Raw genomic sequence first — 55,607 nt, 5'->3', positions numbered from 1 at the left:
CCCGCCAACGTGCGGGCGGACCAGTTCCAGGAACCCGTCAGCGGTGCCGGAGTGCAGGACGGCCAACAGCTTGATGATCCCGCCGTCCGCCATGGCGGGGGCCAGGGCCGCGGGGACCAGGTCCTGCAGGCTGGGCGGGCGGTCCTTGGCGAAGAAGCCAGGTTCCACATGGATTCCAGCCAGGCTTTCGAGGGCGAAGTACGGTTCCGGGGCAAGCTCCATGATCAGTTTGCGTACCTCCGTCACCGTTTCCCACGCAAGCAGGTGGGACGCCGTGACGGCTTCGCGTTCCAGGCTGTAGGTGACGGCACCGTTGGAACAGATCACGGTGCCGGTGTGGCCGATCTGCTCCCGGATGGGGTCCAGCCAGCGCGGCGGGCGGCCGGTCACGAACACGATGTCGATCCCGGCGTCGGCGGCATCCCGGAAAGCGGCGACCGTGCGGGGGCTGATCCTTCCATCGTGGCCGAGGATGGTCCCGTCAATGTCACTGGCAATTAAACGCATACCCAAGGCTATCCAACTTCGGTGGACAAATCGCGTTGGCTGTCCAGCTCCACGGCCATGCCACGTGCGGGCCGTTCCGTGACGGCGGGGCCAACCCGCGGGAAAGGCGCGAAGATACGCCGCCCTCGAGGGTTGGCCGCGCCCTCGGTGTCCGGGGCGGAAATGAGTGCGGTTTGGCCCCGCCCTCACTCCACTTCAAAAATTCCGGTGATCCGGGCCCGGGCCAGGGTGTGAAAGGCCAGATTGAAGCCCAGCACCGCGGGGGTGGCGCCGGCGTCAACCTCCAATGCGGGGACGTCGACGGCGTGGACCACCACCATGTATCGGTGCGGGCCGTGCCCGGCGGGAGGTGCCGCGCCCATGTAGCCGGGGAACCCGCCGTCGTTCTTCAGGGTGAGGGCACCGGCGGGCAGGGCGGCGGACGCGCCCTCGTCAAGGGAGGTCGCGGTGGCGGGAATGTTGGCCACGGCCCAGTGCCAGAAGCCGCTGGCGGTGGGCGCGTCGGGGTCGTACATGGTGACCGCGAAGCTGCGCGTGTCCGCGGGGAAGCCGGACCAGGCCAGCTGCGGCGACACGTCCTTGCCGTCGGGATGGCCGCCGGGGTTGACCTGGGCGGCGGGCAGGCTGTCGCCGTCGGCAAAGGACGCGCTGGTCACCGTGAAGTCCGGGACGGGGGCGAGGAATGAGTAGGGGTCGTAGTCATACATGGGGCTGGCCTTCCTGCAGTTCTTTTCGGGTGGGCGGGTTGGCGCCCGCGCGGGACACCGTGATGGCGGCGGCGCGGGCGGCGTAGCGGAGGACTTCCCCGAGCTGTTCGCGGGTGATGGCGCGCAGGGCGTCGCGGCGCTGCGCGCCGTCCAGTTCGCGGTCCACGACGGCCGCCAGCAGCGCGGCCATGAAGGAGTCCCCGGCGCCCACCGTGTCCACCACGCTGGTGGGCGGGACGGGGCAGGAGGCCTCGCCCGCGGCGCAGACGGCCCACGGGCCCTCGCTTCCCTGCGTGACAACCACGACGGCGGGGCCTTCCGTGCCGCCCGTGGCCAGCCATTTGCGGGCCGTTTCCCGCGGGTCGGTGCCGGGGTAGAGCCACTGGAGGTCCTCGTCGGAGGCCTTGACGACGTCGGCAAGCGCCACAAACTTTTCCGCCTGGGCCCTCGCGTAGGCCGCGTCCTTGATGATGCTGGGCCGGGCGTTGGGATCGTAGGAGATGGTGGCCGAGGGGTGCGCGGCGACGACGGCCTTGAAGACCTGTTCGGCGCCAGGGGCCAGCATGGCCGCGATGGAACCGGTGTGGAGCAGCGTGGTGGCCGTGAGCATGAAGTTGGGGACGCCCTGGCCGTCGGCGGCGGGCAGTTCCCAGTCCAGCGCGAACTCGTATTCTGCGGCGCCGCCTGCGCCGAGGACCGCACGGGCAACGGAGGTGGGCAGCCCGTCCGGGACAACGGGGACCAGAACGTCGTTGTTCTTAAGGTGCCCGGCGATCATGCTGCCGTAGGCGTCCCTGCCGAAGCGGCCCAGAAACTGCACCGGGTGGCCCAGGCGGGCCAGTCCCACGGCCACGTTCAGGGGGCTGCCGCCCACGTGGGGCACCGGACTCTGACCGGGGCGCACCACCTCATCGATCAGGGCCTCACCAATTACCGTCAGCATGGCACCAGCCTACGGTCTGGCCGGAAAAGATGTGGGAGTGTGGCGCATTGTTGGGTGCCGCGCTCGACCTCCCCAGTCCGCGGCGCATAGGCTCAATGGCATGAGCAGCCATTGGGAACGCCTCGATCCGTCACTGCGCCCATCCGTCACCGCGTCCGTGGCCGCCTTTGAGCGTGCCCGCCCGCAGCTGGTGCTCGTGACGGCGGAAATGGAGGCCCTGGTGCGCGAGGTCATGGAAGACGCGGACGATGCCCCGCTGTTTGTCACGAGCCGGACCAAGACGGTGGAGTCGTTCCGTGAAAAGGCCTCCCGGATGGTGGCCGCCGAGCCGGGTGCCGCGCCCGCGCTCTCATTCCCGGAGCCGCTGCGCAACCTCACGGACATGGTGGGCGTGCGCGTCATCACCACGCTGCCGGGGGAAAACGCGAACGTGGCGAACCTGATCAAGCGGCGCCGCAACATCTTTGACTGCCGCGGCGACAGGGAGAAGGACATCGGTTCCATCGAGTCCGGAACCTACGGCTACTCCAGCCGGCACCTGATCCTGCGCAGCATCCAAAATGACGTGGTTCGGGCCTACCAGGACGTGCTGGACCCGGACACCAAGACCAACGGCAGCTACTTTTTTGAATGCCAGATCCGCACCATCTTCGCCCATGCCTGGAGCGAAATTGAGCACGACATCCGCTTCAAGGCCCAGGACCCGCGCGCCTGGAGCCCTTACTTTGACCGGCAGTTCACCGCCACGGCGGCCATGCTTGAAACCGTGGAATCCGCGTTCTCCGAGCTGCACGAACGCTACGAGACAGTCACCAGTTTCTGGGACGCCGACGGCGAGGGTGCGGAGTCCCTGACGCCGAACCGCATCAAGGCCGTCTGGCAGACCCTGCTCCCCCACGTTGACCGGAAGGCCGACGACGACTGGGGCTGGGCCGCCGAGCTGGTCGCCGCGCACGGGCTCACCAAGACCATCGACCTCGCCGCCCTCCTGCAGCCGGAAATTATCTCCAACGTCCGCAAGGCCCTGGACCACCGCTACTCCCCCGGACCGGACCGGCTGCTGGACGATCTCCTGTTGTGGCAGTTCGGGCAGCGGCACATCGACCTGACGGCCGAGGAAGCCTCCGCCGACCAGACTCCACGGCGTGACAGCCTGCAGCGCCGCCACCAGCAGATGCGGCGCTACCGCAAGGCGATGGGGTTCTAGGCGCGCCGATGGGGGTTGTCCGCTTTGGGAAGCGGCCGTGCGCAAAAATGGCCTGGTCCGATCTCCCCGCGCGGTGGCGTCCGTCAGCGTCAAGATTGTCTGGCCGGCGTCAGTCCGGCTCACTGACAGGGCACGGGCCATGGTGGACTTTGCGGCGGAGTCGGCGCGGACCTCGCGTCCAAATAATGAGATGATTTGTTCAAGGGGCGGACAGGGCGGAAAATAAACAGGTGCCCCAGACAACCAAAATCGTCCCCGAACCCACCACAGCCACGCCGGACCGGACCGCGCGCATTGCCGTCACGGTGTTCCCGCTGCTGGTCATCATTGCCGGCGTGCTCGGCTTCCTGCTTCCCAGCTCCTTCAAGCCGCTGGCCCCGTCCGTGCCCTATCTCCTAGGTATCATCATGTTCTGCATGGGCCTGACACTGACGCTGCCGGACTTCGCCGCCGTCGCCAAGCGCCCGTGGGCCGTGGCCCTGGGGCTGGCCGCCCACTACGTCATCATGCCCGGCGCCGGCTGGCTCATTGCGATGGGGCTGCACCTGAGCCCCGAACTGGCGGCCGGCGTCATCCTGGTGGGCTGCGCACCCAGCGGGACGTCGTCGAACGTCATGGCGTTCCTGGCCAAGGGCGATGTCGCCCTGTCCGTGGCGGTTGCCACCGTCTCCACGCTCGTGGCACCCATCGTGATGCCGGCCCTGACGCTGTTCCTGGCCGGCTCCTTCCTGAACGTCGACGCCGGCGCCATGATGCTTGACATCCTCAAAACGGTGCTGCTGCCGGTCATCGCGGGGCTGCTGGTCCGCCTGTTCCTCAACCGGGCGGTGAACTTTGTGCTGCCGGCCCTGCCGTGGATCTCCGCCGTCGTCATCGCCTTGATCGTGGCGATTGTGGTGGCCGGTTCCGCCTCCAAGATCGTGGCCGCCGGCGGCATCGTGTTCCTCGCGGTGGTCCTGCACAACGGCTTCGGGCTGGGGCTGGGCTACCTGGCCGGCAAGGCGGGCCGGCTGGACGCCCGGGCACGCCGCGCGTTGGCCTTTGAGGTCGGCATGCAGAACTCCGGGCTCGCCGCCACTCTGGCCACGGCCCACTTTTCCCCGCTGGCCGCGCTGCCGTCCGCGGTGTTTTCCGTCTGGCACAACATCTCCGGCGCCGTCGTGGCGGCCTGGCTGGCCCGGAAGCCGCTGGCCGACGCGTAGGCGGGTTGAATGCGACGCTGGTCTACGGAATCGGCGTCCCGGAAGGCGGGCAGCCCGGACCCGAGGAGCGCCATCGAGCAGCGGGGATGACGAAATGGATATTTGAGGTCGATATATCAACCTCAAATATCCGTTTCGTCATCCCCGGTGATTTGGTCGAAACGGGCAGCTATCGCAGGACGGACTACGGCGGCGGTGATCAAGACGCCGAGGTCCGAGGGGCCCCGCAGCCGCGTCCTGCGGCGGGCTGCGGACCGGACGGTTCCCCGTGGTGTTCGACGGACCCGGTCAGCGGCCGTCAAGCCTTCCGTTGACCCGCTGCGGGAAGCCCAGCGGATTGTCATCGCGCAGCGCCTCCGGCAGCAGGTGGGCCGGCAGGCCCTGGTACGCCACGGGTCGCAAGAAGCGGGTGATCCCGGCGGTGCCCACGGACGTCGACGTGGGAGAAGTCGTCGCGGGGTACGGCCCGCCATGCTGCTGCGCGTAGGTCACCGAAACGCCCATGGGCCACTGGTTCCACAGCACGCGCCGGCCTTTTCGCCAGCAGGCGCACCAGTTCCGGCGCCACGGCGTCGGAACCCTCGTCCTGGATCGTGGCGGTGAGCTGCCCGTCCAGGACCCTGGCCACGGCCAACAGTTCAGCCTCGCCACCGTATGTCGCCACCATGGCGGAGGGGCCGAAGCACTCGGTGATCAGCCCTTCCTGGATCGGCCAGCAGGGCGGACGCGGTGGTCACCGTCAGCGCGGGGGCCGGCGGGGAGTCGAAGGCGCCGTCCGCGGCACCCAGGGGGTCAACGGCGTCGTGCTCCAACAGCCCGGACAACGACGCCGCGTAGCCCGCCTGGATGCGGTCGTTGAGCAGCGGCGCGGCGTCGGGGCGGTCCGCGGCGGAGAGTGCGTCGAGCATCGCTGAGCCGGCCGCGATCGACGCCGTGGCATATCCGCACACGCGGCCCTGGCACCAGCCCATGCCCGGCCGGGCGAACGACTTCAGGCTGCGCGTCCTCCGCGCCGAGATCGTCATGGGCGCTGCACAGGGTCCCAAAGCTGACCTCCTCGCAGCGGCACACCAGCGTCTCCGGCGCCAGCCAGCCCTGCCAGCGTCCCGGGACCGGGGTGGCGCGGTGCATGGCCACGGCAAAGTTCCGCAGCCGGGCCCGCTCACGCTGGAGTCTGGCAATGCGTGCGCCAAGTCCCGCGGGGGGCGACCCGCCGGCTTCCGCCGCGATGCACAGCGCGGCCAGCTCGCCCTCGACGACGGCCATCGAAGCACCTCCGACGCCGGTCGCCTCACCGGCCACGCTGACGCCTTGAACGGTGGTCTTCAGGCGCGCGTCCACCACGGCCACGAGCGAGCCGTCCACGTCGACGGCGGTCCAGGTGCCCGCGGCGAGCACCAGTTCCAGCTGCGGCGTGAAGCCCCAGCCCAGCGCCACCACGTCGCACGGCACGCGCCGGCCGATTTCTGGCACGACCGTGCCATCAGCGTGCCGCCTGGAAATGGTCGCGGCCTCCACCCGGTCCGTGCCGTGGATTTCGGTGACGGCCGTGCGGACGCGGTAGGGGATGCGGTGCCGGGCCAGCGCGGCCGCGTATCCGGCGCCCTCAACGGCCTTTTCCGGCGCCTGCACGGCGCCGCGGAGGTTCCTCAGCCAGCCGGAGGGACTGTTGGCCTCACAAATTGCGGCCACCTTCACGCCCGCCGCCGCCAAGCCCGTGGCCACCGGGAGCAGGAACGGGCCCGTCCCGCCGACGACGGCGACCGTCCCCGCCGCCGTCCCGCTCCCCTTCAGGAGCGCCTGGACGCCGCCGGCCGCCATGACGCCGGGCAGGTCCCAGCCGGGGACCGGCAGCTGGCGGTCATAACCACCGGGGCACAGGATGAGCCGGCGGGCCTGGACGGTGGCTGGCAGGGATGCCGGGGCGGGGCCTTCGGGTACGGGGTCTGGGATATTCAGCGTGGTTGTCAGGTGTAATGCCGGAATCCGTGAGGGCGGCACCGAGCGTCTGGCCCGGTGCCCACCCCCAGTACCGGGGCCTGTCTACTTTTAGGGCCTAAAGTGGACGGCATGACCGGGGGAATGATGGATGCGGCGTACATAAATCACACCGGCGGCGCCGGCGACATCGAGTTTGGCGCACTGCCGCTGCCGAGGGCGGCCGGCGACACCGTGCTGGTGCGGGTGGGCGCCACTGCGGTCAACCACGTGGACACGTTTGTGCGCAGTGGCCGGTACGCCACCGAGCTGGCCTTTCCGCAGGCGTTGGGACGCGACCTCACCGGCACCGTCGTGCAGGTGGCACCCGGCGCCGCGGACCGTTTCCGGCCCGGGGACCTCGTGTGGTCCAACTCGATGGGCTTCGGCGGCAGGCCGGGAGCGGCCGCGGCCTTCGCCGCCGTGCCCGTCATCAGGCTTTATTCGCTCCCCAGCGGCGCGGATCCGGTGGAGGCGGCCGCCGTCCTGCATTCCGGCGCCACGGCCTGGCTGGCACTCCACCGGCATGCCGGCGTGCAGCCGGGCGAGACTGTCTTTGTGGGCGGCGCCGCCGGGCAGGTGGGATCGGCGCTGGTGGTCCAGGCCGTCCGTGCGGGCGCGGCGGTCATCACCTCCTCGAGCCGGGACGACGCCGGCTGGTGCCGCGGCCTCGGTGCCGCGGCCACGCTGGACTACCGCTCCCCGGCGCTGATGGCCGAACTGGCGGACGCGGTGCATGCCGTTTCCGGGGGCCGCGGCCTGGACATCCACATCGAGACATCCGGCCGGCACCGGCTGGAGGCCGCCGTCGAGCTGTTGGCCCTGCGCGGGCGGATCATCGCCCTGTCCGGCATGGCCGCCACCGACCCGCTGCCGCTGGGCCGGCTGTACACCCGCGATGGCAGCATCCGCGGATTCGCCATCAGCAACGCCACCGTGGAGGAACTCGCGGACGCGGCCCGCGCCGTCAACGAACTCCTGGCCGACGGCGCCCTGCGCGCCCGCCACATCACCCGGCTCCCCCTGCGTGAAGCCGCCGCCGCGCACGCAGCCCTGGAGGACGGGACGGCCCGCGGCAAACTGGTGCTGATTCCCTGACGTCCCGCCGGCCAGGTGCCCGCCCTGGGTGCCCCGTTCCGCCCAGGATGACGATATGGATATTTGAGCCCGATAAATCAGCCTCAAATATCCATATCGTCATCTTGGGCCGTCAGCGCTCAGTTAACGCCGGCCTCGCTTTTGCGCCCGGGCCTTGCCGCCCGGCCGGCCTCCGCCGCGAAGGTTGGAACCCCCGCCCTTGCCGGACCCACCCTTGTTGGAACCGCCACCCTTGCCGGCCGTCGCATTGCCCTTGCCGCGCGACGCCTTGGCGCCCTTCTTCGGCGCCTCCGCCTGCTTGGCCAGCACGGACGGCTGGCGCGAACTGTTGGCGCCGCGCCCGCGCACCACGCCGATGAATTCCTCGATGACGGCGTCGAAGCCGTCCGGCAGGGGCGTGTCGGAGTGCAGCCAGGCGAGGCCGATTCCCGATTCCGGGACACCTGTGACCACGCGCGCCCGCAGAGCCTTGCGGTTGAAGTGCCGGGCCACGGACATCGGCAGGATCAGGATTCCCAAGCCCGCCTCCACCAGGTCAAGGGCGTCCTCCACCGAAGCCACGGGCGGCAGCGGCTTGCGCGTCCCGGCCTGGATTTCCGTGGAGATGTCGCGCCAGGCGGGGAAGTCGTCGGGATCGGCCAGCAGGTATTCGTCGGCCAGTTCCGCCACGGCAATTTCGTCGAACGCGGCGATCGGGTGGTCCTTGGGGGCCACCACCACGGAGAGCTCCGTGTAAAGGGGGATGACGTTCAGCCCCGCCTTGTCCACCGGGAGCCGCACAAAGGCCATGTCCGCCTCGCCGGCACGGACGGCGTCGAGCTGCCGGGATTCGGGCACGGGACGGGACGCCAGTGCGACGTCCGGCATGCGCTCCTCCCAGCGGTGGATCCACTTTCCGGGAGTCACGCCCGGCACAAAGGTCACTGTAAGTTCGCGGGGTTCTGGCACCTGTTCACCCTAGCCCACTGCGTTGCCGGGCGGCAGTGGCCGGTACCCTTGGACAATGACCATTGAACCGTCCCCCCAAGCCATGAAGCCCGCCACCGCGGCCAGGAAGCTGGGCATCCACCTGCCCGCGGCCCCCGCGGAATTCCAAGAGAACGCGATCACCCGGGAGGAATTCAAGGTTTTGCAGGAGAACCCGCCGCAGTGGCTGGTGGAGTTGCGCCGCATCGGTCCGCACCCGCGCCAGGTGGTGGCCCAGAAATTGAACATCTCCATCGGCGGCCTCAACCGCTCCGACATCACCGAGCCGCTCACGACGGCGGACATCACCGCACTGCTCCAAGCTCCCCCTGCGTGGCTGGTGGAGGAGCGCGCCGTGTTCGCCAAGGCCCGGGCAGAGGCGCAGCTGGCCAAGGAGCGCGAGGCGGCCCGCCGCCCGAAGAGCTAGGGGCCGCCCCGGCGGTTACGGGTTGTAGACCTGGCTGGCGCGGCTGAGGACCTCGCCCCTGAAGAACTCCGGGTGCCGGCGGTACATGAAGAACATCAGCACGGCGCCCAGCAGGATCACGCCGCAGCCGAGGATGAACACCAGGCCCAGCCCGCCAATGTTGGAGCCGGAGCCGTAGGACGGGTCCATGGAGTCGTACGCGGTCTTGACGAACATGACCAGCAGGATCACCCCGCCCACCAGCGGTGCCAGGAACTTGCACAGAAAGTTCCGCGCCCCATGGAAGGCCTCGGCACGGAAGTACCAGACGCAGGCCAGCGCCGTGATGCCGTAGTAGAAGCAGATCATCATGCCCAGGGCGGTGATGGTGTCCCACAGGGCGTTCTCGGACAGCGACCGGGTAATGATGTAGAAGCCGGCGGCGGCGACGGCGGCCGCGACGGTGGCGTAGCCCGGGGACTTGTGGGCGGGGCTGATCCGCCCGAAGCTCCTGGGCAGGGCCCGGTAGTGGCCCATGGACAGCAGCGTCCTGGCCGGGGACACGAAGGTCGACTGCAGCGAGGCCGCGGACGAGCTGAGGATGGCCAGCGACATCAGGATGGCGAACGGTCCCATGACCGGGCCGGCCAGCACGGCGAAAATGCTGCCCTGGTTTGCCGGGTTGCCGGCGCCCAGACCGGTGGTGCCGATGCCGGCGAAGGACAGGGTGGCCAGGGAAACCACCATGTAAATCACCACGATGACCACCACCGTGACCGTGGCCGCGCGGCCCGGGGTCTTTTCCGGGTTCTTCGTTTCCTCGTTCATGGTCAAGGTGACGTCCCAGCCCCAGAAAATGAAGATGGACAGCGAGACGCCGGCCGCGAACGCGGAGAACGAGCCCACGGCAAAGGGGTTGAACCAGTCCGCCGAGATGGCCGTTGCGTCAAAGGCCGTGCCGTTGGCGACGTGGGCGAAGGCCGCGATGGCAAACCAGCCCAGCACCAGCAGTTGGAACGCCACCAGGATGTACTGGAACGCCTTGGTGGTCTCCATGCCGCGGTAGGAAATCCAGCAGGCCCCGGCAATGAACACCAGCGTGGTGGCAATGTTCAGCGGCAGCACGCGGGTCAGGTCCGCCAGCGACGGGTTCCGGAAAATTTGCGCGAGCATCAGGTAGAAGAAGTCCACCGCCACGGCCGCCAGGTTGGACAGGACAATGATGGTGGCCGCAATCAGGCCCCAGCCGCCCATCCAGCCCAGCCACGGCCCGAAGGCGCGCGTGGCCCACGTGAAGGAGGTGCCGGCGTCGGGCATGGCATTGTTCAGTTCGCGGTAGCCCAACGCCACGAGCAGCATGGGGATGAAGCCGACCAGGAAGATGGCCGGCAGGTGGACGCCGACCTCCGACACGGTGGGGCCCAGGGCGGCGGTGAGCGTGTAGGCCGGGGCGATGCAGGAAACGCCGATCACGACGGCGCCGATCAGGCCCACCGAGCCGGCCTTGAGGCCCTTCTCGCTCAGCCCGTGGTCACCGGCGGGTTTTGTGGCAGTTTTGGGGGTTGTCATCTCGTCACCTCTGTGGGTCCGCCGGCGTCAACGACGGGGACCTGGGTTGTGTGGAAAAGCTCTTGGGATGGGAACTCGTGGTTGCGCGGCACCAGGATCATGGGAACCGGCGGGCGCAGGGGATGCGGCTGGCGGCGGGGCCGGGGCTTTCGAAGGCTGCGTCAGGGAGGCCGAGGAAGTCCCGGAATGCCACCGGACTCAGCCGACGGGTCGCTGCGCCAGCTCGGCGATGATTTTCGCGGCCGTATACTGGCCCATGCGCACGGCACCGTCCACGTGCTGGTAGCCCTCGGCGGCCAGGTCGGAGCAGGACCAGTGGATGGGTCCCACCGGGGTGAGCTGGTCGGGTCCGTAGCGGTGCAGGCCGCCCAGGTCGTAGCTGGCGGCGTAGGCGCCGCGCGTCCATTCCTCGGCGCCCCAGTCGGATTCGTAGTAGACCACGGGTTCCGCGGCGGCGTCGCCGAGGAATTCGGCGAGCGCCGCCGTGACTTCCTTCCGGCGCTGTTCGGGCGAAAGCGTGAAGGCGTAGTCGGCCTTTTCGTCGGATATGAATCCCACCAGGGTGCCGCGGGGATCCTCGAAGTTCGTGTTGTCGTAGACTTCCTGGACCAGCGAAGACGCACTGAAGCCGGTGCCGGAGAGCCCGTCTTCGCGCCAGAACGGCGTCTCGTAGACGGCGTGGACCTTGATGACGAAGCCCAGGGACTGGTGCTGGTGCATCTGGTGCTGGCGGCGCGGCAGCGGCGGGTCGAAGGAGACGCGGCTGTACAGGTTTGGCGGCACGGCCATGACCACGCGCCTGGCGGTGACGGTGACGTCGTCGCTGGCCACGGTGGCGCGCCAGCCGCCGTCGGCCTCCTCCCAGTGGACGGAGCGCACCGGGGAGTTGAGGATGACGTCGCCGCCGAGCTTCTCCGCGATGGCCAGGGACGCGCCCTGCATGCCGCCCACCACGCGCTTGTCAAGGATGAAGTTGTCGTCCACCAGGTTCGTGAAGGAGCCGGCCGAGGAGGCCATGAACACGGCCTGGAGCGCGGAGAACGCGTGGGCCGGCTTGGTGAGCATGCCGCCGGCGATGAACAGGCCGATGTTGTTGCAGGCCTCCTCGTCGCCGGACTGCCCGCGCAGCCAGTGGTGGAACGAGATGGTGTCCAGCTCGCGGGCCTGCGGGTGATCCCACGGCTTGGCCGGGTCCATGGCGGCGGCGAGCGTGTCGAGGGTGCCGATGAGCCTGTCCATTTCCGTCTTGGTCTCGGCGCTGACGGGGAACATTTCGCCGGTGTAGCGGGTGCGCGTGCCGTCGGGGGCGATGTAGACGCTGTCGCCGTCGCGGTAGCGGGAGTAGGTGTCAAGGCCCAGCTCATCCAGCAGGCCGATCAGCGCCGTCTGGTCCGGGGAGACCCACTGGCCGCCAATTTCCAGCCAGGCGCCGTCGATCGTGTTGGACCAGGTCCGTCCGCCCACGCGGTCCCGCGCCTCGAGGACGGCCACGGACAGCCCCGCCTTGGCCAGTTCGTGCGCGGCCGTCAGGCCGGACGGGCCGGCGCCGATGATGACGACGTCCCGCTCGATGTTGTGTGTGCTGGCCATGTATTCCTCTCCTGTGAGCGGTCCGGTGAGCCGCTTCACTAAATGAATGACGTTCATTTACATTAGACTGTAATGGACGTCACCCCGCAAGGTAAAGGGGTGCCGCGAAAAAGTTTGCGTCCGCCGGGGCGGGCAGGGATGGGGAGCGTGTTGTGACGGACAGGGCAGTGCCGCTGGATGGGCGGGGCGCCGCGGCCCGCGGGTCCGGCGCCAGGGACGCACGACGCCGGGCCGGCCGGCCCCCGCACGCCCTGCTGGGCCAGGCGCAGATCACCAAGGCGGCGCTGAAACTGGTGGCCCGCGACGGCTACAAGGGCCTCACGATGTCGGGGCTGGCCAGGGCGCTGAACGTTGCGCCGTCGGCCCTGTACAACCATGTCAGCTCAAAGCAGGACGTGCTGCTGCTTGTGGAGGATTCGCTCATGGGCCGGGTGGACGTGTCGGCGTTTGCCGCCAGGCCATGGGCCGAGGCCGTCCGGCTCTGGGCGCACTCCTACCGGGACGCCTTTTCGGCCCACCTGCCGCTGATTCCGGTCATTGCCCTGCTGCCCGTGACCAACGCGCCGCAAACGATCAGGATGTACGAGGCCGTGACGGAAGGTTTTCTGCGTGCGGGCTGGCCGCAGGAGCGGATCGTCGACGCGATCGTTGCCCTGGAATCCTTCATTTTTGGTTCCGCCTACGACGTCAACGCGCCCGCGGACATCTTTGCCACCGGCGAGCTGGAGGCCGAGGCGCCGCACTTCAGCGCCGCCGTCGCCCGCCGCCGGAATCCGGACGGCCACAACGACGCCGATGCCGCCTTTGCCCTGGGCCTGGACGCCCTGGTGGCCGGGCTGGCGGCGGCGATCGTTCCCTCCGCCACCGGCTGACCGGGCCGGCCCCGGATCCTGGCGCGGGCTAGCCAGCGCGGCCGCGGCTCCCTAGGCTGAACCTGAACGTCTTACCGCCAGACCAAACGGAGAACACCATGGGATTCAGCATCAGCAACGCCGCACTTCGCCTCGTCTCGGGCGCGTTCATCCTCAATTCCGGCGTCGGCAAGCTCGGCCTGGACCCGGAGCACGCCGCCGGCCTGCAGGCATCCGCCGCCCGGGTCATCCCCCAGGCGGCAACCCTGGAGCCGGAGCAGTTCGGCCGCTACCTGAGCTATGCGGAAATCGGAATCGGCTCGGCGCTGCTGCTGCCCTTCGTCCCGTCCCGGCTGGCGGGACTGATGCTCGGCGCCTTTTCCGGCGGCCTCTTCGCCAACTACCTCAAGTCCCCCGGGCTGACGGAAGCGGACGGCATCCGGCCCACGCCGGCGGGCGTGGCCCTGGCCAAGGACGTCTGGCTCGTGGGGATCGCGGCGGCGCTGATCTTCCACCGCAGGCGGCGCTGAGGCCGCCTCTGGCCTTGCCGGCGGTTCGATGGCATCCTAGGCATAGGCCGCCATAGGTCTCATCCATCGTGTAGCGCGGCCGCACCTTGGAGGAGAAGACATGGAACCCATTGGAGAACCGACGGGGCACCCCGCCGTGTTTGACGGCCCGCCGGCGTTTGATGACCTGCGCCGCGCCGTGGACGGCGCACTGTTCGCACCCGGACAGCCCGGCTACACCGAGCTGTCCACCCCCTGGAACCTGGCCGTTCGCACCAGCCCGGCCGCCGTACTGGAAGCCGCCACGGCGCAGGACGTGGTGGAGGCCGTCAGGTTCGCCTCCGCCAACGGGCTGCCGGTCGCGGTGCAGGCCACCGGACACGGAATCGCCAGCGACCTCGACGGCGCCCTGCTCATCCACACCCGGAACCTGGCCGAATGCACCATCGACCCCCGCGGCTGGGCGCGCACGGGCGCCGGCGTCACGTGGAAGACGGTCCTCTCGGCGTGCGCGGGCACCGGCCTCGCCGGACTGTGCGGCTCCGCCCCCGGCGTCAGCGTGGCGGGCTACACCAGCGGGGGCGGAATCGGCCCCATGGCCCGCACGTTCGGCGCCGCCTCCGACCAGGTCCGCGCGTTCGACGTCGTCACCGGCGACGGCCGGCTGCGCCACGTCACCGCGGAAACCGAGCCGGACCTCTTCTGGGGCCTGCGCGGCGGCAAGTCGTCCCTGGGCATCATCACCGCCACTGAATTCAACCTCCTGCCGCTGCCCACCATCTACGCCGGCGCGCTGTTCTTCGGCGAGGACTCGGCCGCCCGCGCCACGTTCGCCTGGTCCAGCTGGTGCCACACGCTGCCGCCGGAGGCCAGCACCTCGCTGGCCCTCATGCAGCTCCCGCCCACGCCCGGTGTGCCCGAAGCGCTGGCCGGGACGTTCACCGCCGCGGTCCGCTACGTGTACACCGGCAGCCCGGACGACGGCGCCCGCTGGCTTGCGCCGATGCGCGCGGCCGGGGTGCCCCTCATGGATGCGGTGCAAACGATGCCCTACTCGATGATCGGCATGGTGCACTCCGACCCGGAGGACGCGCTGCCCGCCAGCGAGGCGTCCTGCCTGCTGGCGGACTTTGGCCCCGAGGCCGCACAAACCCTGCTTCGCGCAGTGGGGCCGGGCACCAACTCGCCACAGCTGCTGGTGGAAATCCGCCAGTTCGGCGGGGCCCTGTCCGAGGAGCCTGCCGTTCCCAGCGCCCTCTGCCACCGCGACGCCGGGTTTGGCCTGTACAGCGTGGGCGTTGCGGCGCCGCCGGAACTGCCGGCCATCGCCGTCCACGCCGCCGGGCTCCACGCGTCCATGGGCGAATGGCACTTCGGGGCGAACCTGCCGAATTTTTCGGCGTCCAGCGGCGCGGCGGGATTCGCCGCCAGCTACACGCCCGAAGTGCTGGCCAGGCTGACCCGCCTTGCCGCCCACTACGACCCCGACGCCCTGTTCCGGCTTGGCCAGGTGCCCGCGCGGTAAGGCCGCGGAGGCCGGTTCCGGCGCCGGCGCCCCCCCCGCTCAGGGTACGGTTTTGGCGGCTTCGCCCGCTGTCAGGTCACCATACCGGTACAGTCGGCCCACGGCACTCCACGGAACGCCTATTCCGGCGACGCCAGTCCCAACGCTGCCAGGATGAGCTGTTCGGGGCTTTCCGTGCCGGACACCGCGGCCGAGCCTTCGGCGGCTTCGCGGTTGTTCGCCGACACGGCATCCACCACCTCGCTGCGGTGGATGCTGACGTCGCGCGGGGCGTCAATGCCGATGCGCACGCCTTCGCCGCGGCCGCCGTCGAGGATGGTGACCGTGATGTTCCCGCCGATGACGATCTTCTCGCCAATCTTACGTGTCAATACCAGCATGCAGTTCCTTCCATGGATGTGCTGACAGGTTGAAAAGCTAAAGTTCGGGCGACGTTGCCGGGTAACCGTCCACCCAGCCCACCGGGTATCCGAGCTCGTTGACGGTCTCCGGCGTGGCCGTTTCCGCCGCGCCGAGGACGGCCAGGGCGTCGGGCACCGCGTGCCAGGACGCCTGCCGGGTCCAGGCCTGGGTGTCCTCAGGCTTGTGGGCCGCGTCCACCACCAGCCACAGCTGGTTGGGCTGCACCGAGGAGAGCGCCTGGGGACTCGAGGACCCCCTGGTCCCGATACTGAATGCTATCAACAGCGGCTTGCCGTCAACGGCCGCCAGGGCCTGCACCCTTTTCACCTCGGGGCTGTCGATGAGGACGTGCCCCACCCCGTTGGACCGGAAGTCGCCCGCCGTCCGCAGCTCTGCCCCGCCGTCGATGGCGCCCGCCATGGCCCAGGCGGTGCGCAGCGGCTGGTCGCGCCGCCCCACCAGCACCACCAGGTCTCCCGGCGCCCCGCACAGTTGTGGCACGCCGTTCGCGTCTTGCCCGTCTCCCAAGGGCAACGCTTCGAGGGACAGGACCTCGGAAGGCCCGTCTTCAGAAGTCCCATCGTCAACGGGCAGGGCCTCGGCGCTGTCCCCGATCCGTTCCGCCATCCGGCCCAGGATCGCGTCAAAGTCGGGTTTCTGGGTGGAGACCAGCGCGCTGTCGGAGGGTCCGGCGTCGTCGGCGCCGTCGGCATCCGCCAGCAGGTCGGCCAGGCCGCGCCGGGCGCCCGTGCGGGGCCGGGAGGGGCCCGCGCGCCGCGACCTGCCGGCCGTGTTCGGCGACGGATGCCCGTCCACCTCGACGGTCACCTCGAAGGACGTCGTGGCGCCCAGGCCGAACAGCCCTCCGGTCTGGATGCGTTCGGCACGGATGATCCGGGCCCTTGGACCGTAGCTGTCGAAGAGCTGCCAGCGCAGGCCCTCGATGCTGTGGCCCCTAAGCTGAAATCGACTGGGCACTGCGCACAACTCCTACGGTGTCGATGGTCGGGTTTCCGGCCGTTGCCTCCGTGTAGGAGAGCACGGGAAGCCCCTTGACGCGGCCGGAGACCAGCCGCCAGATGGCCGGGCGGAGCGCCGGGGCGCAGACCAGGACCGGGCTGTGGCCCGCGGCCTCGGCGGCCGTGAACGTCTCCGTCACGGACACCAGAAAGGCTTCGAGCCGGGACGGGTCGACCACGATCTGGGTGCCGAGCTCGGAGGGACGCAGGCCCTCCAGCAGGGACTGTTCCAGGGAGGGATCGATCATCAGCACGGCCAGCGAGCTGCCGTCAAGGCACCTGTCCGCGATGACCGGGCCCAGCGCGGTCCGTGCCGCTTCAATGAGCGTTTCAGGCTCCGTGCCCTTCTTCGCGTGCAGCGACAGGGCCTCATAGATCCGGGGAAGGTCGTTGATGGGCACCTGCTCCTCCAAGAGCCCCTGCAGCACGCGCTGGACCTCGCCCAGGGACAGCTGTCCGGGGACCAGCTCCTCCACGATCGACGGCGAGACGTCCTTGACGCCCTCGGTGAGCACACGCACGTCCTCGCGGCTGAGCAGGCGGGCGGCGTTGGCGTTGACAATGGCGGAGAGGTGCGTGATGAGCACGGAGACGCGGTCGATCACGGTGGCGCCGGCCATTTCGGCGCTGTGCCGCATTTCCGCCGGAATCCACTTGCCGGCCAGCCCGAACACGGGCTCCACGGTGGGGGTGCCGGGCAGGGCTCCCAGCTGGTCGCCGAGGGCCAGGACGCGGCCGGCCGGGGCGGTCCCGCGCCCGGCCTCGACGCCGGCAATGCGGATCACGTAGGTCGACGGCGGCAGCTCCACATGGTCGCGGGTGCGCACCGGCGGCACCACCATGCCCAGCTCCATGGCCACCTTGTGCCGCAGCGCCTTGATCCGGGCCAGAAGGTCGTCCGCGGAGCCCGAAACAAGGTCCACGAGGTCGGTGGACAGCTGGATTTCCAGTGCCTGGACGCGCATCTGCCCGATGATGTCCTCCGTGGTCTCGGCCTGGGGCGCCGCGACCGCCGCCTCCAGCTCCTTCGCGGCGGCCGCCTTCTTCTCGCCCACCTTGACCCGCTGGCCGATGAACAGCAGCAGGGCCCCGACGCCCAGGAACAGGAACACCGGCATGCCGGGGATCACGGACATGATGATCGCCGCGACACCGGACACGAGCAGGGCCGAGCGTGACTGGGTGAGCTGCAGGGCCGCCGTCGTGCCCATGTCCGAGGACGCGTTGGAGCGGGTGACGATCATGCCGGTGGCGACGGCCATCAGCAGGGCCGGGATCTGCGAGACCAGGCCGTCGCCGACGGACAGCAGCGAGTACGTTTTGACGGCGTCGGTGATGTCCATGCCGCGCTGGAGCATGCCGATGGCGATGCCGCCCACGAGGTTGATGATGATGATGATGATGCCGACAATGGCATCGCCCTTGACGAACTTGGACGCACCGTCCATGGCGCCGTAGAAGTCGGCCTCGGCGGAGACCTCCACGCGGCGCTCCTTGGCCTCGACGTCGGTGATCAGGCCCGCGTTCAGGTCGGCGTCGATGGCCATCTGTTTGCCGGGCATGGCGTCGAGGGTGAAGCGGGCACCCACCTCGGCCACACGCTCGGCGCCCTTGGTGACCACCACGAACTGGATGACGACCAGGATCAGGAAGATCACGCCGCCAATGATCAGGTTCCCGCTGACGGTCACCTCGCCAAAGGCCTGGATCACCTGGCCGGCGTGGGCCTGCCCCAGCACCAGGCGGGTTGAGGCGACGTTGAGGCCGAGCCGGAACAGGGTGGCCACGAGCAGCAGCGACGGGAACACGGAAAAATCCAGTGGCTTCTTCACAAACATGCTGTTCATGAGCACCAGCAGCGCAAAGACAATGTTGATGATGATCAGGACGTCCAGCAGCATGGCCGGGATGGGGACCACCAGGAGCAGCACAATTCCCACCACCCCCATGGGGACGGCCAGCTTGGAGAAGTTGCGGTTCACGCGGGCATTCCTTTGCTTAGGTTGGTGCTGTTCGGCTTCGGCGGGATGGCGGAGCCGGCCGGGTGGAGCTGGTGCATCCCGGCCGCCGAGCCGCGCTTTTTCAAGGCCATGACAAACGCCAGGACGGCCGCCACCTGGTTGTACAGTTCCACCGGGATCTCCGCGCCAAGCTCACAGGAGCCGTGCAGGGCGCGGGCCAGGGGGATGTCCTTGACCAGGGGCACCTTCTTGGCCTCGGCCTCGGCCCGGATCCGGGCCGCCACCCGGTCCGCGCCCTTGGCCACCACACGGGGGGCGGACTTGCCCGGTTCGTACCGCAGGGCCACCGCCACATGCACGGGGTTGACGAGGACGACGTCGGCCGTCCCCACCGCGCTCATCATGCGGTTGCGCGCCATGGCCAGCTGGCGCTGGCGGCGGGCCGACTTGATCATGGGGTCGCCGTCGCTGGACTTGTTCTCGTCCTTGACTTCCTTCTTGGTCATGCGCGTCTTCTTGCGGTTGCGGCGGGAGATGACAAAGACGTCGGCCAGGGCCAGCAGCATCCCCGCCGCCACGGCGTACTGCACCAGCTGGACGACGCCGCCGCCGGCCGCGCCGAGCAGCTCGGTGATCTGCAGCCCGCCCGCCTGCAGCAGGACCGGGACCATCCCCTGGACCACCGTGTAGAGGACCAGCCCCACCACGGCGGTCTTCAGCAGCGCCTTCGCCCCGTTCCACAGCGCCTGCGTGCCCACCACGTTCTTGAGCCCCTTGAGCAGGTCAAACTGCTCAAACTTGGGCTTGAACTTCTTGAACCGGATGCCGCCCTGGACGGCGGCCGCCGCCAGCACCGCGGCCACCACCGCGAACAGCATGGGGCCCAGGATGCCGGCCACCGTCCCCACCCCCGTCTCCAGGGCGCGCAGCGCCACCAGCGGATCGGGGTGCGCGGCCATCGAGGCGGCCGTGAACATCTGGTCCGCCAGCGCGTTGGAGCTGCGTGCGATCACGCCGGGAAGCATGATGACGGCGGCCCCAACCCCCACCCAGGCGGTCAGGTCCTGGGAGCGGGACAACTGGCCCTTTTCCCGGACCTCCTTCATCCGCCGTTCGGTGGCTTTTTCGGTCCTCTCCCCCGTCTCAGCCACGGCCACCTGCCCGTGCAAGGTAGCCCAGGACCGTGTTGACCATGGTCGGGACCACGTGGCCCAGCCCCATGATCAGGAGCCCGCCCAGGGACAGGGTGAGCATGATCTTCAGCGGGAAGCCCATGGCAAAGGCGTTCAGTGCCGGTGCCACGCGGGTCAGCAGGCCCAGTCCGGCGTCGGCCAGAAACAGGACCACCAGCAGCGGGCCGGCGATCTGCACGGCGGCCAGGAACATTCCGGTGGTGGCGGTGGCAATGAGCTGGGCCGGGTGCGCCAGGTTGAACGCGGCGCCGACGGGAACCGCCTCGAAGGAGCGGGCCAGTCCGCCGATGATCAGCTGGTAGCCGTCGGAGGCAAAAAGCAGCGCCAGGGCCGTGAGCTGGAACAGCCGGGTGAACTGGGCGCCGTTGATCATGGACTGCGGGTCGAAGGCCTGGGCCATGGCAAAGCCGCCAAACGTGTCAACCATGGCGCCCGCCGTCTGGATGGCCGCAAACACCAGGTACACCAGGAAGCCCAACAGCGCCCCCGTCGCCACCTCCATCAGCAGGGCGAGGATGAACGGGCCGGCGTCGCTGACGGCCGCCGGGGCGGGAAGCCGTGCGGCCATGGCGACGGCCAGGCCCAGGGCCAGCATGCCCTTGACGCGCAGCGGGATCGCGTTGTAGGAAAACGGCGGGGCAATGACGATGAAGGCCGTGATGCGCACGGTGGCGAGCAGGCAGGTCTCCAGCCAGGCGGGGTCGATGGGAATGTTCACGGTTCAGCCCCTCAGCAACAAGGGGATCTTGTCGAAAAGATCGTGCGTGAACGAGACGATCTCCGTGATCATCCAGTGCCCGGTGATCAGCAGGGCCAGCGCCACGCCCACCGCCTTGGGCACGAAGGACAGGGTTGCCTCCTGGACCTGGGTGATGGACTGGAGCAGGGAGATGGCGAAGCCCACCACCAGGGCGGTCAGCAGGATCGGGGCGCACAGCTTGGCGGCCACCCAGAGCGCCTGGACGGCAATGTTGAGGACTTCGGCGGTGTTCACGGGCCGCCCCCGTAGCTTTTCACCAGGGCCGTGATGATCAGCCCCCAGCCGTCGACCAGGATGAACAGCAGGATCTTGAAGGGCAGGGAGATCATGACCGGCGGGAGCATCATCATGCCCATCGACATCAGGGAGGACGCCACCACGATGTCGATGATCAGGAACGGGATGAAGATGACAAAGCCGATGATGAACGCGCTGCGCAGCTCGGAGATCATGAACGCCGGGATCAGGGTCAGCATGGGCACCGCGTCCGGGGTGGCCGGGTTTTCCCGGCCTGCCGAGCGGGTCATGAGGGCAATGTCCGCCTCGCGGGTCTGCGGCAGCATGAAGTGCCGCAGCGGGCCGGACGCGGCGTCGAAGGCGGCGCCGATGTCCATGTGCCCGCCAAGATAGGGCTGGACGGCGGCCGTGTTGATGGCCACCAGCGTGGGCGACATGATGAACAGCGACAGGAACAGGGCCAGGCCCGCCACCACCTGGTTGGGCGGGATCGACTGCAGGCCCAGGGCGTTGCGGGTCATGGCCAGGACCACGAAGATCTTGGTGAAGGACGTCATCATCAACAGCAGCGCCGGGGCCACGGACAGCAGCGTGATCCCGAGCAGGGTGACGATCGCGGAGCTTGGCTGGCCGTCGAGTCCGTTAACCGTGACGTTGACGCCGCCCGGCGCGGCCGGGGCCGTGGGATCCGTCGGTGGCGTGGGCGGGACGGGATCGCCCGGGGCCATGACCGACAGGGCGTGGGCCGAGGCGGAAAAGACCATCTGGAAGGCGAGAAGGAGGGCCAGGACCAGCCCCAGCATCACCGCAGCCCTGCCCCAGCGGCGCAGGGTGACGGAGTGCGTGTTCACGGAAGCAGGGCCTTGCGCACGGCCGCCCCTGCCTGCTGCCACGTCTTCGGCGAAAGGATCGAGCCGGAGAGCGCCTCCTGGCGGGGGCGGTGGTGGCGCGCACGCAGGGGCCGGGACCCGGCGTCGTCCATTCCCTGCCGGCCCATGCCGGCGGCGCGCATCGACTGGTCAAAGGCAGGCTCGTCGACGGGGACCGGTTCCGGGGCAGGCCCGTCGTGCAGGACGTTGATGGAGTGTTCGGTCACGCCCAGCAGGAACCGGCGGCCGTCGGCGTCAACCACCACCACGGAGGCTTTTTGGCCCACGCTGCGCCGGCTGACGACGGCGAGGTCGGCTCCCGCGGCGGCACGGCTGCCCTTGGACCATCGCTTTTGGGCCATCCACAGCAGGACCACCACCACGGCCAGGGACAGCGCCACCCGCAAGACCAGCAGGAGCGTGTCCACTTAGACGACCGTCTCCGGGGAGTCGAGGATCTTTGTCACCCGCACGGCGTATTCCTGGTCGACCACCACAACCTCGCCGTGCGCAATGAGGCGCCCGTTGAGCAGGATGTCCGCGGGGGCACCGGCGGACCGGTCCAGGTCCACCACGTCGCCGGGTTCCAGGCCCAGAACATTGGCGACGGTCATGCGGGTGCGCCCGATCACCACGGACAGGGCCATTTCGACGTCGTGGATGCGGCCCATCTTGTGGGCGCTGATGTCCATCCCACCGGTCGACGGGCGGTTTGCCGCCTGGTCGACCCGGATCGCGAACCAGGCAAAGGGCTCGGTCCGGCCCGGCTCGGAGATCCGGAAGACGGAGGACTGCGGGTCGGTGAAGAGCGCCGTGGAGTCGTCCTGGGCCACGTCACCGAGCACGCCGGAACCGAGGGTTTCGGCGGCGGCTTCCAGCGCCGGCCGCAGCACGTCCGCGGCGGAGACGGAGGCCGAACCCCCGGACTGCCTGATGGCGGCCTCGGTGGCCGTCGGCAGGGAAAGGGCCAGTTCCGCCGAGACCGCTCCCAGGTAGTCGACGGTCAGCGTCGTCATGCCCGTGGCTGGAATTTCCCCGTTGGCGACCGGCCAGAGCACCGGCTCCAGGGGGCCGGAGGCGGGCAGCAGGCGCGCCAGGGCCTCCACGGCTCCGGTGTGAAGTGTTGGGGCGGATGTCACGGGGCACTCTCCTCGATTGAAACTACTTGCCCGGCCTGCCGGGTGCCATGCGTTACGCCGACGGCGCGCGCCACGGGCCTGCCTGCCACGGTCAGGTCAAAGGGCCTGCCGGTGGGATGCCGGAGCGGCAAAACATCGCCCACGGCCAGGTTGAGTATGGCGCCGGGCCGGATGGCGACCGGCGCGAGGGCCATTTCCACGTCGACCGGGGTTCCGGCCAGGTGGCCTCGCAGCTGCCCGGGTGCGTCGGCCGGGTCGCTCATGGGATTGCTGGTGCCCAGCTGGTCCAGCAGCGGGTCGGCCGGGAGCGCGACGGTGGTGTCCCAGGAGGTGTCACCGACGGTGACGCCGAGCTTGGCGACGATCATCAGCGTGTCGGTGGCCGCGGCCTGGGCGAATTGTGAGTTGAAGAGGATGTCATGCACAGTGGGCGGGGCGGACAGCAGCGAGCCGAAGGAATAGGCAAGGTCTTCGAACGCGTCCTGCATAAACTGCTGCACCAGCGCCTGCTCAATATGCGTGAACTTGCGGTTGGGCACGGCGGCGGTCAGGCTGCCGCCCAGCATGCGCGTGATCCAGTGGAAGACCGCGTCCGTGGGGTACTGGATGACCCCCTTGGCGTCCTGTCCCTCGATGGCGCAGATCACCACGGCGGTCGTGGTCGGCAGGGAGGCGGCGTATTCGTCGTACGTGACCATGCTGATGTTTTCGGACACCACCGTCGATGCGGCGCGGATCGTGGAGGTCAGCAGCGTCCCCCACTGCCTGGCGTACGTTTCAAAGGCCAGCTCGAGGACGCGGCTATGTTCCCTCGCCAGGGTGGTGGGCCGGCCAAAGTCGTACACCTCAACGGCACGCGCCAGCTCGCTGCCGGGCAGGGCTGGGTTGAGTGAAAGTACTGGCACGTCTGGCACTATCGGCAGCGGGCGGCTTCCCGTTAGGGCTGGTTCACCTTGACTTTCAACGCCTTCGGGATCAGGGCCCGCACGTCCTCCGTCTGGTTGGAGAGGACCACGATGTCCACCCTCCGGTTCAGTTCCCGCAGGGCCTCGGTGGAGTCGTCGTTGACCTGGCGCGATGCGCCGTATCCGACGGCGCCGATGGTGGATCCGGGGATGCGGCTGTGCTCGACGAGGAAGCGCAGCACCCTGACGGCGCGTTCGGAGGACAGCTCCCAGACGGAGGGATAGCCGGTGACGGCGTTGGCCGCGTGACCCTCCACGGAAATTTCCAGCTTGGCCTTTTCCAGCACCGGCGCAATCGCGGTCAGGACCCTGTCGGCCCGCACCGACAGGGCGGGGCTGTCGGGCAGGAAGAAGGTCTGGGAGCCGACCAGCTTGACGGTCAGCCCGCGCTCGTCGACGGAGAATTCGACGTTGGCGGCCAGCCCGGCCTTGGCCAGGCGGGAGTGCATTTCATCGCGGAGGGCGGTCAGCTTGGCCACCTCGGCAAGTGCCTGCGCCATCTTGTCGTTGGTGAACGAGCCTTCCTTGCCGACATCCTTCGGCGCCACAATCACCCCGGTGGCCGTGTCGATCTTGCCGACGTTGACCTGCCCGAACCCTGTCGCCAGGGAGTCCTTCAGCTGGCTGAACTTTGCGTTGTCCACCGAGGACATGGCGTAGAGGACGATGAACAGGCACATCAGCACCGTCACCATGTCCATGTAGGAGGCCATCCAGCGTTCGTCCGGGTGGTGTTCGGGGGAGCCCCGCCGGCGCGGGCCGCGGCCGCCCCGGCCCGCTTTCACGCCGCCGACTTCAGCTGGTCGTCGTTCCCGGACTTGGCGTCGGCCTTGGCCGGCCCCCGGCGGTGTTCCGGGACGAGCGCGGTGAGCCGTTCGCGCAGGAGGATGGGCTGGGAGCCCGCCTGGACGGCGAGGACGCCCTCCATCAGGAGCGTCATCCGGTCCACCTCAAGCTCGGAAAGCCGGGCCAGGCGGCCTGCGATGGGCAGCCACATGAAGTTGGCGGACAGGAGTCCCCACAGCGTGGCGACGAAGGCGCTGGCGATCATCGGGCCCAGCGTGCTGGGCGTGGAGAGGTTTTCCAGCACGTGGGTGAGTGAGACCACGGTGCCGACAATGCCCACGGTCGGGGCGTAGCCGCCCAGCTGTTGGAAGAACCGGGAGGCGATGCTGTCGGTTTTCATCTTCGTGTCGATGGCGTCGTCCAGCATTTCGCGCAGCTCGTCGCCGTCAGTGCCGTCCGCAATGTTTTGCAGGGCGTCGCGAAGAAAGGCGTCTTCTGTCTTGGCGGCGTCTTCCTCCAGCGCGAGCAGGCCCTTGCGTCGGGCCTTCTCGGCGAGGGCAACCACCGTGTCGATGCTCTCAATCGGGGGGGCCGGCTTGGCCGTGAAGGCCTTGGGCAGGGACTTGAAGGCGTGCAGGAAGTCCTTCGTGGTGGAACCGGCCAGGCCCACGGAGATGGTCCCGACAAAGACCAGCAGCATCGGCGGCAGCAGGATGATGCTGCCCACCGTCGACCCTTCCATGGTGAGCATGGCCACGAGGGCGCCAAAGGCGACCAGTATGCCTATGAGGGTTGCCGGATCCATGGCCTACTGCCCGCCCGTGCTGGTGCCGTCGGACGGGTCCGCCGGGTGGATGACGCTCAGGTGCGACGTCCGCTTGGCCGGCGCCGGGGCCTCGCTGTAGGCGGTGGCAATGACCTGCGCACGAAAGGCGGCGATCTTGTCGATGACCGCCGCCATGGACTCGGTGACGATGAACCGCGCGCCGTCGGCCATGACCAGGATGGTGTCGGGGGATTCAAAGATGCGGGCGATGAGGTCCGGATTCACCGCGAAGTGCCGGCCGTCAAGGCGGGTCACAGTTATCATGGGCGCATCCTTTTCACGGCTTTCATGGTGTCAACCACGTACACCGCCCACTGTCGGCCGTCCCGCCCCATTCGTTAGGAGCGGGACGGCCGCGGCGCGGCTACCGCTTGAGCTGTGTCAGCTCCTGCAGGACCTCGTCCGAGGTGGTGATGATGCGCGCGTTGGCCTGGAAACCGCGCTGGGCCACGATCAGGTTGGTGAATTCCTGGGACAGGTCGACGTTGGACATTTCCACGTAGCCGCTGGTGAGTTCGCCGAGGCCGCCCTGCCCGGCCGTGCCGATCGTTGCACCGCCCGAGGAGGCGGTGGCCCGGTAGCTGGACGAGCCGAGCTTTTCCAGGCCGCCGGGGTTGGTGAAGTTCGCCAGCGCCACCTGGCCGATCACCATGTTCTCGCCGTTGGTGAACGTCCCGGTCAGGGTGCCGTCGGTGCCCATGCTGAAGGATTCCAGCGTGCCGGCCGCGTTGCCGTCATGGCTGGTCACGGCGAGGGTGCTGGATCCGGCGTTGCTGGTCAGGGCACCCAGGTCAACGGTGATTCCGCCGCTGGTCAGCGTGGTGCCGGCCGGGAGCGCTCCGTTGGTGAACGTCAGAGGCTGCGCCGCGCCGCCGTCCGCACTGGCCTGCCACCCGCCCGCCGTCATCGTGAACGTCAACGCGAGGTTGCCGGCCGCGCCACGGGCGTCAAACGACTGGACGTCGCGGACCACCGTGGCGCCCACCGCCGCGTCGCTGGGCAGGTTGCCGCCCAAAACCACCGACTTGGTGGCGGCCGGGGGTGCCACCATGTCCTTGGAGATGCGGATGTCGCCGAGCGCGCCGCTGGAGTTGACCTTGCCGCCCGGGGCGGACCAGCCCTGCAGCAGGGACCCGTCCGGGGAGACGAGCCGGCCGCGGGAGTCAAAGTCGAAGGCCCCGGCCCGGGCGTAGGACTGCTGGCCGCCCTTGCTGGTGACGAAGAAGCCGTCGCCCGAGATCATCATGTCCGTGGAACGGCCGGTGGCCTGGGCCGAACCCTGGGAGAAGTTCGTGGAGATGGCGGCGACCTGCACGCCGAGGCCGACCTGGGCCGCGTTGGTGCCGCCGGTGGCCGCCTGGGCCGCGGAGCCGGAGCGTGCCACCTGGGACAGGGTGTCCTGGAATTGCACGCTGGAGCCCTTGTAGCCGGCCGTGTTGACGTTGGCGATGTTGTTGCCGGTGACGTCGAGCATGGTCTGGTGGGCGCGGAGGCCGGAAATGCCTGAATACAGTGAGCGAAGCATGGGTGGAGCCTTTCTGTGCCGGGTAGGTGCTGCGGGTTACGGTGCCGTGGCACCTGGTGAAGTGACGCCTAAAATGGTGTCCAGCGGGACGCTGAGTTCGCCGACCTTGACCGCTGGGGTGCCCAGGGCGAAGGACACGGAATCGGCCACACCGCTGTGTGCTGTCCCGTCCGCGTCCTTCCACGAAATGTCGCGGCCGATCATGGCCGCGGCCGCCGTGCGCATCTGCAGCGAGAAGTTCTCCGTTGCGGTCTTGTCCATGCTCGTGAGTTTCTCCATGGTGGCCAGCTGGGTGGTCTGGGAGATCATCTGGTTCGTGTCCATGGGCGACGACGGATCCTGGTTCCGCAGCTGGGTCACCAGCAGGTTCATGAAGACCTCGGAGTCCATGGCCTGCTTGGGCGCACGCGCCGGGGAGGTGCTGTACACGCCGCTGACCGAGGTGGCCGGGGTGATGGATTCGGTGGTGATGGTGCGCTCCTTTTCTAAACCGTGATGTCGAGTGATGTTGTGTGCGTGGGCGTCCCGCGTGACTCCTGGCGGGGCGCGGCCGGTTGATCCCGGCCGGCGGCGGCGCCCCACGGCCCCGGTCCCGGTTCCCGGGGGGCCGGGCCGTTCTGGCCGAAGCCGTTCTGGCCAAACGAGTGCGCCTGGCCGCCGGTCCCGCCGTTCAGCGAAGAGGACAGGCTGAGGGACGACTGCACCCCCTGCCCGGCCAGGTCCCGGCGCAGTTCGGTCAGTATCAGGCGCAGCCCGTCCCGTCCGGCGTCGGTCGCGGCCGCCAGTTCGATCCGGAGGCCGTCGGCGCCCAAGTGGGCGCTGACGGTGACGGGCCCCAGCGACTGCGGCGCCACCTGCACCGTCATGACGCGCTGCCCGGCCTGCCCCGTGGCCAGCTGAAAAATGGGACGCGCCAGCTGTTCGGTCAACGGAGGCGGCGCCGCCTGAGGTGCCGCGGCGGCGGGCGCCGCCGGCGCTGCTGCGGCCGCCGGCTGGGCTGCCGGCAAGCCGCCGGACACGGCCGGCAGCCCGCCCTGCTGGCGGCCGTCCGACGTCGTGTCCCCGCCGTCCTGACGTGCGACGCCGGCAACGGCCACGGGCGTCGGGCCCCCCGCCGTCGTGGTCGCGGCGGCCGCGGCAGCGCCCTGCGGCACGGCTGGCGTGCTCACGGCAGCCTGGCCGGTCGCTGCCACGGCTGAAGTGCCTGTCGCGGGACTCCCGGCCGCAGGACTCCCGGAAGCCGGCTTGTCGGCAGCCGCGCGGCGCGGGCCGGACTGACTTTCCGACGGCGTGGCCGCCACTGCTGCCGCTGCCGCAGCCATGGGCGGGGCCGAAGCAGCTGCGACGGCGGCAGCGGGTACCGCAGCCGCCGCGGAACCGGACGCGGCCGGCTGACCGGTGCCCGGCGAGGCCCCGGGCGCGACGGGGGGAGCCGCCGGGACGCCAGCGCCAGACGGCACGGCACCGGCGGGCGGCATAGCAGCGCCAGGCGGCACAGCAGAATCCAGGGCGGCGGGCGCCCCCAAGGAAACCCCCGCCGCCGGCGCCCCGGTCGCGGTGTCCGCACCGGGAGTCCACTTAGTGGCAGGGGATTGTGCGTCAACCGGCCCGGTCCCGTTGGCCCGCGCGCCCGTGGCCGCAGCAGACACGACGGCGCCCTGCACGCCGGCCAGCCAGGCCACGGCCGCCGGCGAGGCCGCCGTCGTGGCGGGATCCTGCACAGCGGCGCCCGGCTCCGTGCCGTCAGCAGCCGTGCCGCCGGCAGCCTTGCTGCCCTGGCCCTTGTCTTCAGGCCCCTTGCCCGCGGCCGCTCCCACGGCGTCGTCCAGATGCTCGGAAAAGCTCGGCCCTTGCGCGGGCTGCTTTGCCGCCGCGTCCCCTCCGGCACGTCCGGTCACCTTGCCCGCGGCGGCCGGCAGCGGCCCTGCGCCCCCGACGGCGGTCACAGTCCGGTCTTTCGGCGGGACAGGGCAAGCTCGTCGAGGAAGCCTTGTTCGGCGTGCAGCTCGGCCGTGTCACACTCGTGCTGGTGCCGGTCGGCCAATTTCTCCAGCGAGCTGGCAGCTGTTTTGGCTTGGACCAGTGCAGCTTGGGCCGTCTCGGCCTCCAACTCCAGCGTCGCGGCCAGTGCCTGCAGGTCCAGCAGCAGGCTGCGTGAGGCGGCCCGCGACGCCGCGGCGGCGGCAAGCGCCGACGCCGAATCCGCATCGGCGGCGGAGTCGGCCAACGTGCCGCGGGTCGTGGCCAGGCGGCGGGCATGGGAGGTCCGCCTGGCGTTGGCCTGCGCCAAGGTCGCGGAGGCCTGGTCTTCCTGCAGCCTGCGCAGGCGGAAAAGGCCGGCGAGCCGGAATGCGTTGGTCATGAAAGCCCTCCAAACAGGTCGACAAGGGAACTCAGTTCTGCCCAGGATTCCTCGACGGAAACCTGGTGTTCCAGCTCCTGCTGGAGGAAGCGGTTGATCGGCGCCGCGTGCAGCAGGGCCGCGTCCACCAGCGGGTTGGATCCCGGCTGGTAGGCGCCGACGTCGACCAGGTCCTGGGCGGCGCGGCGGGCGGCCATGACCCGGCGCAGGGTGGCGGCGTCGGCCTTTTGTTCCGGGGTGCACACCTTGGAGGCCACCCGGGAAATGGAGGCCAGGGCGTCGATGGAGGGAAAGTGTCCGGCGACGGCCAGTTTCCGGTCCAGAACGATGTGCCCGTCCAGGATGGACCGCACGGCGTCGGCGATGGGTTCGTTGTGGTCGTCGCCGTCCACCAGCACCGTGTACATCCCGGTGACGGAGCCGTGCGCGTCGGTGCCGGCCCGTTCCAGGAGCCTGGCCAGCACGGAAAAGGTCGACGGCGGGTACCCGCGGGTCGCGGGAGGCTCGCCGACCGAAAGCCCGATTTCACGCTGGGCCATGGCCACGCGGGTGAGCGAGTCCATCATCAACATCACGTCGGCGCCGGTGTCGCGGAACGATTCCGCGATCCGGGTGGCCGTGAAGGCGGCCCGCAGCCTGACCAGCGCGGGCTCGTCGCCGGTGGCCACCACCACAATGGACCTGGCCAGGCCCTCGGGACCAAGGTCGTCCTCAAGGAATTCCCGGACCTCCCGGCCGCGCTCCCCCACCAGGGCGATCACCGAGACCTCGGCGTCGGTGCCCCTGGCGATCATGGACAGCAGCGACGACTTTCCCACGCCCGATCCGGCGAACAGGCCCATCCGCTGCCCGCGGCCAATGGTGGTGAGGGTGTCCACCACCCGGACCCCGGTGCCGAGCGGAACCCGGATCCGCGCCCGGTCCATGGAGTTCGGCGAACCGTTCGCTGCCGGCACGCCCGGACCCGCGGCCAGCGGGCCCTTGCCGTCGATGGGCCGTCCCAGCCCGTCCAGCACCCGGCCCAGCAGGCCCCGGCCGGTGGGGACCAGCAGGGGTTCCAGCCGTGCCCGGACCAAGTCGCCCTGCGCCAGTCCCTCCATCGGGCCCAGCGGCATGATGGTCAGGGTGTCCCGGCCGACGGCGACCACCTCGGCCATCGTGTCACGTCCCCCCGCTTGGGTGGCGGCGATGGTGACGAGGCCGCCGACGGCGCAGCGCAGGCCGCTGACCTGGGCCGTCAGGCCGACGACGGCGGAAACGACGCCCACGCGTTCGGGCGCCGCGGCGCGCACGGCAGCATCCAGCCGGGCGGCGCTGTGCCCGGTAAGCGCGGCGGGCCAGGTGGTTCTCATTCCGGGGCCTCCCGCAACGCCCGCCGGGCGCGGTCCAGGGCAGTGGAGATGCGTGCGTCGAGAAAGCCGTCCTGGTATTCCGCCACCGCGTCGCCGGGGGCGGTGGCGGGGTCGGCCACCAGTTCCACGCCGGCGTCCACCAGGGCTTCCGTGCCGATGACGGCCAGGTCCTGCGGATTCAGCCGGACGCGGGGGGCCCCGGCGGGATCCTGTGCGGCCAGCACCCGCGCCAGGACGGCCTTGGACCGCGTACCGCCGTCGTCGAGCTCCCTCCCCAGCACGGCTTCGGCCAGCGTGAGGGCAGATGCCACCAGCGTTTGTTCCGCTTCCGCCAGCACGGGAAGGGTGCGGGCCGACAGCGCGGCCGCGGCCGCCGCGAGGGCGGCGCGCTGCGCCTCCGCCCGGGTCCGCAGCTCGTCCTGCAGCGACTGGTGCGCCGCTTCCAGCTCGGCGCGCTGAAGGGCCGCTTCCTTCCGGGCGCGTTCCTGGCCGGCCGCATAGCCCAGCGTGTGCCCGCGCCGGTAGCCACGCTCCAGCGCACCGGCGCTGAGCTGGGCCTGTTCCTCGGTGGGCACCGCCGGAAAGACGATGGGCTGCAGGGAGGCAGTGCGGTTAGTAGACATAGTCGTCCTCGTCCGCATCCCCGCGGTGCACGGAAATTTCCCCGGCTTCCTCGAGTTCGCGGATGATCCTGCCGATGTCCGCCCGTGCCTGCTCCACGTCCGAGGCCCGGACAGGTCCCAGCGCCTCGATTTCGGCGTCGAGGAGGACGCGGTTGCGTTCGGAAATGTTGCTGCGGATGGCGTCCTGGACCGTGGCGGGGGCGCCCTTCATGGCCAATGCCAGCGTGCCGGCTTCCTTGCCGCGCAGGGCCTTTTGGACGTCCTGGCTGTCGAGCTTGACCAGGTCCATGAAGGTCAGCATCCGCGAGCGGACTTCCTCCGCCAGGACGGGGTCGCGTTGGGTGAGCTCGTCCAGCAGGGCGCGCTCGGTCACGGCGTCGGAGCGGTTCAGGATGTCCACCAGCGGCTGGACGCCGCCGATCACGGCTGTCTTGTCGCGCGTGCCCACCACCGTCAGGGCGCGCTTTTTCAGGGCCTGGGCCAGGATGCCGACAAACTCGGGCGTTGCCGGGCCCATGACGGCGATGGCCTGTGCCACATCCGTGCGGACGTCAGCGGGAAGTCCGGCGAGCGCGCCGGAGGCCCGGTCGGGGCGCATGTGGGCCAGCACCAGCGCGATCGTGGCAGGCATCTCGCCTTCCAGCAGGGCGGCCAGCTGTCCGGGGTCGGCGTCGTCGAGGAACTCGAAGGGCTTGCCGGCAATCTTGGTCGAGAGCCTGTTCATGACGCCTGCCGCGCGTTCGGCGCCGAAGGACGCCTCCAGCAGGCCGGCCGCGTAGTCGCGCCCGCCCAGCGCGGCGTGCCGGCCGCTGACCACCAGGTCGTGGAATTCGTCCACGACGGAGTCGGCGACGTCCGCCTGCACGCGGCGCATGTTGACGATCTCGGAGGCCACGGCTTCCGCCTCGGGCTCGCTGAGGTGGGCCATCACGGCGGCAGCGGCGGGCTGGGTCAGCTGCATGAGGAGCGCGGCCGCCTTCTGTACGCCGCTGAGCTCCTTGGTCTCGCTCATACCCCTGCCTTCTCGTCCATGAACGAGCGCAGCAGCGCGGCGGTGCCTTCCGGGTCCTTGACGGCCAGCGCGTTAAGCGATTTCCGCCGGCTGGAGGATTCGCTCGGTTCGCTGACGGGCAGCACCACCGGTTCCGGGATGGCCGGCAGGGCGGTGGTTTGGGGCGACACCGTCACGGCCAGCGGGTCCAGCCGCCCCAGTTCCTCCTTGCGCTCGCCCAGGTCCACCAGCTGGCGCACCTGGCGGCGGTTCTTCCGGGCGTACAGCACCAGGGCCAGGAGCAGCAGCAGCACCACGCCCCCGGCGTACAGGATGGTCCGCCACGTCTTCGCCGTTGCGGCGGCGTTCGCCTCGGCCTTGGCGGCGTCGAGCGCGGCCTTGGCGGCGTCGGCCTGCGCCGTGGAGAACGGCAGGACCTTAAGGCTGACCACGTCGCCGCGGGTTTTGTCGATGCCGGCCGCGGCCGCCACCATGTCCGTCAGGGTCGCGGCATCCACTTTTTTCGCCGCGTTCGTGTCCACGGCAACGGCCAGGGACTGCTTTTGCAGCGTCCCGGCGGGGATGTTGGTGTTCGCCGTGGTCTTGTCCACGGCGTTGTTCTTCGTGGTGGTGGTGGACTCGCTGGTGCCGGCCGACGCCTGTCCGGACGGAACGGCGATGTTGTCGGGGCCCAGCACCCCGGCCCCGCTCCCGCCGCCGCCGTTGGACTTGTTGCTGCTGGAGGACTCGTTGAGGGCGGGCGCGCCGCTCGGCGCGACGAACGATTCCTTCACCACCTCCGAGGAGGACTTGTCCATGGCCGCCGTCAGCGAGACGGTCGAGTTTCCGGGCCCCAGCACGCGGTCAAGCATCGCCTGGACGGTCGACGTCGTACGTTTTTCGTAGTCCGTGGCCTGCTTGTCCGCGCCGCCGCCCAGCGCCGTGCCGGCCGCGGAGAGGACATTGCCCTTGGCGTCAACCACGGAGACATTGGCCGGCGTCAGCCCCTCCACGGACGACGACACCAGGTGCACCACGGCGTCCACCTGGTCCGAGGAGAGCTGGCCGGAGCCGGAGGTCTCCACGAACACGGACGCGGTGGGATCGGCCTTCGTGGAGGTGAAGACGGTACTTTCCGGGATGGCGAGCTTGACGGACGCGTTTTGCACGCCGTTCATGGCCATGATGGTCTTCGCCAGCTCGCCCTCCATGGCCCGCTTGTACGTGACATTTTGCTGGAATTCCGAGGAGGTGACCCCCATCGTGTCCAGCAACGAGTAGCCGCTGGTGGTCGCCGCCGGGAGTCCCGCCGAGGCTGCCTTGAGCCGTTCGTCGTAGACCTTGGCATCGGGGACCAGGATGGTGGAGCCGCCGTTGGTCAGCTGGTACGGGACATTGTCCGTCTTGAGCTGGGCGACGATGGCGCTGGCGTCCGCGGCGGCAACACCGGTGAACAGGGGCGAGTACGTGGGCTTGGTCAGCCACGTGCCAAGGGCCACCGCGCCGAGCACCAGCACGGCGATGCCGATGACGGCCAGGGTGCGCTGGGCAATGCTGAAGCCCTTGAGCGTCCCGGAGGCGCGGTTCATGAATTGGGAGACGAGGGGCGGCATCAGGCCTGCATCCGCATGATCTCGTTAAACGCGTCGACGCCCTTGTTCCGCACGGCGGCAACAAGTTCCAGCGTCACTTGTGCGCGCGTTGCGGCAATGGTGGCGTTGTGGATGTCGTCCAGGCTGCCGGTGACGGCCTGGACGGCCAGGGACTTGGAGTTGCTGGAGAGGGCCTGGGCGTTGTCCAGCGCACCGGCCAGGGCGGCGCCGAAGCCGGAACCGTCAGTGGCCGGCTGCGCCTGGGCTGCGTCCGGCAGATAGCCGGTGGCCGTGGTCGCCTGGACGCCGGAGATGGGTGTGGGGATCAAAAGGTCACTTTCCAATCTGCAATGCGGCCTCGTACATGGCCTTGGCGCGGTCCACCACGCCGGCGTTGGCCTGGTAGCCGCGCTGGGCCATGATGAGCTGCCCCATTTGGGAGGCCAGGTCAATGTCCGGGTACCGCACGTAGCCTTCGGCGTCGGCCAGCGGATGGTCCGGCTCGTAGACCTTCCGGCCCGCGGCGTCGCCGTAGGCGGCGCCGGCAACGTAGACGCCGGAGTCGCCCTGCCCGGCCTCGGCCAGCACGTAGCGGGCGCGGAAGGCGTCGCCGCTGGTGGCCGTGACTGTATTGGCGTTGGCGAGGTTGTCCGAGATCGCGTCGAGCCACTTGCGGTGCACCGTCAGGGCCGTGGCGGCGATGCCAATTGCGTCCGACATTACTGCGTCTTCAATGCTGTGCGCATGGCGGTGAATTCACCGTTGACGGCCTGGGCCGCGAACTGGTACCGGAGGGTGGTCTCCACGTTGGAGAGCGTCTCGGTGTCGAGGTTGACGTTGTTGCCATTGGTCTGGGTCGGTTCCAGGGAGCGGGCGATGGTTGCGGTGGCATGCCCGTCACCGGCCTTCACGGATGCGGCCAAGGCGTCCTCAAACATGACGCGTTGGGCCGTGTATCCGGGCGTGTTGACGTTGGCGATGTTGTTCGCGATCACCTTTTGGCGTTCGGACAGCGAGTTGAGCGCGCTTGTCAGCGCAACAGTGACCACGGAATCCAGCACAGCGCTCTTCCTTCATGAAAGGGGGCCGGTCCATGGCCTGGTGACGAGCAGTCCGTGCTCGTTCGTATCTATCGGCCGGTTCGTGATATCCGTTAGGGGCTCTGCGCAAATATTTTTGGGGCCTTTTGGGCCCGTGGCTTTGCCTAACCAGCGACGTCGACGTACACCGGACGGACGTTCCGGCGCTTCGGCACCAGCGCCGCCAGTTCATGTTCGACGCCGGTCCTCGCCTCGGCGAGAACGCCCACCGCCTGCGCCTGGAGGCCGGCCAGGTACCGGGCCCTGCCCAGCAGCAGCTCGGGCAGCGGACCCAGGCCTGCGGGGGCGGTCCAGGCGCTTGCGGCGGTTGCGTCGCCTGTCGTGGCGTGTCCGGCCAGAGCGGCTTCCGCCTCCTGCTGCATCGTGTCCAGGGATTCCTCCCACCGGCGCAGCGATTCTTCGTCCGCGGTCAGCTCCGTGAGCGCCTTGTCCGCGGAGGCCAGCAAGTTGGGCCAGATCACGCCATCCCCCCGACAGCCGCGGCGGCCTGCCCCGCGGGCATGGCGGCGGCCTCATGCCAGCTCTGGCGCAGCGGCTCCAGCAGGGCGATGCATTCGCGGGTCAACGCCACGTTGCGGAAAATGTTGGCGTTCATCATGGCCGTCCCGGCGTAGTTGTAGATGCCGAGCATGTTCCCGGCCCCGTCCCAGGCGCCCACTTCCAGGGAGCCGGTGAGTTCGGCAATGATGTCCTGCGCGTGCAGCAGCTGCTTGCCCGCGGCTTCCCATTGTTCGGCCACCTGCGCGGACTCGGCGCGCGCCAGGTCCAGCAGGAGCCGGTCGTAGAGCATCACCAGCAGGCGCGCCGGGGAGGCGGAGAGAATGGCCTCGCGCTGGTAGGCGTTCAGCGATTTGTTGGCGGCTGTTTCCGTCATTTCTTCTGGCTGCTTCCGGCGTCGAAGGAACTGATTTGGGAGGTGAGCCAGCTCTGCTGGGACTGCATCTTGCCCAGCTGGACCTCCAGGTTGGTGTAAACGGCCTGGAGCGATGCCCGGCGCGTGGCCAGCCGGCTGTCCCAGTCGACAATTTGGCTGTTGAGGTCGTCAATGACTGTCTGCTGGCCATTGATCCGCTGCGACAGGGTCCCGTCGATCGGGTCGGAGACGGACTTTGCCGCCGTCGCGACACGGTCCGCTATGGTCTGCAGGGTCTTCTCCACGCCGGCCGGGTCCTTGGCGTAGGCGGCGGCGAAGGCGTCCGCGTCAAAGGAGAAGTCGCCGTTCTTCGTCGAGTTGATGCCGATCGTGGCCGGCGAATTGCCGTCGATGGGCGCCGTCACCGCGTTGAACAGCGCGTTCTTGGCGGCGCCGGTGGTGCTGTCGGCCGTGAACAGGCCGCCGGTGACGGCGGCCGCCGCTCCCGTGCCGGTGGTCGTGACCGCCGCCTGGGTGAAGATCGAGCCGATCACGATGTTGACGTTGCTGACCAGGTCCTTGGCGGTCGAGGTGACCTTGGCGGCATCCCGCGTGACGGTGACCGTGGCCGGATCCGTGGTGACCTGGTTGACGGTGACGTTCACGCCGGGGGCGAGTTCGGCGAAGCTGTTGCTCGCGCTCGTGATCGACGTGGCAGCGGCGGTGCCGGCCCACAGTGTGACCTGGGCATCCTGGCCGGTGCGCAACGTGGCAGCTCCGGGGGCGGCTAGGAGCGCAGGCGCCGTGCCGGCGTCGTACTCTGCCTTGCTGCCAAACACGGCGGTGAACTGGTGGGCCGCGCCGGTGTCCGTGGACGTGAGCTGGAGCCGGTACACGGCAGCGCCGTTGGCGTCCGTGCCGGCTGCGACTTTGACGGCGGAGATGCCGGCGTCGGATTTGTTAATCGCGTAGGCCATGTCGTCGAGACTGGTGCCGGCCGCCGTCACCTCGGTGGAGGTGCCATCCGGCCTCACAAAGCTCATGGTGGTGCCGGGAGCCTCGGTGAGGGGGGCGCTGACCACGGAGTGGGAGGCGGCCAACTTGTCCACCGTGAGGTCCAGGGCCGTGTTGCGTGCCGAGGAGGAGACGCTCACGGTGACGGCACTGGAGCTGGAGGAAGCCTGGTAGAAATCGAGGCCGCCGGTCGCGGCGATGCCCGCGGCCTGCGTGGTGAGGGCGGCAAACTTGGTGTTCAGCGCCTGCATGGCCGTTTGAAGTGCGGTGTCGGTGGTTACCTTGGTCTTCATCAGCGTCTGCGGGCCTGCTTCGGCCGCGATGAGCGCGTTGATGATGGAGGTCGTGTCGAGGCCGGAGACCAGCCCGTCGATGCCCATGCCCATGAGGCGGTTCCTTCCGGCAGTGCGCGAATACCTGTGGTGCGGGTGGGGCCAATTTCTTGTCCCCGTTGTTGCTGGCGGTGCCGCGGCGGCCGTGCAAATGCACGGCCACCACGGCGTCCGGAGTCGGTGCCCCGGATTTACTGCGTGGTTTAGCCGAGGAGTTTCAGGACGCCCTGGTTGCTCTGGTTGGCCTGTGCCAGCATGGCCGTGCCTGCCTGGGAGAGGATGTTGGAGCGGGTGAAGCTCACCATCTCCGAAGCCATGTCCACGTCCGTGATGCGCGAGGAGGCCGCCGTCAGGTTTTCCTTGCCAACGTTGAGGCTGTTGATCGCTGACTCGAAGCGGTTCTGCACGGCACCGATGTCGGCGCGGACGGCAGAGACTGCCTTGATTTGGATGTCGATGGCGGTGATGGCGGCCTGTGCGCCGTCGTGGCTGCCGAAGTCCAGCCCGGCCACCGCTGCGCCGACAACACCTGCGGCGAGCCCGCCCGTCGCGGTTCCGCCATCAACCGTGCTGCCGTCGTTTGCCTTGACGACAATGCCGGTGCCCAAACCATTCGAATCCTTGACGGCCGTGGCGGTGAACTTGGCCGAGAAACCCGCGTCCTTGTTCAGCTCGGCTGCCAGGTCATCGGCGGTCTTGGCGGTGCCGCTCAAGGTGACATCGACGCTGGACGTGGAGTTGCCGTCTGCCGATGTCGACTTGAAGTTGTACGCAGTGGCCGTCAGGGTCGGCGCGCCCGTGGTCCCATCGAACGCTGCGATGTTGAACGTCGTGCCCGAGGTAGTCGTCGTTGCGGCCAGCTTGGCGGCGATTCCGCCGACGTCCGCCTTCGTCAGGTCGACGTTGAGGGTGGACGACGCGTTGCCGTCGGCCCCAATCTGGAAGTTCAGGTTCGCCTTGCCGTCCAGCAGCTTCGTGCCGTTGAAGTTGGTGGCACCGGAAATGCGGGTCAACTCCTGTGACAGCTGCGTGGCTTCCTTGGTGATGGCGTCGCGGGAATCGGCGTTGTTGGAGTCGTTACCGGCCTGGACCGCAAGGTCGCGCATGCGCTGCAGGATGGAGTGGACTTCGGTCAGGGCACCTTCAGCGGTCTGGATGACCGAGATGCCGTCCTGGGCGTTGCGGGCGGCGACCCCGTAGCCGTTGACCTGCGACTTCAGGCCCTCGGAGATGGCCAGGCCGGCCGCGTCGTCGGCGGCACGGTTGATGCGCAGGCCGCTGGAGAGCTTCTCCATCGACTTGGACAGCGCGTTCTGGGTGTTGTTGAGGTTGCGGTAAGCATTGTTTGCCGCGAGGTTGGTGTTGACTTGCATGCCCATGAGTGGATCCTCCGTGAGTGTGGGTACTGTCCTGCCGCCCATCCGTGGGCAACTGCCAGCAACTCTCGGCAACACGTTCCGGGCCGTTAGGAGTTATAGTCCCCCAACTTCTCGATCCCGGCCCGCCGGTTCCTCACCCCAGTGCGGGCAGGGACTTCACCACGCCGTTCCGGAACACATGGTGGCTGCGCACCCGCGTGGCGCCGCCCAGCGTGCGTGCGCCAAGATCGGTCAGGTAGTCCTCCCGGCGGGACGCCGCGATGCGGGCATGGGGCGGGGACTGCGCGTCCGCCGTCGCCAGGTAGTGGCGCTCAATGCCGTCGCGCAGCAGCCGCATCGCCTCCGTGCGCTGCTGGGACACGGCGGAGTGGCTGGAGCCGAGTTCCTCCGCCAGGTCCTTGACGCTGCGGTCGCCGTAGTAGATCTGCTCCACGATGTAGCGCATCTTTTCCGGCAGCGCCGCGACTGCCGCGCCCAGGAAGTCCTCGTGCTCGGACTGCAGCACGGCCTCCTCCGGCGTCTGCGACGTTGCCGCGACCATGTCAGCAATCACGTCCGTCAGCGGTGTGACGCTGCGGGCGGCGTCGAGCTGCGACGCCTCGACGGTGGCGCGGTCCACGCCCATGGCGGCGGCAAGCTCGTCGGCTGAGGGCAGGCGGCCCAGCGCGCCGGCAAGCGTTTCCTGCATGGCGGCAAGCTCGCTCATGCGGGACCTGGCGCCCCGGGTGGCCCAGTCCTCCCGGCGCAGCTCGTCGGCGAAGGCACCCTTGATCCGGCGCCTGGCGTAGGCCCCGAAGGGCACGCCAAGGCTCGCGTCAAAGGACTCCGCACATTGGATGAGCGCAATGGCGCCCACCTGTGTCAGGTCGGGCCTGGACAAGTGACTGGCGCGCATGCAAATTTCAGAAACCAAATACCCCACCAGTGGCAAATTTTGCACCACAAGATGGTCGCGTTCTTCGCGATTCAACTGTATTTCCCCCTCGGCAACTTATGACAGAACGTCGCAACCGACACCCCCCCAGGTGTGCCACGTGCGGATATCACAAGTGACACTTCAATGTAAACCAGATTGGCAAGGGGTTGGAACCCCCACGGGACAATTTTCATATCGATTTGGCAACTTTTATTTCGGGATTCAGGCGTCTCCCAGCCAAAACGTGTAGACCTAGCCCTTACGGAACATGCAGGGTGCGCCGATAGGTTAGTGGAGACACCCTTCGGCCCGTTGAAAGGACCTATCACGTGGGGCCTGAAGAATTGACCACCTTGTTGTGGCGCGAACGCGAACTGCTGGACCTGCTGGTCTTCAAGCTGGACGAGGAACATTTGATCCTCCAGTCCGGCAAGACCCGCTGGCTGGACCACGCCACCCGCGAAGTTGAGCACGTTATGGACCGCCTCCGCGCGGCGTCGCTGGAGCGGACGGCCGTGGCGTCCGCCGTCGCCGTCGAGTGGGGCCTGGCGGACAACGCGACCCTGCAGGACCTCGCCGCCGCGGCCGCGGACGGACCCTGGGGCGAGATCCTCTCCGCCCATTTTGCGGCGCTGAGCACGCAGGTGGACCAGCTCCGCAGCCTGCGCGACACGAACCTGCAGTTCCTCCGCGCCGGCCTGCGCTCCGCCCAGGAAACCGTGGCCGGGATGGCCCCGGATGCGGGCACCTACAACCATTTGGGGCACACCCGCCAGGATGCGGGCTCGCGGTTCCTGGACCAGAGCGTATGAGATGCCTAAGGACACACGTTGAGTACTTTTAGCGGCCTGACCACGGCCCTGTCCGGGCTGAATGCGGCGCGGACCGGGCTGAACGTCGTCGGGCAGAACCTGACCAACGTCAACACCGCCGGCTACACCCGCCAGCGGACGGACCTGGCCTCCATCGGCGCACCGGCCAACGGCTCCCTTTACAGCGCCGGAGTGAAGCCGGGCGAGGGCGTCGCCGTCGCCGGCATCGCCCGCCTGGGCGACTCCTTCCTGGACGCCCGCGTGCGGACCGCGTTTTCCAGCGCCGGCTACACCAACGTCCGCGCCAATGCCCTCAGCGACATCCAGGCCCGCATGAAGGAGCCGGGCACCGACGCCATCTCCGGCCAGCTGACAACGTTTTGGGGCTCGTGGCAGGCCGTGAGCAACACCCCCGGCGACCCGGGCGTCACGGCCACCCTGCTGCAGGGCGCCGCCGCACTGACCCAGAGCATTGCCGACGGGTACCGGGGCCTGGACACGCAGTGGTCGCAGACCCGGTCCCAGGCGGACATGCTGGCCGGCGAAGTGAACTCCACAGCCGCCCAGGTGGCCGACCTCAATGACAAGATCCGGCAGTCCGCCTCGTCGGGGGTTCCCAGCAGCGCACTGATCGACCAGCGCAACACCCTCACCGCCAGGATCTCGCAGCTGGCCGGCGGGACCGTGCGGGACCTGCCCGACGGCGGCAACGAGATCCTGCTCGGCGGCAACGTCCTGGTTTCCGGCAGCCAGGTCAACACGGTGAAGGTTGGCGGTCCGGCCAGCATGTCCGAGGCTAATGCGCCCGGTGCCGGCCCCGTCCAGTTGGCATGGACCCGGCATCCCGACACGGCCGTGGACCTGGACGGCGGACAGCTGGCAGGCACACTCTCGGTGCTGGCCCGCCCCAACGGGGACGGGACGGGCGGTGTGATCGCCGAGACCGCCGCCCAATATAACAACTTGGCGGAAACGCTGGCCAAGCAGGTCAATGACATCCACGCCACGGCATATAAGGCGGACAGCACGCAGGGAGGGCCATTCTTCAGCTACACCGCGGGGCAGGCTGCCTCGACTCTTGCCGTCGTCCCGACGGACACGGCCGACGTCGCCACCTCCGCCAGCGCCACTGCCGGCAACGACGGATCCATGGCGGACAAGATCTCCCAGCTTGGCACCGTCCCCGGCTCCCCCGACGCGCAGTGGACCAAGACGGTCCTGACCACGGGAACTGCCACCCGCACGGCACTGCAGCAGGACGTGGCCGCAGGCACGGCAGTGACCGGCGCAGTGACGGCGCAGCAGTCCAATGCCTCCGTGGACATCGACGAGGAAAACGTGAACCTGCTCGCCTACCAGCACGCCTACCAGGCCGCGGCCCGGGTCATGACGGCCATGGACGAGGCGCTCGATGTCCTCATCAACCAGACCGGAAGGGTGGGACGCTGACCATGATGACACGCGTCACAATGCAAACCATGGCCGCCGCGGCACAGCGGAACCTGCAGGCCAGCTCCGCCAGACTGGCGCAGTTGCAGCAGTCCGCCACGGACCTGAAGACGTTCTCCAACGTCTCCGACGATCCCGCTGCGGCGGCGGACTCGATGGCGGTCCGCGCCCAGCAGGCCGCGGCGGCACAATACGGCCGCAACATCTCCGACGGTTCCGCCTGGCTGGCCACGGCGGACAATGCGTTGGCCAGCGCCACAACGCTGCTGCAGAACGCCAAGGACCTGACCCTGCAGGGCGCCAACGGCGCCATCAACCAGCAGGGGCGCGATGCCATCGCCACGCAGCTCGACTCACTCCGCACCGACCTCCTGACCAAGGCCAACACCCAGTACCAGGGACGGAACATCTTTGCCGGCAACTCCAGCGCGGGTGCGGCCTACAAGAACGGCCCGCTGCCGGGTGACCCGCCGGTCTACACCGGGGACGGCAGCACGGTGGAGCGCCGGATCAGCCCCAACACCACCATCCAGGTGGACGCGAACGGCCCCGCCATCTTCGGCCGCGACAACACTGACGGAAAGGGAGATTCGGTGTTTGGGCTCCTGAAAACGATCGCTGACACCCTGCGCAACGGCGGCGACGTCTCGGCACACATCGACGACATGGACAAGGCCCTGAACACCGTCATCAACGGCCGCTCCGAGGTCGGCGCCCGGCACGCTCAGCTGCTGCGGGCGCAGGACGCCAACGCGAATGCCGTCGTCGACCTGGAAAACCAGCGCTCCGGCATTGAGGACCTGGACCTGTCCAAGGCGTTCCTGGACGTCAAGTCCCAGGAACTTTCGTACCAGGCGGCGCTGAGCGTGACGGCCAAGGTCCTCCAGCCGACCCTCATGGACTTCCTGCGATGACCCCCTCCACGCTCCAGCTTCCTTCCGCGCTCCAATTCACGGTACCGCCGCCCGGCTTGGAGCCGCGGGTCGACTTCACCCTGGTCCCCATCGAGGGGGCCTCGGGGCTCTTTTCCTTGTCGGCGGCGGACGGCACGGCGCGGCTGTTTGTCCTGGACGCGGCCACCCACCTGCCGGACTACGCTCCCCAGCCGGGCACGTCCGACGTCGAACGCCTCGGCACGTCCGAGCCCACCGTGCTGGTGGTGGTGAACCCGGGCGCGCGGAGCACTGTCAACCTGGCCGCACCCATCCTGCTGAACACCGAAACCGGAGCCTGCCAGCAGGTCATCCTCGAAGGCCCGCAGTGGCCGCTGCGGGCCCCGCTAAACGCCGACTGACATCACAGCTGGCTGACGCAACAAGGGTCCCCGGGCCCGACCACAGCGGCCGAGCCCCGGGACCCTTGAACGCCGGCTAGTTGAGGTAACCGTTCGGGTTGAGGACGTACTTCGTGGCGGCGCCGGCGTCGAACTCGGCATAGCCCTTCGGCGCGTCGGTCAGGGAGATCGCCTTGGCGTTGACGTTCTTGGCAATGTGCACCTTGTCGTGCAGGATCGCCATCATCAGACCCCGGTTGTACTTCATGACCGGGCACTGCCCCGTGGTGAACGCCAGCGACTTCGCCCAGCCGGTGCCCAGGCTCAGCGACAGCGAACCCTTTTGCGCCGCGGCGTCGATGCCGCCCGGATCCCCCGTCACGTACAGCCCGGGGATGCCCAGGGACCCGCCGGCGGCGGTGATGTCCATGAGCGAGTTCAGCACCGTGGCCGGCGCCTCATGCCCGGAATCGGAACCGTGGCCCTTGGCCTCAAAGCCGACGGCGTCCACGGCGCAGTCCACCTCCGGGACCCCCAGCAGCTGCTCGATCTGCGCCCCGGGATCACCCTTGGTCAGGTCAATGGTTTCGCAGCCGAAGGCGCGGGCCGCGGCGAGCCGGTCCCCGTTCATGTCACCGACAATGACGACGGCGGCACCCAGCAGGTGTGCGCTGGTCGCCGCGGCAAGGCCCACGGGCCCGGCCCCCGCGATGTAGACGGTGGACCCGACCCCGACCCCGGCCGACACGGCGCCGTGATAGCCGGTGGGGAAGATGTCCGAGAGCATGGTCAGGTCCATGATCTTCTCCAGCGCCTGGTCCCGGTCCGGGAACTTGAGCAGGTTCCAGTCGGCGTAGGGCACCAGGACGTATTCGGCCTGGCCGCCCACCCAGCCGCCCATGTCCACGTACCCGTAGGCGCTTCCGGGGCGGTCCGGGTTCACGTTGAGGCAGATCCCGGTCTTGCGCTCCTTGCAGTTGCGGCAGCGGCCGCAGGAGATATTGAACGGCACGGAGCAGATGTCCCCGACCTTGATGAATTCGACGTCCGGGCCCACCTCCACCACTTCGCCGGTGATCTCGTGCCCCAGCACCAGGTCCGCCGGGGCCGTGGTGCGTCCCCGCACCATGTGCTGGTCCGAGCCGCAAATGTTGGTGGCGACCGTCTTCAAGATCACGCCATGGGGCACCTTGCGCCCCACGTTCGCCGGGTTGACGCCCGGCCCGTCCTTCAGTTCAAACGTCGGGTAGTCGATGTCGATGATCTCGACCTTCCCCGGTCCCTTGTAGGCAACGGCCTTGTTTCCTGACATGGATTGCTTCCTTCCTCGCACTTCGGTCGGCCAGGTCTGGCTTCCCGATTCCACAAGAACCCCCCGGCGCGCACCAAAAAAATCCGTGGCAGCTTCGTCACCAGCCTCCTGGTGCGCGAATTTCACTGGAAAAATCCGGGGTTATCGCCAGTCTAGGCCGGAAGGCAGGAATTTGTAAGGGGCGGGCTTACCGGTCCCACGCCGGCGCTCCCTCCCCCGTTGAGATTGGAGATAACAACACGTAGGACGTGTCGTTATCTCCAATCTCGACGGGGCAGCATGGTCCTGAAGGCAAATCACAACACGTCCGGCAGGCCCTTGACGTACGCGGCCTGGCCGGCGTGCTGGACGCAGTCGTCCACGATGCTGATCAGCCGCGCACCCAGCGTGACAGCGGGATTCCAGCGCCGGTCCACCACCTTGTCGAGATCGGCGTCGGAAAGCCCGCGGACGTACTCCAGGCTCTGCCGCAGGACCGCCTCGTGGTACCCGCGCAGCAAGTCAGTCGACTCCACCCGCACCTTGTCCACCTGCGCGGCGGAGTGCCCGTAGCCGGTGTCGCCCGGGCTCAGCGCGAAGCCGAACCGGGCGACGTATTCCCCGGCCCGCCACACGGAGGGGATGCCGGCGACGTCGGCAATCTGTTCGTCCTGGCCGCGGCTCAAGTGCCACACCAGCCAGGCGACGGAGTTGCCCGTCCCGCCGGGGCGCCAGTTGATCCGCGCCACGTCGATCCCGTTCAGGACGCCGCCCACAATGTCGCCGATTCGTGAGAATGCATCCGCCAGCAGCTCTGAAGACTTCATAGCGGCCATGCTTCCACGGGCTGCACGGGCTGTCGAGGCTCAGTCACGTCAGGATGACGACGTCCAGTGTCCGGGGCCCATGCACGCCTTCAACGCGTTCGAGCTCGATGTCGCTGGTGGCGCTGGGCCCGCTGATCCAGGTCTGCGGCGCCGTGGCGTCCAGCCGGGCCACCGCCTCCGGCAGCACCTCCACCACGTCGTCCGCACGCAGCACGCAGATGTGCCGGTCCGGAACCAGGGAGATGATGCGCCGGCCCTGCGACGGGCTGCCGTCCAGCATGATGGTGCCCGTCTCGGACACCGCCACGGCCGCGCCGGTCACCACGGCGTCCACCGCGTCCAGCTCGGCCACGGTGAGGCGCCGCTCCGGCGAGTCGACCTCCACGGCCGGGGACCCGGCGTCGTCCTTCCCGGGCAGCCCGGAAAGCCACTCCCGCGGCAGCCCGTGCGGCACCACGATTTTGGCGGAGCCGGCCAGCAGTTCGGCCAGTTTCGCGGGGACCTCGGCGGCGGGGACCACAAACACGTTGGCCTTGTAGTCCACCAGCCGGTCCACCAGCTGCTCCAGCCGCTGCCCGGCGGTCTTGTCCGTCGCAAGGCGGTAGTTGCGCGGGATGTCCGGGGTGGCCGGGGCATCGCGCAGGGCGGCCTTGATGCGGTCCAGGATGTCCTCGCGCGCGCTCATGCCTGCTCTCCTTCGGATTGCTTGCCTTCAGATTGCTGGTCGCCTACGGAAGGTTCGACGCCGTCCGCCGCCCCATGTTCCTTGGCCCACCACTGGCGGAAGGACTGGCCGGGCGGGGCCGGGATGTCGCGGGACTGCGTCCACTTGCCGGCGAGGCCGGGCAGCTTTTTGATGACCTTGTCCCGCCCGGCGGCGAGCCGGCCCACGGGCAGGCCCTTTTCCAGCAGGTTCAGGTGCGCGCCGTCGGAGAACGCCCACTCGGCGCCCTTCATCATGAGGTCCATCTGGCTGGGAACCTTCACCTTGGAGCGCTGGGAATCAACATCCACGCCGCGCAGGTGCACCAGGATTTCGGGGATGTTGATCTTTACCGGGCAGGCGTCGAAGCACGCGCCGCACAGGGAGGACGCGTACGGCAGGGAGTTGTTTTCCTCGCTCTTGATGCCCGTCATCAGCGGCGACAGGATGGCGCCGATGGGCCCGGGATACGTGGATCCGTAGGCGTGGCCGCCGGTGCGCTCATAGACGGGGCACACGTTCATGCAGGCGGAGCAGCGGATGCAGTTCAGCGCGGTGCGGCCCAGCTCGTCGGCGAGCGCGGCGGTGCGGCCGTTGTCCAGCAGGACCAGGTGCACGTTTTGGGGTCCGTCACCCGGGGTGGTGCCCGTCCACAGCGAGGTGTACGGGTTCATCCGCTCTCCCGTGGAGGAGCGCGGCAGCAGCTGCATAAACACTTCCAGGTCGCGCCAGGACGGCAGCAGCTTTTCAATGCCCATGACGGTGATGAGGGTTTCCGGCAGCGTCAGGCACATGCGCCCGTTGCCCTCGGATTCCACCACTGCCAGCGTGCCGGTGTCGGCCAGGCCGAAGTTGGCGCCGGAGACGGCCACCTTGGCGGTGAGGAACTTCCGGCGCAGGTGGCGGCGGGCGGCCTCGGCCAGGCGGGCGGGCTCGTTGGTCAGCTCCGGGTCCACGTCCTCCATTTCGCGCAGGAAGATCTCGCGGATCTGGCTGCGGTTCTTGTGGATGGCGGGGACCAGGATGTGGCTGGGCAAGTCGCGGTCCAGCTGGACGATGAGCTCGGCGAGGTCCGTCTCAAAGGCGGCGATGCCCTGCTCTTGAAGGTACTCGTTGAGGCCGATTTCCTGAGTGGCCATGGACTTGACCTTGACGACCTCGGTCTCACCGGTGGCCTGAATCAGCTCGGTGACCACCTGGTTGGCTTCCTGGGCGTCGCGGGCCCAGTGGATGATGCCGCCGCGGGCGGTGAAGTTCGCCTCGAACTGCTCCAGCAGGGCAGGCAGGTTCGCCATCGTGGCATTCTTGATGGCGCTGCCGGCGTCCCGCATGTCCTCCCAGTCGGGCAGCTCGGAGACCACGTGCAGGCGCTTGTCGCGGATGGTGCGCGTGGCGTGGCCCAGGTTGGCGCGCAGCTGGGCGTTGCCGAGTTCGCGGTGCGCGGCCTTCGGGAACGGCTCCGTGGCGTTGAGGTTGCCGTGCCCGTACACGGGCAGGGCGGGCATGCCGAGGAACGTCCCGCTCATCGCCGGCCCCCCGCCAGTTGGACGTCGCCGGCCACGGTGACCGGGTTGTCGAGCGTGCTGGCCAGGATTTCGGCGAAATGGAGCGTGCCCACGGCGCTGCCCTGCCGGGAAAGCCCCCCGCCAATGTGCATCAGGCAGCTGGCGTCGCCGCCGGAACACAGCTCGGCCCCGGTGCCGCAGATGTTCGCGGCCTTGTCCTCCATCATGGCGCTGGAGACGTCCGCGTTCTTCATCGAGAACGTGCCCCCAAAGCCGCAGCACTGGTCCGCCTCGGGCAGTTCCACCATCTCAATGCCGTCCACCGATGCAAGGAGGTTCAGCTGCCGGTCCCCCAGGCGCAGCAGCCGCATGCCGTGGCAGCTGGGATGGTAGGTGACGGTGTGCGGGAAGTGCGATCCCAGCTGCTCCGCCGCGTTGGTCACGCCCAGCACGTCGGTCAGGAGCTGGGAAAGCTCATAGGTCTTGGCGCCGACGACGGCGGCCCGGGCTTCCAGCGCCGCGTCGCCGCAGCGCCGGGCCACCAGTTCGTGCTGGTGCTTGACACTGGCCACGCACGACGCCGAGGGCGCCACTGCGACGTCGTAGTCGTCAGTGTCGAACGCCTTCACGTGGTTGGCCACCACCGGGTGGGCTTCCTTGAAATAGCCGGAGTTCACGTGCATCTGCCCGCAGCAGGCCTGGCCGGGCGGAAACACCACCTCGTGCCCCAGCCGTTCCAGGATCGAGACGGTGGCGCGCGCCGTGCGCGGATACATGGCATCGACGATGCACGTGGCGAAAAGCGCAATTTTCACAAGGACCATCCTTCGGCGGTAAAACGCGGCGGTAAAACTCTGCAATGTGGTCTGACCATACTAGGGGACAAAACCAAAGTCTAGTGGAGAACCATAATGAGGGTGAGGTGGACCACGCGGCTTCAAGGATTTAGGCTACACTATCGTGGTCGGACCATAGTGGTCAGACCTTGCACGCGGCCCCAGACACCCTCGGCCCCAGACACCAATGAAGGATTCTCCGTGGACCATTTCACCCCCACCACCGACCCGGTCGCCGGGAGCGTGTTCCTCTCGGCGCTCATCGCGCTCCTGCCGCTGCTGACGTTCATCGTCCTGCTGGCCGTCGTCAAGACCAAGGCCCACGTGGCCGGCGCCTGGTCCCTGCTGGTCGCCGTCGGGGTCGCGGTGCTCGGCTACCACATGCCGATCAGCCTGGCTGCGCTGGCCGCGTCACAGGGCGCCGTGTTCGGCGCGTTCCCCGTGCTGTGGATCGTCATCATGGCCGTCTGGCTGTACCGCGTCACCGTCATCAGCGGCCGCTTTGAGGACCTGCGCGGCATCTTCGACGTGATCGGCGGCCGCGACGTCCGCATCCAAGCCATCCTCGTCGCCTTCTGCTTCGGCGGGCTGCTGGAGGCGCTTGCCGGCTTCGGCGCGCCGGTGGCCATCACGGCCACGATGCTCATCGCCCTGGGCCTGTCCCCGCTGCGCGCGGCCGCCACCGTGCTCGTGGCCAACACCGCGCCGGTCGCCTTCGGCGCCATCGCCATCCCGATCACCACCGCCGCCGGGCTGACCGGGCTGGACGGCGGCCACATCGGCGCCATTGTCGGGCGCCAGGCACCGTTCCTCGCCGTCATCGTGCCGCTGGTCCTGCTGGTCATCCTCGACGGCAGGCGCGGCGTGCGCGAATGCTGGCCGGTGGCCCTCGTGACGGGCCTGTGCTTTGGCATCGCCCAGTTCCTGTGCTCCAACTACTTCTCCTACGAGCTGACCGACATCGTGGCCTCGCTCGTCGGCCTGGCCGGCGCCTTCCTGTTCCTGCGCATATGGAAGTCAAAGGGCCACGAAGCCGCCCGCGAACGGCTCACGGTCGGTGCCATGGCCGGCGGTTCCGCCCCGGCTGCCGGCGCCGTTTCCGAAGGTCCGACGGCGTCGGCCGGGGACCGCTTGGACGGGGACAGGGCGAAGCTCACCGGTTCACGGATCTGGCTCGCGCTGTTCCCCTACCTGCTGGTCATCGTGGTCTTCGGCATCGCGAACCTGTGGAAGCTCGGTGTCAGCGTTCCCGCCTGGCTGGCCACCACGAACGTGAAGGTGCCCTGGCCGGTGCTGCACGGCGCCATCCTGGACGCCGCGGGCAAGCCCCTCTCCTCGACCGTGTACAACTTCCAGTGGCTCTCCAGTCCCGGCACGCTGCTGCTGATCACCGGCCTGATCGTCGCCGCCGTGTACGCCGCGTTCGACGGCGGAGGCCGGTACCCCATCGCCATGCGCCAGGCCGTGGCCGCCATTGGCCACACCATTTACAACATGCGCTGGGCAGGGGCCACCATCCTTCTGGTGCTGGCGCTGGCCTACGTCATGAACCTCTCCGGGCAGACCGTCGCCATCGGCACCTGGCTGGCCAGCACGGGAGGCTTCTTCGCGTTCCTTTCCCCGGTGCTGGGCTGGATGGGCACGGCCGTGACCGGCTCGGACACCTCGTCAAACGCGCTGTTCGCGAAGCTGCAGCAGGCGGCAGGAATCAAGGCGGGCATCGATCCGCACCTGCTCGTGGCAGCCAACTCCTCCGGCGGCGTCGTCGGCAAGCTGATCAGCCCGCAGAACCTCGCCATCGCCGCCACGGCCGTGGGCATGGACGGCCAGGAATCCGTCATCCTCCGCAAGGTGATCGGCTGGAGCGTGGGCATGCTGCTGGTGCTGTGCGCCCTCGTGTACCTGCAGTCCACGCCCGTGCTGGGCTGGATGCTGCCTTGAGCGTGATGTCAGTGAACAGCGCGGGCCCGTGGCAGGATGGATCCGTGACAGGTACAACGGACCGGGCCGCGGGCCCGCGCGCGTATCAGGCGGTCCTGGCCAGCATCGAGGCCGACCTGCGGTCCGGGCGGCTGAGCATCGGCGACCGCCTCCCGGGCGAGCGCACCCTCTCGGAGCAGCACGGCATCTCACGGGCGTCGGTGCGCGACGCGATCCGCATCCTGGACGTCATGGGACTCGTGCGCACGGCCACCGGATCGGGTCCCAACTCGGGGACCGTCCTCATCTCCGACCCCGCGGCCGGGCTGTCCTCGACGCTGCGCCTGCACGTGGCCAGCCAGCACCTGCCCGTCGCCGACATTGTCCAGGCCCGCATCCTTATGGAAACGTGGGCCGCCACGGCAGCGGCCGTGAAGGAGATTGACGCCCCGTCCCTGGCCCGCGCCCGGAAACTGCTGTCACTTATGGACGATCCCGCCCTTGACCGCGAGGCGTTCCACGACCTCGACTCGCAGTTCCACGTGCTGCTGAGCAGCCTGGCCGGCAACGCCGTCGTGTCCGCCATGATGGAGTCGCTGCGCCTGTCCATCATGGACTACGTGCGCGAGTCCGTCACGACCGATGACCAGTGGCGCCCCGTTGCGCGGACGCTCCGGGCCCAGCACCACGGCATTCTCGACGCCCTCTGCGCCGGCGACGGCGAGCTGGCGGCACGCCTGCTGCGTGAGCACATCGAATGGTTCTTCAGCGAAACCGGCAGCTGACGACCGGCCCCTACAGCGGCAGGCCCGCCGCCGGCTTCAGATTCTTCATGACCAGGGTGGAGCGCAGGCGCAGCACTCCCGGCAGGCTGGTCAGCTCCGTGTCGTAAAACTGCTGGTACGCCGTGAGGTCCTCGGCCATGACCTTCAGGATGTAGTCCGGGTCCCCAAAGAGCCGCTGCGCCTGCGTGATGTGCGCGTTGGCCGCCACCTCCGCTTCAAAGCGGTCGATGGTGGTCCTGTCCACCTGCGCCAAGGTGACGAACACCAGCGCCTCGAAGCCCAGGCCCACGGCGGCCGGGTCGATCACGGCACGGTACCCGCTGATGGCCCCGGTGGCCTCCAATTCCTTCAGCCGGCGGTGGCACGGAGCCACCGTCAATCCCACCTCGGCGGCGAGCGCGGTCGCTGACATCCGCCCGTCATTTTGGAGCCTGCGCAAAATTTCTCTGTCTAGTGCGTCCATCACGGCATAACCTTATCGCCTGAACCGTATTTACCGATAATATCGGTAAGCACTTTTGCCCTTTATTTCCCTAAGATTGCTCCCATCACCCACTTTGGCAGGAGCATCCATGGACCCGCAGGCAATCATCGGCTTTCTCATCATTGCCGTCGCCCTCACCTGCACGCCCGGTCCGGACTGGGCGTATTCGATCGCGGCGGGCCTGGGCCGGCGGAGTTTCGTGCCGGCCGTTGCGGGGCTGTGCAGCGGCTACGTGCTGCACACCATCCTGCTCGCGGCCGGAATTGCGGCCCTCATGGCGGCCGTTCCCAGTCTTCTGCTCTGGCTGACGGTGGCCGGTGCCGTCTATCTTCTGTGGCTCGGGCTGGCGACCGCCCGGTCCTGGCGCAGTGCCGGATTCAGTACTGCGGGGACCGGCGCGGGCCAGGTTCCCGCCGGGCCGGCCGCGCCCCCCTCGGGCCCCGGCGCCCGCCGCGCCTTCCTGCAGGGCGCCGGCACGAGCGCCATCAATCCGAAGGGCCTGCTGTTCTTCGTGGCCCTGACGCCGCAGTTCATCCGGCCCCATGCAGCCCTCTCCGTCGCCGCCCAGTCCGCCGTGCTCGGCCTGATCTTTGTGGTGTGCACGGCCGTCATCTACACGCTGGTCGCGGCCGGTTCACGCCGGCTTCTCCGCTCCCGCCCCGGCGGCGCCCGCGTCATCACTCTCTGCAGCGGGGTCATCATGCTCGGGCTGGGCACGGTCCTTCTGGCGGAGCAGGCCGTCCCGGTGTCGCATGCCGCCGGCCAGCTCTTCGCCGGCAGCTAGCGCCGTCGTCACGGCCTAACCGCGCGCTGCCCGCCAGCGAGCAAGTTCGGCGAGCAGTTCGGCCTTGCGGGTTTCCGTGGCAAAGGAGGACCGGATGGAGTTGCCGGCCAGCACCTCCAGGGTGTCCGCGTCAAAGCTGAACTCGGCCGCCGCTGCCTGGAAGTTCTCCCGCGCGTAGCCGCCAAAGTAGGCGGGGTCGTCGGAGTTGATGGAGACGTTCAGTCCGGACGCGAGCATCTGGGGCAGGGGATGCGCGGCCAGGGTGTCCACGGCGCGCAGGCGCACGTTGGAGAGCGGGCAGACCGTCAGCGGCACCTGCCCGGCGGCCAGCCGTTGAACCAGCCGCGAATCCTCCACGCAGCGGATGCCGTGGTCAATGCGTTCCACGCCGAGCAGGTCCAGCGTGTCCCATACGTAGCTGGGCGGGCCCTCCTCCCCGGCGTGGGCCACGAGCCGCAGCCCGGCCTCCCGCGCCCGGTCAAAGAGCCGGATGAACTTCGACGGCGGATTACCCACCTCTGCCGAGTCGAGCCCGATTCCGATGATGGGCGCGTCCATGGCCAGCAGCTGTCCCAGCACGTCCAGGGCGTCATCTTCGGGCTGGTCGCGCAGGAACGCAGCGATAAGCCCGGTGGTGATGCCAAACTCCGCCTCGCTGGCGGCGAGCGCGGAAGCAATGCCGGCAACCGCCGTCGTCAGCGGGATGCCGCGCGCCACGTGGGCCTGCGGGTCAAACATGATCTCGGCGTGCCGCACGCCGGATTCCCGGGCGCGGCGCAGGTAGGCGCGGGTCATGTCCGCAAAGTCGGCTTCGGCCACCAGGACGGCCATGTTGGCGTAGTAGAGGTCAAGGAAGGATTGCAGGTCCGTGAACTCGTACTGCGCGCGCAGCTCCTCCAGGGTGGGGTGCGGCAGCTCAATCCCGTTGCGGGCCGCCAGCTCCAGGATCAGCTCCGGCTCCAGCGTCCCTTCGATGTGCAGGTGGAGCTCGGCCTTGGGCAGCAGCTGGGCGGGGGCAGGGGTTTCCATGACCGCCAGTCTACGACGGCGCCCCTCCCCTGACGCCGCATCGGCACCCCCATGTGGTCACCCATTTGCGCCGAAGGCGGTTCGAAACGCGACAAATGACGCCGCGTGGAGCAACATGGCATATAGCAGCCCTTTGGAAACCTTTCGAGCTCAAGGAAACTGGTTCACGTCAATGACTTCTCCGATCACTCCGCCCGAGTCCGACGACGCCCTGGTCCTGACGCCGCCTGAAGCACCGGAGATTGTGACGCCGGAGCAGGCGCCGGGCATGATCCCCGTCGAGGCGGCACGCCAGGCCGAAATCAACGAACAGGCCAAGGAATTCATCTCCGGCATCGCGGCCCTGGACGCGCGCAGCCCCGAGTTCAGCCGCAGGGTGGAGGGGCTTTCCGCCTTGGCAGCGCCGGCCATGAAATCCTCGGCGGACACGTCCAGCCGCATGCTGGAGCGCTCCACCACTTCCGTCTCCAGCGCCAAGCGCAGCGGCAACAGCGCACAGGCCCACGTCGCTCAGACCTTGGGCGAGCTGCGCTCCACCGTGGAGTCGCTGACCCCGAACAACGCCGATCTCAGCACGGGGCGCAAGATCCTGGGCATGATCCCCAAGGGCAACAAGATGGCGAAGTACTTTCAGCGCTACGAGTCGGCCCAGGGCCAGCTGGACGCCATCATCAAGTCGCTCATGGCCGGCCAGAATGAGCTGCGCACGGACAACACGGACCTGGCGCATGAAAAGGTGCAGCTATGGGACACCATGCAGGTCCTGAGTGAAACGGCCGTCTACGCCAAGGCCCTCGACGCCGCGTGCGCGGACAAGATCGAGAAGTTGCGGCGGTCAGGGCAGGACGACCAGGCGCAGGCCCTGGAGGCGGACGTGCTGTTTCCGATCCGTCAGCGCCATCAGGACATCCTGACGCAGCTGTCCGTCTCCGTCCAGGGCTATCTCGCCATGGACCTGATCCGAAAAAACAACCTGGAACTGATCAAGGGCGTGGACCGGGCCCGCACCACCACCATCTCGGCCCTGCGGACCGCCGTCATCGTCGCCCAGGCGCTGGCAAACCAGAAGATGGTCCTGGACCAGATCGACGCCGTCAACACCACCACGAACAACATGATCCTGCAGACCTCCGAGATGCTCAAGGACCAGACGGTGCGCATCCACCAGCAGGCAGCCAGTTCGGGCGTCAGCGTGGAGACCCTGAAGAAGGCGTTCGACAACGTCTATGCCACCATGGACGCCATCGACTCCTTCCGTGCGACGGCCGCCAAGAACATGGACGGGACGGTCCACGCACTGGAGACCGGGCTGGAACAGGCCAAGCCGTACCTGGACCGTTCGCGCAAGTCTCAGGGCGACGAGCAATAACGCCGGTCCCGACGGCCGCCCTGACTGACTCAATTCAAGGTGGGACACGTGACTGTGCTTCAATGACGAAATGACACCCGAAGCGGCCGATGCGGCTGTAGTTTCATGGAGCGCAGACAAATCCCGCCCCTCACTGGTCGCGCTTGCCGACCTCGCCGGTCAAAGCCAGTCAGCTGGGCGCAACGGCGTCCGAGTCGCACCCTTGCTTATGGTTTGCGCGACCCCGGACGGGCGCCAGGCAATCGCTGTGGGAAACATGCAAATTCTGGTTGACGCAGGCAGTGGCGAAGTTGGACTGAAGGCAGCCGTTGCGGCCCTTTGGATCGAACGCGACGGCGAACACCACTTCGCGGCGGTGGATCGCCACGCCCAGGAGTCGGACCCTCACGCGAAAGTTGCCTTGGATGCCGCTCTGAAGAAATTTAGCATTCATGGCGCTTCCGACGGTGAATTCGACCACCACCACCGTGCCGCGCAGATCGCAAAAGGAATTGCCGAGACATCGCGAAACGCGGTCGCTGACCTTCGAGAGATTCGGTACGAGGTCGAAATGCAGCTGGTTGCGAGCAGTTCATCTAAGTCGTCCGCAATCGACCACACGTCAGTGGTGGAAAGCCTCCTGCAGCTGAATATTGTTTGCAGCCGCGCCTCCGACCAAGCGCGCGAATGCATCAGGGAGGGACTCTGGGTGCACGTCACCGATTCTGAGGCCTACCATGCCTACCGCCGCCTGCAGGAGCCTGCCATCATCAATCCGGCACCCCCGGCCGGCGCCGACACTAGGACGTGGATGCGTTTGCACGATGCCGGGATGCGCCAGTGCGTGGAACTCCGCAGGCAGCTCGAGGCCGAGTCGTCGTCCATCAGGGACCTGCTGTCGTCGGCAGCCAGCGTTTCAAGTTCGCGTGAAGCGGACTCCCAAAGCAGGTTCAAACTGCTCGTCGCCGTCATCTCGTTTGCGCTCGGCGTGCCCGCACTGGTTCTGGCAGTGTACGGCGCCGATCTGATCATGCCGCTGACGACCGACCAGCGAACGCTGGCATTCATTCCCATCCTTTTCGGCCTGGTCATCGCCGCACTCCTCACATTCTTCAAGGCGCCCGGCGGCGAGAATCGGCTAATCTGGAGGATCGGCGCGGCGGGAATCGTCGCAGTGATCATCTTGTTGATTGTCGCCGGCCTCATTGCGGGGTCCCTCGGACCGCGGGTTTAACACCGGCCCCTGCTTATCCACCACTGAACGACCCCTGGAAGCCTTTACATTGAACAAACACGTCACGGCCCGCA

Annotated in this window: 61 protein-coding genes (2 of these 61 cut by a window edge); 17 read left to right on the top strand and 44 right to left on the bottom strand. The window is 68.5% G+C overall.

Annotation, left to right across the window (positions count from 1 at the left end):
- From DMB86_RS02835 to DMB86_RS02825, 3 genes are all read right to left on the bottom strand, one after another.
- Positions 1-507, bottom strand: the 5' portion of a protein-coding gene (locus tag DMB86_RS02835; RefSeq protein ID WP_113716464.1) for an HAD family hydrolase. 303 nt of this gene lie to the left of the window's left edge; only the first 507 of its 810 coding nucleotides appear in the window; it begins with the start codon at positions 505-507; its stop codon lies beyond the left edge, outside the window.
- A gap of 185 nt (positions 508-692) precedes the next feature.
- Positions 693-1,214 carry a YbhB/YbcL family Raf kinase inhibitor-like protein gene (locus DMB86_RS02830; protein ID WP_113716463.1) on the bottom strand — a complete coding sequence of 174 codons (522 nt, stop codon included), beginning with the start codon at positions 1,212-1,214 and terminating at the stop codon, positions 693-695.
- Positions 1,207-2,157, bottom strand: coding sequence for a carbohydrate kinase family protein (locus tag DMB86_RS02825; RefSeq protein ID WP_113716462.1), 951 nt, complete (start codon positions 2,155-2,157; stop codon positions 1,207-1,209). Before DMB86_RS02825 ends, DMB86_RS02830 begins: the two co-directional genes overlap by 8 nt.
- A gap of 100 nt (positions 2,158-2,257) precedes the next feature.
- Here DMB86_RS02825 and DMB86_RS02820 point away from each other — a divergent pair, with 100 nt between their 5' ends.
- Both DMB86_RS02820 and DMB86_RS02815 read left to right on the top strand, forming a co-directional pair.
- Positions 2,258-3,364: a GTP pyrophosphokinase gene (locus DMB86_RS02820; RefSeq protein WP_113716461.1), complete on the top strand. Its 1,107-nt coding sequence runs from the start codon at positions 2,258-2,260 to the stop codon at positions 3,362-3,364.
- A 230-nt stretch (positions 3,365-3,594) separates the two neighbouring features.
- Entirely contained in the window at positions 3,595-4,566 is a 972-nt protein-coding gene (locus DMB86_RS02815) for a bile acid:sodium symporter family protein (RefSeq protein WP_113716460.1), read from the top strand.
- A gap of 288 nt (positions 4,567-4,854) precedes the next feature.
- On the opposite strand, the gene DMB86_RS02810 is transcribed toward DMB86_RS02815, so the two are convergent.
- Both DMB86_RS02810 and DMB86_RS02805 read right to left on the bottom strand, forming a co-directional pair.
- A complete protein-coding gene (locus DMB86_RS02810; protein WP_129545450.1) occupies positions 4,855-5,091 on the bottom strand; it encodes a hypothetical protein in 237 nt (78 codons plus the stop codon).
- 267 nt (positions 5,092-5,358) lie between these two features.
- Positions 5,359-6,567, bottom strand: a complete 1,209-nt coding sequence (locus tag DMB86_RS02805; RefSeq protein ID WP_227878561.1) for an NAD(P)/FAD-dependent oxidoreductase — start codon at positions 6,565-6,567, stop codon at positions 5,359-5,361.
- A gap of 69 nt (positions 6,568-6,636) precedes the next feature.
- Between DMB86_RS02805 and DMB86_RS02800 the strand changes: the two genes are divergently transcribed.
- Entirely contained in the window at positions 6,637-7,641 is a 1,005-nt protein-coding gene (locus DMB86_RS02800; RefSeq protein WP_227878560.1) for a zinc-binding dehydrogenase, read from the top strand.
- A 123-nt stretch (positions 7,642-7,764) separates the two neighbouring features.
- Here the strand turns inward: DMB86_RS02800 and DMB86_RS02795 are convergent, their stop codons facing one another.
- Positions 7,765-8,589: a substrate-binding domain-containing protein gene (locus tag DMB86_RS02795; RefSeq protein WP_227878559.1), complete on the bottom strand. Its 825-nt coding sequence runs from the start codon at positions 8,587-8,589 to the stop codon at positions 7,765-7,767.
- 82 nt (positions 8,590-8,671) lie between these two features.
- On the opposite strand from DMB86_RS02795, the gene DMB86_RS02790 reads away from it, so the two are divergent.
- Positions 8,672-9,034 carry a DUF5997 family protein gene (locus DMB86_RS02790; protein WP_171814576.1) on the top strand — a complete coding sequence of 121 codons (363 nt, stop codon included), beginning with the start codon at positions 8,672-8,674 and terminating at the stop codon, positions 9,032-9,034.
- A 15-nt stretch (positions 9,035-9,049) separates the two neighbouring features.
- Here the strand turns inward: DMB86_RS02790 and DMB86_RS02785 are convergent, their stop codons facing one another.
- Together DMB86_RS02785 and DMB86_RS02780 are read right to left on the bottom strand one after the other, a co-directional pair.
- Positions 9,050-10,582, bottom strand: a complete 1,533-nt coding sequence (locus DMB86_RS02785; protein WP_113716456.1) for an APC family permease — start codon at positions 10,580-10,582, stop codon at positions 9,050-9,052.
- A 198-nt stretch (positions 10,583-10,780) separates the two neighbouring features.
- Entirely contained in the window at positions 10,781-12,172 is a 1,392-nt protein-coding gene (locus tag DMB86_RS02780; protein WP_113719289.1) for a flavin monoamine oxidase family protein, read from the bottom strand.
- Between the two features lie 152 nt (positions 12,173-12,324).
- Between DMB86_RS02780 and DMB86_RS02775 the strand changes: the two genes are divergently transcribed.
- The 3 genes from DMB86_RS02775 (at position 12,325) to DMB86_RS02765 (ending at position 15,057) form a co-directional block, all read left to right on the top strand.
- Positions 12,325-13,044 carry a TetR/AcrR family transcriptional regulator gene (locus DMB86_RS02775; RefSeq protein ID WP_418202297.1) on the top strand — a complete coding sequence of 240 codons (720 nt, stop codon included), beginning with the start codon at positions 12,325-12,327 and terminating at the stop codon, positions 13,042-13,044.
- Positions 13,045-13,142: 98 nt separating this feature from the next.
- Positions 13,143-13,553: a hypothetical protein gene (locus DMB86_RS02770; RefSeq protein WP_113716455.1), complete on the top strand. Its 411-nt coding sequence runs from the start codon at positions 13,143-13,145 to the stop codon at positions 13,551-13,553.
- A gap of 100 nt (positions 13,554-13,653) precedes the next feature.
- Positions 13,654-15,057: an FAD-binding oxidoreductase gene (locus DMB86_RS02765; protein WP_113716454.1), complete on the top strand. Its 1,404-nt coding sequence runs from the start codon at positions 13,654-13,656 to the stop codon at positions 15,055-15,057.
- 119 nt (positions 15,058-15,176) lie between these two features.
- On the opposite strand, the gene csrA is transcribed toward DMB86_RS02765, so the two are convergent.
- The 29 genes from csrA to DMB86_RS02620 all read right to left on the bottom strand — a co-directional run bounded on the left by csrA (position 15,177) and on the right by DMB86_RS02620 (position 39,259).
- The gene (gene csrA, locus DMB86_RS02760) at positions 15,177-15,437 is read right to left on the bottom strand and encodes a carbon storage regulator CsrA (protein ID WP_113716453.1); all 261 of its coding nucleotides are present in this window, start codon (positions 15,435-15,437) and stop codon (positions 15,177-15,179) included.
- Between the two features lie 37 nt (positions 15,438-15,474).
- Complete coding sequence (locus DMB86_RS02755) at positions 15,475-16,437, bottom strand: hypothetical protein (RefSeq protein ID WP_113716452.1); 963 nt, start codon at positions 16,435-16,437, stop codon at positions 15,475-15,477.
- Positions 16,415-18,427, bottom strand: coding sequence for a flagellar biosynthesis protein FlhA (locus DMB86_RS02750; protein WP_418202318.1), 2,013 nt, complete (start codon positions 18,425-18,427; stop codon positions 16,415-16,417). The genes DMB86_RS02755 and DMB86_RS02750 overlap by 23 nt, the downstream gene beginning before the upstream one ends.
- A gap of 29 nt (positions 18,428-18,456) precedes the next feature.
- A complete protein-coding gene (locus tag DMB86_RS02745; RefSeq protein WP_113719287.1) occupies positions 18,457-19,590 on the bottom strand; it encodes an EscU/YscU/HrcU family type III secretion system export apparatus switch protein in 1,134 nt (377 codons plus the stop codon).
- Positions 19,583-20,350 carry a flagellar biosynthetic protein FliR gene (locus DMB86_RS02740; RefSeq protein ID WP_113716450.1) on the bottom strand — a complete coding sequence of 256 codons (768 nt, stop codon included), beginning with the start codon at positions 20,348-20,350 and terminating at the stop codon, positions 19,583-19,585. Before DMB86_RS02740 ends, DMB86_RS02745 begins: the two co-directional genes overlap by 8 nt.
- Before the next feature lie 3 nt (positions 20,351-20,353).
- On the bottom strand, positions 20,354-20,626 hold the full coding sequence (gene fliQ, locus DMB86_RS02735) for a flagellar biosynthesis protein FliQ (protein ID WP_113716449.1): 273 nt from the start codon (positions 20,624-20,626) through the stop codon (positions 20,354-20,356).
- Positions 20,623-21,432 carry a flagellar type III secretion system pore protein FliP gene (gene fliP / locus DMB86_RS02730; RefSeq protein ID WP_113719286.1) on the bottom strand — a complete coding sequence of 270 codons (810 nt, stop codon included), beginning with the start codon at positions 21,430-21,432 and terminating at the stop codon, positions 20,623-20,625. The genes fliQ and fliP overlap by 4 nt, the downstream gene beginning before the upstream one ends.
- A gap of 44 nt (positions 21,433-21,476) precedes the next feature.
- Positions 21,477-21,926, bottom strand: a complete 450-nt coding sequence (fliO, locus tag DMB86_RS02725) for a flagellar biosynthetic protein FliO (RefSeq protein WP_113716448.1) — start codon at positions 21,924-21,926, stop codon at positions 21,477-21,479.
- Entirely contained in the window at positions 21,927-22,637 is a 711-nt protein-coding gene (gene fliN / locus DMB86_RS02720; RefSeq protein ID WP_113716447.1) for a flagellar motor switch protein FliN, read from the bottom strand.
- Positions 22,634-23,542: a flagellar motor switch protein FliM gene (locus tag DMB86_RS02715; protein WP_227878558.1), complete on the bottom strand. Its 909-nt coding sequence runs from the start codon at positions 23,540-23,542 to the stop codon at positions 22,634-22,636. Before DMB86_RS02715 ends, fliN begins: the two co-directional genes overlap by 4 nt.
- A gap of 32 nt (positions 23,543-23,574) precedes the next feature.
- Positions 23,575-24,387, bottom strand: coding sequence for an OmpA/MotB family protein (locus DMB86_RS02710; protein WP_227878557.1), 813 nt, complete (start codon positions 24,385-24,387; stop codon positions 23,575-23,577).
- Positions 24,384-25,193: a motility protein A gene (locus DMB86_RS02705; protein WP_113716446.1), complete on the bottom strand. Its 810-nt coding sequence runs from the start codon at positions 25,191-25,193 to the stop codon at positions 24,384-24,386. The genes DMB86_RS02710 and DMB86_RS02705 overlap by 4 nt, the downstream gene beginning before the upstream one ends.
- Before the next feature lie 3 nt (positions 25,194-25,196).
- Positions 25,197-25,478, bottom strand: coding sequence for a flagellar FlbD family protein (locus DMB86_RS02700; protein WP_113716445.1), 282 nt, complete (start codon positions 25,476-25,478; stop codon positions 25,197-25,199).
- 100 nt (positions 25,479-25,578) lie between these two features.
- Positions 25,579-26,739, bottom strand: coding sequence for a flagellar hook protein FlgE (locus DMB86_RS02695; RefSeq protein WP_113716444.1), 1,161 nt, complete (start codon positions 26,737-26,739; stop codon positions 25,579-25,581).
- Between the two features lie 36 nt (positions 26,740-26,775).
- Complete coding sequence (locus tag DMB86_RS02690) at positions 26,776-27,168, bottom strand: flagellar hook assembly protein FlgD (RefSeq protein WP_236783350.1); 393 nt, start codon at positions 27,166-27,168, stop codon at positions 26,776-26,778.
- Positions 27,169-27,224: 56 nt separating this feature from the next.
- Complete coding sequence (locus DMB86_RS02685) at positions 27,225-28,685, bottom strand: flagellar hook-length control protein FliK (RefSeq protein WP_113716443.1); 1,461 nt, start codon at positions 28,683-28,685, stop codon at positions 27,225-27,227.
- Positions 28,682-29,101, bottom strand: a complete 420-nt coding sequence (locus tag DMB86_RS02680; protein ID WP_113716442.1) for a hypothetical protein — start codon at positions 29,099-29,101, stop codon at positions 28,682-28,684. Before DMB86_RS02680 ends, DMB86_RS02685 begins: the two co-directional genes overlap by 4 nt.
- Positions 29,098-30,453 (bottom strand): FliI/YscN family ATPase, encoded by a 1,356-nt coding sequence (locus DMB86_RS02675; RefSeq protein WP_113716441.1) that lies wholly within the window; start codon positions 30,451-30,453, stop codon positions 29,098-29,100. Before DMB86_RS02675 ends, DMB86_RS02680 begins: the two co-directional genes overlap by 4 nt.
- Entirely contained in the window at positions 30,450-31,076 is a 627-nt protein-coding gene (locus DMB86_RS02670) for a FliH/SctL family protein (RefSeq protein WP_171814342.1), read from the bottom strand. Before DMB86_RS02670 ends, DMB86_RS02675 begins: the two co-directional genes overlap by 4 nt.
- Complete coding sequence (gene fliG / locus DMB86_RS02665) at positions 31,066-32,088, bottom strand: flagellar motor switch protein FliG (protein ID WP_113716439.1); 1,023 nt, start codon at positions 32,086-32,088, stop codon at positions 31,066-31,068. The genes DMB86_RS02670 and fliG overlap by 11 nt, the downstream gene beginning before the upstream one ends.
- Positions 32,085-33,680 (bottom strand): flagellar basal-body MS-ring/collar protein FliF, encoded by a 1,596-nt coding sequence (gene fliF, locus DMB86_RS02660; protein ID WP_113716438.1) that lies wholly within the window; start codon positions 33,678-33,680, stop codon positions 32,085-32,087. Before fliF ends, fliG begins: the two co-directional genes overlap by 4 nt.
- Positions 33,680-33,937 carry a flagellar hook-basal body complex protein FliE gene (fliE, locus tag DMB86_RS02655; RefSeq protein WP_227878692.1) on the bottom strand — a complete coding sequence of 86 codons (258 nt, stop codon included), beginning with the start codon at positions 33,935-33,937 and terminating at the stop codon, positions 33,680-33,682. Before fliE ends, fliF begins: the two co-directional genes overlap by 1 nt.
- A 55-nt stretch (positions 33,938-33,992) precedes the next feature.
- Complete coding sequence (gene flgC, locus DMB86_RS02650) at positions 33,993-34,379, bottom strand: flagellar basal body rod protein FlgC (protein ID WP_113716437.1); 387 nt, start codon at positions 34,377-34,379, stop codon at positions 33,993-33,995.
- On the bottom strand, positions 34,379-34,720 hold the full coding sequence (locus tag DMB86_RS02645) for a flagellar basal body rod protein FlgB (RefSeq protein ID WP_113716436.1): 342 nt from the start codon (positions 34,718-34,720) through the stop codon (positions 34,379-34,381). The genes flgC and DMB86_RS02645 overlap by 1 nt, the downstream gene beginning before the upstream one ends.
- A 143-nt stretch (positions 34,721-34,863) precedes the next feature.
- The gene (locus DMB86_RS02640) at positions 34,864-35,220 is read right to left on the bottom strand and encodes a hypothetical protein (protein ID WP_113716435.1); all 357 of its coding nucleotides are present in this window, start codon (positions 35,218-35,220) and stop codon (positions 34,864-34,866) included.
- Positions 35,217-35,633, bottom strand: a complete 417-nt coding sequence (gene fliS / locus DMB86_RS02635; RefSeq protein ID WP_113716434.1) for a flagellar export chaperone FliS — start codon at positions 35,631-35,633, stop codon at positions 35,217-35,219. The genes DMB86_RS02640 and fliS overlap by 4 nt, the downstream gene beginning before the upstream one ends.
- Complete coding sequence (gene fliD, locus DMB86_RS02630; protein WP_113716433.1) at positions 35,630-37,012, bottom strand: flagellar filament capping protein FliD; 1,383 nt, start codon at positions 37,010-37,012, stop codon at positions 35,630-35,632. The genes fliS and fliD overlap by 4 nt, the downstream gene beginning before the upstream one ends.
- 149 nt (positions 37,013-37,161) lie before the next feature.
- On the bottom strand, positions 37,162-38,337 hold the full coding sequence (locus DMB86_RS02625; RefSeq protein ID WP_113716432.1) for a flagellin N-terminal helical domain-containing protein: 1,176 nt from the start codon (positions 38,335-38,337) through the stop codon (positions 37,162-37,164).
- Positions 38,338-38,470: 133 nt separating this feature from the next.
- Positions 38,471-39,259, bottom strand: coding sequence for a sigma-70 family RNA polymerase sigma factor (locus DMB86_RS02620; protein ID WP_236783358.1), 789 nt, complete (start codon positions 39,257-39,259; stop codon positions 38,471-38,473).
- Positions 39,260-39,582: 323 nt separating this feature from the next.
- On the opposite strand from DMB86_RS02620, the gene DMB86_RS02615 reads away from it, so the two are divergent.
- The 4 genes from DMB86_RS02615 to DMB86_RS02600 are packed head-to-tail and all read left to right on the top strand — an operon-like array spanning position 39,583 to position 42,808.
- Positions 39,583-40,065, top strand: a complete 483-nt coding sequence (locus DMB86_RS02615; protein ID WP_113716430.1) for a flagellar protein FlgN — start codon at positions 39,583-39,585, stop codon at positions 40,063-40,065.
- 18 nt (positions 40,066-40,083) lie between these two features.
- Complete coding sequence (gene flgK / locus DMB86_RS02610; RefSeq protein WP_113716429.1) at positions 40,084-41,514, top strand: flagellar hook-associated protein FlgK; 1,431 nt, start codon at positions 40,084-40,086, stop codon at positions 41,512-41,514.
- A 2-nt stretch (positions 41,515-41,516) separates the two neighbouring features.
- Positions 41,517-42,428, top strand: a complete 912-nt coding sequence (flgL, locus tag DMB86_RS02605) for a flagellar hook-associated protein FlgL (RefSeq protein WP_113716428.1) — start codon at positions 41,517-41,519, stop codon at positions 42,426-42,428.
- Positions 42,425-42,808, top strand: coding sequence for a flagellar assembly protein FliW (locus DMB86_RS02600; protein ID WP_113716427.1), 384 nt, complete (start codon positions 42,425-42,427; stop codon positions 42,806-42,808). Before flgL ends, DMB86_RS02600 begins: the two co-directional genes overlap by 4 nt.
- Before the next feature lie 76 nt (positions 42,809-42,884).
- On the opposite strand, the gene fdhA is transcribed toward DMB86_RS02600, so the two are convergent.
- The 5 genes from fdhA to DMB86_RS02575 form a co-directional block, all read right to left on the bottom strand.
- Positions 42,885-44,099: a formaldehyde dehydrogenase, glutathione-independent gene (gene fdhA, locus DMB86_RS02595; RefSeq protein ID WP_113716426.1), complete on the bottom strand. Its 1,215-nt coding sequence runs from the start codon at positions 44,097-44,099 to the stop codon at positions 42,885-42,887.
- 296 nt (positions 44,100-44,395) lie between these two features.
- Positions 44,396-44,905, bottom strand: a complete 510-nt coding sequence (locus tag DMB86_RS02590) for a mycothiol transferase (RefSeq protein ID WP_113716425.1) — start codon at positions 44,903-44,905, stop codon at positions 44,396-44,398.
- Positions 44,906-44,948: 43 nt separating this feature from the next.
- Positions 44,949-45,590 carry a LutC/YkgG family protein gene (locus DMB86_RS02585; RefSeq protein WP_113716424.1) on the bottom strand — a complete coding sequence of 214 codons (642 nt, stop codon included), beginning with the start codon at positions 45,588-45,590 and terminating at the stop codon, positions 44,949-44,951.
- Positions 45,587-47,134: a lactate utilization protein B gene (locus DMB86_RS02580; RefSeq protein ID WP_113716423.1), complete on the bottom strand. Its 1,548-nt coding sequence runs from the start codon at positions 47,132-47,134 to the stop codon at positions 45,587-45,589. Before DMB86_RS02580 ends, DMB86_RS02585 begins: the two co-directional genes overlap by 4 nt.
- On the bottom strand, positions 47,131-47,928 hold the full coding sequence (locus DMB86_RS02575; protein ID WP_113716422.1) for a (Fe-S)-binding protein: 798 nt from the start codon (positions 47,926-47,928) through the stop codon (positions 47,131-47,133). Before DMB86_RS02575 ends, DMB86_RS02580 begins: the two co-directional genes overlap by 4 nt.
- Before the next feature lie 222 nt (positions 47,929-48,150).
- Here DMB86_RS02575 and DMB86_RS02570 point away from each other — a divergent pair, with 222 nt between their 5' ends.
- Together DMB86_RS02570 and DMB86_RS02565 are read left to right on the top strand one after the other, a co-directional pair.
- Positions 48,151-49,890 (top strand): L-lactate permease, encoded by a 1,740-nt coding sequence (locus tag DMB86_RS02570; protein WP_113716421.1) that lies wholly within the window; start codon positions 48,151-48,153, stop codon positions 49,888-49,890.
- A gap of 44 nt (positions 49,891-49,934) precedes the next feature.
- The gene (locus tag DMB86_RS02565; protein ID WP_227878556.1) at positions 49,935-50,654 is read left to right on the top strand and encodes a FadR/GntR family transcriptional regulator; all 720 of its coding nucleotides are present in this window, start codon (positions 49,935-49,937) and stop codon (positions 50,652-50,654) included.
- 10 nt (positions 50,655-50,664) lie between these two features.
- Here DMB86_RS02565 and DMB86_RS02560 read toward each other — a convergent pair whose 3' ends face one another.
- Positions 50,665-51,120: an Lrp/AsnC family transcriptional regulator gene (locus DMB86_RS02560; protein WP_418202296.1), complete on the bottom strand. Its 456-nt coding sequence runs from the start codon at positions 51,118-51,120 to the stop codon at positions 50,665-50,667.
- Positions 51,121-51,226: 106 nt separating this feature from the next.
- Here DMB86_RS02560 and DMB86_RS02555 point away from each other — a divergent pair, with 106 nt between their 5' ends.
- Positions 51,227-51,922 carry a LysE family translocator gene (locus DMB86_RS02555; RefSeq protein WP_113716419.1) on the top strand — a complete coding sequence of 232 codons (696 nt, stop codon included), beginning with the start codon at positions 51,227-51,229 and terminating at the stop codon, positions 51,920-51,922.
- Positions 51,923-51,937: 15 nt separating this feature from the next.
- Here DMB86_RS02555 and DMB86_RS02550 read toward each other — a convergent pair whose 3' ends face one another.
- The gene (locus DMB86_RS02550; protein ID WP_113716418.1) at positions 51,938-52,951 is read right to left on the bottom strand and encodes an adenosine deaminase; all 1,014 of its coding nucleotides are present in this window, start codon (positions 52,949-52,951) and stop codon (positions 51,938-51,940) included.
- A gap of 172 nt (positions 52,952-53,123) precedes the next feature.
- On the opposite strand from DMB86_RS02550, the gene DMB86_RS02545 reads away from it, so the two are divergent.
- From DMB86_RS02545 to DMB86_RS02535, 3 genes are all read left to right on the top strand, one after another.
- The gene (locus DMB86_RS02545) at positions 53,124-54,320 is read left to right on the top strand and encodes a toxic anion resistance protein (protein WP_113716417.1); all 1,197 of its coding nucleotides are present in this window, start codon (positions 53,124-53,126) and stop codon (positions 54,318-54,320) included.
- 256 nt (positions 54,321-54,576) lie between these two features.
- The gene (locus DMB86_RS02540; protein WP_129545449.1) at positions 54,577-55,533 is read left to right on the top strand and encodes a hypothetical protein; all 957 of its coding nucleotides are present in this window, start codon (positions 54,577-54,579) and stop codon (positions 55,531-55,533) included.
- Between the two features lie 49 nt (positions 55,534-55,582).
- Positions 55,583-55,607, top strand: partial view of a GmrSD restriction endonuclease domain-containing protein gene (locus DMB86_RS02535; RefSeq protein ID WP_227878555.1) — the 5' portion only. 1,091 nt of this gene lie beyond the right edge of the window; only the first 25 of its 1,116 coding nucleotides appear in the window; the start codon lies at positions 55,583-55,585; its stop codon lies off the right edge, out of view.

It is taken from the genome of Arthrobacter dokdonellae (assembly GCF_003268655.1).
GTDB classification, from domain to species: Bacteria; Actinomycetota; Actinomycetes; order Actinomycetales; family Micrococcaceae; genus Specibacter; species Specibacter dokdonellae.
This window is presented reverse-complemented; position numbering and strand designations above follow the sequence as displayed.

Coding starts and splice junctions, on each gene's coding strand:
- DMB86_RS02765 (WP_113716454.1), top strand. CDS start 13,654: ATGGAACCCATTGGAGAACCGACGGGGCACCCCGCCGTGTTTGACGGC.
- DMB86_RS02695 (WP_113716444.1), bottom strand. CDS start 26,739: ATGCTTCGCTCACTGTATTCAGGCATTTCCGGCCTCCGCGCCCACCAG.
- DMB86_RS02785 (WP_113716456.1), bottom strand. CDS start 10,582: ATGACAACCCCCAAAACTGCCACAAAACCCGCCGGTGACCACGGGCTG.
- DMB86_RS02825 (WP_113716462.1), bottom strand. CDS start 2,157: ATGCTGACGGTAATTGGTGAGGCCCTGATCGATGAGGTGGTGCGCCCC.
- DMB86_RS02830 (WP_113716463.1), bottom strand. CDS start 1,214: ATGTATGACTACGACCCCTACTCATTCCTCGCCCCCGTCCCGGACTTC.
- DMB86_RS02545 (WP_113716417.1), top strand. CDS start 53,124: ATGACTTCTCCGATCACTCCGCCCGAGTCCGACGACGCCCTGGTCCTG.
- fdhA (WP_113716426.1), bottom strand. CDS start 44,099: ATGTCAGGAAACAAGGCCGTTGCCTACAAGGGACCGGGGAAGGTCGAG.
- DMB86_RS02750 (WP_418202318.1), bottom strand. CDS start 18,427: ATGGGGGTGGTGGGAATTGTGCTGCTCCTGGTGGTCCCCATCCCGGCC.
- DMB86_RS02780 (WP_113719289.1), bottom strand. CDS start 12,172: ATGGCCAGCACACACAACATCGAGCGGGACGTCGTCATCATCGGCGCC.
- DMB86_RS02770 (WP_113716455.1), top strand. CDS start 13,143: ATGGGATTCAGCATCAGCAACGCCGCACTTCGCCTCGTCTCGGGCGCG.
- DMB86_RS02600 (WP_113716427.1), top strand. CDS start 42,425: ATGACCCCCTCCACGCTCCAGCTTCCTTCCGCGCTCCAATTCACGGTA.
- DMB86_RS02800 (WP_227878560.1), top strand. CDS start 6,637: ATGACCGGGGGAATGATGGATGCGGCGTACATAAATCACACCGGCGGC.
- fliG (WP_113716439.1), bottom strand. CDS start 32,088: ATGAGCGAGACCAAGGAGCTCAGCGGCGTACAGAAGGCGGCCGCGCTC.
- DMB86_RS02675 (WP_113716441.1), bottom strand. CDS start 30,453: ATGAGAACCACCTGGCCCGCCGCGCTTACCGGGCACAGCGCCGCCCGG.
- DMB86_RS02580 (WP_113716423.1), bottom strand. CDS start 47,134: ATGAGCGGGACGTTCCTCGGCATGCCCGCCCTGCCCGTGTACGGGCAC.
- fliP (WP_113719286.1), bottom strand. CDS start 21,432: ATGCTGGGGCTGGTCCTGGCCCTCCTTCTCGCCTTCCAGATGGTCTTT.
- DMB86_RS02700 (WP_113716445.1), bottom strand. CDS start 25,478: ATGATAACTGTGACCCGCCTTGACGGCCGGCACTTCGCGGTGAATCCG.
- DMB86_RS02680 (WP_113716442.1), bottom strand. CDS start 29,101: ATGACCAACGCATTCCGGCTCGCCGGCCTTTTCCGCCTGCGCAGGCTG.
- DMB86_RS02820 (WP_113716461.1), top strand. CDS start 2,258: ATGAGCAGCCATTGGGAACGCCTCGATCCGTCACTGCGCCCATCCGTC.
- fliF (WP_113716438.1), bottom strand. CDS start 33,680: ATGCCGCCCCTCGTCTCCCAATTCATGAACCGCGCCTCCGGGACGCTC.
- DMB86_RS02590 (WP_113716425.1), bottom strand. CDS start 44,905: ATGAAGTCTTCAGAGCTGCTGGCGGATGCATTCTCACGAATCGGCGAC.
- fliS (WP_113716434.1), bottom strand. CDS start 35,633: ATGACGGAAACAGCCGCCAACAAATCGCTGAACGCCTACCAGCGCGAG.
- DMB86_RS02790 (WP_171814576.1), top strand. CDS start 8,672: ATGAAGCCCGCCACCGCGGCCAGGAAGCTGGGCATCCACCTGCCCGCG.
- csrA (WP_113716453.1), bottom strand. CDS start 15,437: ATGCTGGTATTGACACGTAAGATTGGCGAGAAGATCGTCATCGGCGGG.
- DMB86_RS02555 (WP_113716419.1), top strand. CDS start 51,227: ATGGACCCGCAGGCAATCATCGGCTTTCTCATCATTGCCGTCGCCCTC.
- DMB86_RS02625 (WP_113716432.1), bottom strand. CDS start 38,337: ATGGGCATGCAAGTCAACACCAACCTCGCGGCAAACAATGCTTACCGC.
- DMB86_RS02585 (WP_113716424.1), bottom strand. CDS start 45,590: ATGAGCGCGCGCGAGGACATCCTGGACCGCATCAAGGCCGCCCTGCGC.
- DMB86_RS02550 (WP_113716418.1), bottom strand. CDS start 52,951: ATGGAAACCCCTGCCCCCGCCCAGCTGCTGCCCAAGGCCGAGCTCCAC.
- fliD (WP_113716433.1), bottom strand. CDS start 37,012: ATGGGCATGGGCATCGACGGGCTGGTCTCCGGCCTCGACACGACCTCC.
- DMB86_RS02670 (WP_171814342.1), bottom strand. CDS start 31,076: ATGTCTACTAACCGCACTGCCTCCCTGCAGCCCATCGTCTTTCCGGCG.
- flgL (WP_113716428.1), top strand. CDS start 41,517: ATGATGACACGCGTCACAATGCAAACCATGGCCGCCGCGGCACAGCGG.
- flgC (WP_113716437.1), bottom strand. CDS start 34,379: ATGTCGGACGCAATTGGCATCGCCGCCACGGCCCTGACGGTGCACCGC.
- DMB86_RS02705 (WP_113716446.1), bottom strand. CDS start 25,193: ATGGATCCGGCAACCCTCATAGGCATACTGGTCGCCTTTGGCGCCCTC.
- DMB86_RS02540 (WP_129545449.1), top strand. CDS start 54,577: ATGCAAATTCTGGTTGACGCAGGCAGTGGCGAAGTTGGACTGAAGGCA.